Annotated in this window: 53 protein-coding genes and 1 riboswitch (1 of these 54 running past the window's edge); of the genes, 23 read left to right on the top strand and 30 right to left on the bottom strand. The window is 70.7% G+C overall.

Going from position 1 to position 55532, the window contains the following annotated elements; translation table 11 throughout:
• The 7 genes from QMK61_RS11370 to QMK61_RS11340 form a co-directional block, all read right to left on the bottom strand.
• Positions 1 to 515, bottom strand: the 5' portion of a protein-coding gene (locus tag QMK61_RS11370; protein WP_302072323.1) for an NTP transferase domain-containing protein. 58 nt of this gene lie to the left of the window's left edge; 515 of the gene's 573 nt are visible here — the first part of the coding sequence; the start codon lies at positions 513 to 515; the stop codon falls past the left edge of the window.
• The gene (locus tag QMK61_RS11365) at positions 499 to 996 is read right to left on the bottom strand and encodes a molybdenum cofactor biosynthesis protein MoaE (protein WP_302072322.1); all 498 of its coding nucleotides are present in this window, start codon (positions 994 to 996) and stop codon (positions 499 to 501) included. Before QMK61_RS11365 ends, QMK61_RS11370 begins: the two co-directional genes overlap by 17 nt.
• 1 nt (position 997) lies before the next feature.
• Positions 998 to 1258 (bottom strand): MoaD/ThiS family protein, encoded by a 261-nt coding sequence (locus QMK61_RS11360; protein WP_302072321.1) that lies wholly within the window; start codon positions 1256 to 1258, stop codon positions 998 to 1000.
• Positions 1255 to 2496 (bottom strand): gephyrin-like molybdotransferase Glp, encoded by a 1242-nt coding sequence (glp, locus tag QMK61_RS11355; protein ID WP_302072377.1) that lies wholly within the window; start codon positions 2494 to 2496, stop codon positions 1255 to 1257. Before glp ends, QMK61_RS11360 begins: the two co-directional genes overlap by 4 nt.
• A gap of 8 nt (positions 2497 to 2504) precedes the next feature.
• Positions 2505 to 3509: a bifunctional molybdenum cofactor biosynthesis protein MoaC/MoaB gene (gene moaCB / locus QMK61_RS11350; protein ID WP_302072320.1), complete on the bottom strand. Its 1005-nt coding sequence runs from the start codon at positions 3507 to 3509 to the stop codon at positions 2505 to 2507.
• Positions 3510 to 3512: 3 nt separating this feature from the next.
• Positions 3513 to 4493: a GTP 3',8-cyclase MoaA gene (moaA, locus tag QMK61_RS11345; protein WP_302072319.1), complete on the bottom strand. Its 981-nt coding sequence runs from the start codon at positions 4491 to 4493 to the stop codon at positions 3513 to 3515.
• A riboswitch (molybdenum cofactor riboswitch) is annotated at positions 4486 to 4622 on the bottom strand. It overlaps the preceding gene by 8 nt.
• Positions 4623 to 4667: 45 nt before the next feature.
• On the bottom strand, positions 4668 to 8147 hold the full coding sequence (locus tag QMK61_RS11340; RefSeq protein ID WP_302072318.1) for a NahK/ErcS family hybrid sensor histidine kinase/response regulator: 3480 nt from the start codon (positions 8145 to 8147) through the stop codon (positions 4668 to 4670).
• 74 nt (positions 8148 to 8221) lie between these two features.
• Between QMK61_RS11340 and QMK61_RS11335 the strand changes: the two genes are divergently transcribed.
• Together QMK61_RS11335 and QMK61_RS11330 are read left to right on the top strand one after the other, a co-directional pair.
• A complete protein-coding gene (locus QMK61_RS11335) occupies positions 8222 to 8863 on the top strand; it encodes a 4'-phosphopantetheinyl transferase superfamily protein (protein ID WP_302072317.1) in 642 nt (213 codons plus the stop codon).
• Positions 8864 to 8908: 45 nt separating this feature from the next.
• Positions 8909 to 9652 carry a pyridoxine 5'-phosphate synthase gene (locus QMK61_RS11330; protein WP_302072316.1) on the top strand — a complete coding sequence of 248 codons (744 nt, stop codon included), beginning with the start codon at positions 8909 to 8911 and terminating at the stop codon, positions 9650 to 9652.
• A gap of 357 nt (positions 9653 to 10009) precedes the next feature.
• Here QMK61_RS11330 and QMK61_RS11325 read toward each other — a convergent pair whose 3' ends face one another.
• The 9 genes from QMK61_RS11325 to dnaA all read right to left on the bottom strand — a co-directional run bounded on the left by QMK61_RS11325 (position 10010) and on the right by dnaA (position 20984).
• The gene (locus QMK61_RS11325) at positions 10010 to 10420 is read right to left on the bottom strand and encodes a biopolymer transporter ExbD (RefSeq protein WP_302072315.1); all 411 of its coding nucleotides are present in this window, start codon (positions 10418 to 10420) and stop codon (positions 10010 to 10012) included.
• A 4-nt stretch (positions 10421 to 10424) separates the two neighbouring features.
• Positions 10425 to 10856 carry a biopolymer transporter ExbD gene (locus tag QMK61_RS11320; RefSeq protein WP_302072314.1) on the bottom strand — a complete coding sequence of 144 codons (432 nt, stop codon included), beginning with the start codon at positions 10854 to 10856 and terminating at the stop codon, positions 10425 to 10427.
• 11 nt (positions 10857 to 10867) lie between these two features.
• Positions 10868 to 11623 (bottom strand): MotA/TolQ/ExbB proton channel family protein, encoded by a 756-nt coding sequence (locus QMK61_RS11315; protein WP_302072313.1) that lies wholly within the window; start codon positions 11621 to 11623, stop codon positions 10868 to 10870.
• Between the two features lie 50 nt (positions 11624 to 11673).
• On the bottom strand, positions 11674 to 12333 hold the full coding sequence (locus QMK61_RS11310) for an energy transducer TonB (RefSeq protein WP_302072312.1): 660 nt from the start codon (positions 12331 to 12333) through the stop codon (positions 11674 to 11676).
• Between the two features lie 202 nt (positions 12334 to 12535).
• On the bottom strand, positions 12536 to 13828 hold the full coding sequence (locus tag QMK61_RS11305) for a tetratricopeptide repeat protein (RefSeq protein WP_302072311.1): 1293 nt from the start codon (positions 13826 to 13828) through the stop codon (positions 12536 to 12538).
• A gap of 763 nt (positions 13829 to 14591) precedes the next feature.
• Positions 14592 to 17012 carry a DNA topoisomerase (ATP-hydrolyzing) subunit B gene (gene gyrB / locus QMK61_RS11300; RefSeq protein ID WP_302072310.1) on the bottom strand — a complete coding sequence of 807 codons (2421 nt, stop codon included), beginning with the start codon at positions 17010 to 17012 and terminating at the stop codon, positions 14592 to 14594.
• 124 nt (positions 17013 to 17136) lie between these two features.
• Entirely contained in the window at positions 17137 to 18213 is a 1077-nt protein-coding gene (recF, locus tag QMK61_RS11295; RefSeq protein ID WP_302072309.1) for a DNA replication/repair protein RecF, read from the bottom strand.
• Between the two features lie 90 nt (positions 18214 to 18303).
• A complete protein-coding gene (dnaN, locus tag QMK61_RS11290; RefSeq protein WP_302072308.1) occupies positions 18304 to 19404 on the bottom strand; it encodes a DNA polymerase III subunit beta in 1101 nt (366 codons plus the stop codon).
• 248 nt (positions 19405 to 19652) lie between these two features.
• Positions 19653 to 20984 carry a chromosomal replication initiator protein DnaA gene (dnaA, locus tag QMK61_RS11285; RefSeq protein WP_302072307.1) on the bottom strand — a complete coding sequence of 444 codons (1332 nt, stop codon included), beginning with the start codon at positions 20982 to 20984 and terminating at the stop codon, positions 19653 to 19655.
• Positions 20985 to 21187: 203 nt separating this feature from the next.
• Here dnaA and rpmH point away from each other — a divergent pair, with 203 nt between their 5' ends.
• From rpmH to mnmE, 4 genes are all read left to right on the top strand, one after another.
• Positions 21188 to 21322 (top strand): 50S ribosomal protein L34, encoded by a 135-nt coding sequence (rpmH, locus tag QMK61_RS11280; protein ID WP_007510029.1) that lies wholly within the window; start codon positions 21188 to 21190, stop codon positions 21320 to 21322.
• Positions 21323 to 21336: 14 nt separating this feature from the next.
• Positions 21337 to 21717: a ribonuclease P protein component gene (gene rnpA, locus QMK61_RS11275; protein ID WP_302072306.1), complete on the top strand. Its 381-nt coding sequence runs from the start codon at positions 21337 to 21339 to the stop codon at positions 21715 to 21717.
• Positions 21718 to 21778: 61 nt separating this feature from the next.
• Entirely contained in the window at positions 21779 to 23494 is a 1716-nt protein-coding gene (gene yidC, locus QMK61_RS11270) for a membrane protein insertase YidC (protein ID WP_302072305.1), read from the top strand.
• A 71-nt stretch (positions 23495 to 23565) separates the two neighbouring features.
• A complete protein-coding gene (gene mnmE, locus QMK61_RS11265; protein WP_302072304.1) occupies positions 23566 to 24906 on the top strand; it encodes a tRNA uridine-5-carboxymethylaminomethyl(34) synthesis GTPase MnmE in 1341 nt (446 codons plus the stop codon).
• 69 nt (positions 24907 to 24975) lie between these two features.
• Here mnmE and rbsK read toward each other — a convergent pair whose 3' ends face one another.
• From rbsK to QMK61_RS11220, 9 genes are all read right to left on the bottom strand, one after another.
• Positions 24976 to 25887, bottom strand: coding sequence for a ribokinase (rbsK, locus tag QMK61_RS11260; protein ID WP_302072303.1), 912 nt, complete (start codon positions 25885 to 25887; stop codon positions 24976 to 24978).
• Between the two features lie 114 nt (positions 25888 to 26001).
• The gene (locus QMK61_RS11255; protein ID WP_302072302.1) at positions 26002 to 27720 is read right to left on the bottom strand and encodes a thiamine pyrophosphate-dependent enzyme; all 1719 of its coding nucleotides are present in this window, start codon (positions 27718 to 27720) and stop codon (positions 26002 to 26004) included.
• Between the two features lie 393 nt (positions 27721 to 28113).
• Positions 28114 to 28728 (bottom strand): hypothetical protein, encoded by a 615-nt coding sequence (locus tag QMK61_RS11250; RefSeq protein ID WP_302072301.1) that lies wholly within the window; start codon positions 28726 to 28728, stop codon positions 28114 to 28116.
• Positions 28729 to 28764: 36 nt separating this feature from the next.
• Positions 28765 to 30102, bottom strand: a complete 1338-nt coding sequence (gene hslU, locus QMK61_RS11245) for an ATP-dependent protease ATPase subunit HslU (protein WP_302072300.1) — start codon at positions 30100 to 30102, stop codon at positions 28765 to 28767.
• A 55-nt stretch (positions 30103 to 30157) separates the two neighbouring features.
• Positions 30158 to 30727, bottom strand: coding sequence for an ATP-dependent protease subunit HslV (gene hslV / locus QMK61_RS11240; protein ID WP_302072299.1), 570 nt, complete (start codon positions 30725 to 30727; stop codon positions 30158 to 30160).
• A 235-nt stretch (positions 30728 to 30962) separates the two neighbouring features.
• On the bottom strand, positions 30963 to 31853 hold the full coding sequence (locus tag QMK61_RS11235) for a tyrosine recombinase XerC (RefSeq protein ID WP_302072298.1): 891 nt from the start codon (positions 31851 to 31853) through the stop codon (positions 30963 to 30965).
• 13 nt (positions 31854 to 31866) lie between these two features.
• On the bottom strand, positions 31867 to 32553 hold the full coding sequence (locus QMK61_RS11230) for a DUF484 family protein (protein WP_302072297.1): 687 nt from the start codon (positions 32551 to 32553) through the stop codon (positions 31867 to 31869).
• Positions 32554 to 32644: 91 nt separating this feature from the next.
• Positions 32645 to 33493 (bottom strand): diaminopimelate epimerase, encoded by an 849-nt coding sequence (gene dapF / locus QMK61_RS11225; protein WP_302072296.1) that lies wholly within the window; start codon positions 33491 to 33493, stop codon positions 32645 to 32647.
• 10 nt (positions 33494 to 33503) lie between these two features.
• Positions 33504 to 33677 (bottom strand): lipoprotein, encoded by a 174-nt coding sequence (locus tag QMK61_RS11220; RefSeq protein ID WP_302072295.1) that lies wholly within the window; start codon positions 33675 to 33677, stop codon positions 33504 to 33506.
• Positions 33678 to 33794: 117 nt separating this feature from the next.
• Between QMK61_RS11220 and QMK61_RS11215 the strand changes: the two genes are divergently transcribed.
• From QMK61_RS11215 to QMK61_RS11205, 3 genes are all read left to right on the top strand, one after another.
• Entirely contained in the window at positions 33795 to 34472 is a 678-nt protein-coding gene (locus tag QMK61_RS11215) for a hypothetical protein (RefSeq protein WP_302072294.1), read from the top strand.
• A gap of 24 nt (positions 34473 to 34496) precedes the next feature.
• On the top strand, positions 34497 to 35681 hold the full coding sequence (locus QMK61_RS11210) for a hypothetical protein (protein ID WP_302072293.1): 1185 nt from the start codon (positions 34497 to 34499) through the stop codon (positions 35679 to 35681).
• Between the two features lie 67 nt (positions 35682 to 35748).
• The gene (locus QMK61_RS11205; RefSeq protein ID WP_302072292.1) at positions 35749 to 36258 is read left to right on the top strand and encodes a hypothetical protein; all 510 of its coding nucleotides are present in this window, start codon (positions 35749 to 35751) and stop codon (positions 36256 to 36258) included.
• A gap of 16 nt (positions 36259 to 36274) precedes the next feature.
• Here the strand turns inward: QMK61_RS11205 and QMK61_RS11200 are convergent, their stop codons facing one another.
• Positions 36275 to 36751, bottom strand: coding sequence for an N-acetyltransferase (locus tag QMK61_RS11200; RefSeq protein WP_302072291.1), 477 nt, complete (start codon positions 36749 to 36751; stop codon positions 36275 to 36277).
• A 190-nt stretch (positions 36752 to 36941) separates the two neighbouring features.
• On the opposite strand from QMK61_RS11200, the gene QMK61_RS11195 reads away from it, so the two are divergent.
• On the top strand, positions 36942 to 38426 hold the full coding sequence (locus QMK61_RS11195) for a RimK family protein (RefSeq protein WP_302072290.1): 1485 nt from the start codon (positions 36942 to 36944) through the stop codon (positions 38424 to 38426).
• 163 nt (positions 38427 to 38589) lie between these two features.
• On the opposite strand, the gene QMK61_RS11190 is transcribed toward QMK61_RS11195, so the two are convergent.
• Positions 38590 to 38838, bottom strand: coding sequence for a hypothetical protein (locus tag QMK61_RS11190; protein WP_302072289.1), 249 nt, complete (start codon positions 38836 to 38838; stop codon positions 38590 to 38592).
• Positions 38839 to 39068: 230 nt separating this feature from the next.
• Between QMK61_RS11190 and aroE the strand changes: the two genes are divergently transcribed.
• The 3 genes from aroE (at position 39069) to QMK61_RS11175 (ending at position 42432) form a co-directional block, all read left to right on the top strand.
• Positions 39069 to 39899: a shikimate dehydrogenase gene (gene aroE, locus QMK61_RS11185; protein WP_302072288.1), complete on the top strand. Its 831-nt coding sequence runs from the start codon at positions 39069 to 39071 to the stop codon at positions 39897 to 39899.
• 122 nt (positions 39900 to 40021) lie between these two features.
• Positions 40022 to 41788, top strand: coding sequence for a peptide-N4-asparagine amidase (locus QMK61_RS11180; RefSeq protein ID WP_302072287.1), 1767 nt, complete (start codon positions 40022 to 40024; stop codon positions 41786 to 41788).
• Between the two features lie 107 nt (positions 41789 to 41895).
• Entirely contained in the window at positions 41896 to 42432 is a 537-nt protein-coding gene (locus QMK61_RS11175) for a hypothetical protein (RefSeq protein WP_302072286.1), read from the top strand.
• Between the two features lie 28 nt (positions 42433 to 42460).
• On the opposite strand, the gene QMK61_RS11170 is transcribed toward QMK61_RS11175, so the two are convergent.
• On the bottom strand, positions 42461 to 42988 hold the full coding sequence (locus QMK61_RS11170; RefSeq protein ID WP_302072285.1) for a gamma carbonic anhydrase family protein: 528 nt from the start codon (positions 42986 to 42988) through the stop codon (positions 42461 to 42463).
• Positions 42989 to 43152: 164 nt separating this feature from the next.
• Positions 43153 to 44907 (bottom strand): patatin-like phospholipase family protein, encoded by a 1755-nt coding sequence (locus QMK61_RS11165; protein ID WP_302072284.1) that lies wholly within the window; start codon positions 44905 to 44907, stop codon positions 43153 to 43155.
• Between the two features lie 79 nt (positions 44908 to 44986).
• Between QMK61_RS11165 and QMK61_RS11160 the strand changes: the two genes are divergently transcribed.
• From QMK61_RS11160 to QMK61_RS11150, 3 genes are all read left to right on the top strand, one after another.
• A complete protein-coding gene (locus QMK61_RS11160) occupies positions 44987 to 47047 on the top strand; it encodes a M3 family metallopeptidase (protein WP_302072283.1) in 2061 nt (686 codons plus the stop codon).
• A gap of 4 nt (positions 47048 to 47051) precedes the next feature.
• Entirely contained in the window at positions 47052 to 47630 is a 579-nt protein-coding gene (locus QMK61_RS11155; RefSeq protein WP_302072282.1) for a GNAT family N-acetyltransferase, read from the top strand.
• Between the two features lie 97 nt (positions 47631 to 47727).
• Entirely contained in the window at positions 47728 to 48591 is an 864-nt protein-coding gene (locus QMK61_RS11150; protein WP_302072281.1) for a 2OG-Fe(II) oxygenase, read from the top strand.
• A 132-nt stretch (positions 48592 to 48723) separates the two neighbouring features.
• Here QMK61_RS11150 and QMK61_RS11145 read toward each other — a convergent pair whose 3' ends face one another.
• The gene (locus tag QMK61_RS11145; protein ID WP_302072280.1) at positions 48724 to 49746 is read right to left on the bottom strand and encodes a class 1 fructose-bisphosphatase; all 1023 of its coding nucleotides are present in this window, start codon (positions 49744 to 49746) and stop codon (positions 48724 to 48726) included.
• A 201-nt stretch (positions 49747 to 49947) separates the two neighbouring features.
• Between QMK61_RS11145 and QMK61_RS11140 the strand changes: the two genes are divergently transcribed.
• From QMK61_RS11140 to QMK61_RS11110, 7 genes are all read left to right on the top strand, one after another.
• Entirely contained in the window at positions 49948 to 50553 is a 606-nt protein-coding gene (locus tag QMK61_RS11140) for a DJ-1/PfpI family protein (protein ID WP_302072279.1), read from the top strand.
• A gap of 19 nt (positions 50554 to 50572) precedes the next feature.
• Complete coding sequence (locus tag QMK61_RS11135) at positions 50573 to 50755, top strand: hypothetical protein (RefSeq protein ID WP_302072278.1); 183 nt, start codon at positions 50573 to 50575, stop codon at positions 50753 to 50755.
• The gene (locus QMK61_RS11130; RefSeq protein ID WP_302072277.1) at positions 50752 to 51159 is read left to right on the top strand and encodes a GFA family protein; all 408 of its coding nucleotides are present in this window, start codon (positions 50752 to 50754) and stop codon (positions 51157 to 51159) included. The genes QMK61_RS11135 and QMK61_RS11130 overlap by 4 nt, the downstream gene beginning before the upstream one ends.
• 25 nt (positions 51160 to 51184) lie before the next feature.
• Positions 51185 to 51811 (top strand): glutathione S-transferase family protein, encoded by a 627-nt coding sequence (locus tag QMK61_RS11125; RefSeq protein ID WP_302072276.1) that lies wholly within the window; start codon positions 51185 to 51187, stop codon positions 51809 to 51811.
• Between the two features lie 100 nt (positions 51812 to 51911).
• A complete protein-coding gene (locus QMK61_RS11120) occupies positions 51912 to 52616 on the top strand; it encodes a YafY family protein (RefSeq protein ID WP_302072275.1) in 705 nt (234 codons plus the stop codon).
• Between the two features lie 387 nt (positions 52617 to 53003).
• On the top strand, positions 53004 to 54755 hold the full coding sequence (locus QMK61_RS11115; RefSeq protein ID WP_302072376.1) for a DUF885 family protein: 1752 nt from the start codon (positions 53004 to 53006) through the stop codon (positions 54753 to 54755).
• 117 nt (positions 54756 to 54872) lie between these two features.
• Positions 54873 to 55265 (top strand): MbcA/ParS/Xre antitoxin family protein, encoded by a 393-nt coding sequence (locus QMK61_RS11110; protein WP_302072274.1) that lies wholly within the window; start codon positions 54873 to 54875, stop codon positions 55263 to 55265.
• The last annotated feature ends 267 nt before the right edge of the window (positions 55266 to 55532 follow it).

The following is a 55532-nucleotide window of genomic DNA, read 5'->3' as shown; positions in this document are numbered from 1 at the left end:
TCGTCCAGGGTCAGCGCGATCTCCGCGCAATCCAGCGCCTGCTGCAGCGCGCGCAGCGAACGTTGGCGCGGCTCGCGCCCGCGCAGCAGCGCCGCGAGCAGCGCGCGGCTTGCCGGATCGAGGCGTAGCCGCATCGGCAGTACGTGGCCGGCGCAGCGCAGGCCGCATGCCGCCGGCTGCTCCATGCGCAGCCGGCGCAGCAGCGCGGCGCCGAGCAGCGGCATGTCCACCGGGATCACCAGCAGCTCGGCTTCGCCCGCCGTCGCCTCGGCGACGGCGGCAAGGCCGGCCAGCGGCCCAAGCCCCGGCTGCGCATCGGCGACGCCCTGATAAGCGGGGCGGTCGCCGCTCACCCGCACGTCGTCCACGCCCGATGCGCGCAGCGCGTCGAGCCGGCGTTCGAGCAGCGGGCGACCCTGCCAATCCAGCAGCGCCTTGTCGCGCCCCATGCGGGTGGAGCGGCCGCCGGCCAGCACCACGCCGACGCATGGCAGGCGCTCAGTGGCCGTGGGCATGGCCGGCATGGTCAAGGCGCTCGGCTTCGCGCTGTTCCTCGCACAGCGAGCAGCCCTCGCTCCAGGCACTGTCGCCGTCCACGTAGTGTTCCTGCTTCCAGATCGGCGCCTCGTGCTTCACCGCCTCGATGGCCAAGCGGCAAGCGCGGAAGGCCTCGTCGCGATGCGGCGTGCCGGCGGCCACCACCACGGCGAGATCGCCGATGGCCAGGTCGCCCTTCGCATGCGCGATCCACAGCTTCAGCGGCGCGCCCACCTCGGCCCGCGCGCGTTCGCCGATGGCACGGAACAGGCGCAGCGCCAGCGGCTCGAACAGGTCGTAGCTGATGCCGGTGACGACGCGACCCACGTTGTGGTCGCGCACCCGGCCGATGAACGTGGCGATGCCGCCGAAGCGCGGGTCGCCCACGAAATCCAACGCCGCGGCCACGTCCAGCGCGGCCACGCGGCGTTCCACCACGGCGACGTGCAGCTCGTCCATCTCAGCCTCCGCTCACCGGCGGCAGCACGGCCAGTTCCACGCCCTCGGGCACGGCGCGGTGGTTGTGCAGGATTTCCTCGGCGCTGGCGAAGGCGCAGCGGCGCACCAGTCCCGCCGGGATCGCCGGCGCGTGCCCGGCGAGGTGCGCCGCGAGCCGTTCGCGCAACTCGGCGATGCTGCTGCCGGCGGGCACCTCCAGTTCCACGCGGCCGCTGGCGTCGGCCTCGCGCAGGGCGCCGTACAGGGCGATGCGGATCTTCATGCGTGGCTCCCGTCGATGGCCGGGCTTTCCAGGTGGCCGAGGCCGCACACCTCCACCAGCGTGCCGGCGGCCAGTCCGGTCGCCTCCACCGGCACCACCACCCACGCGTTGGCTTCGGCCAGCGGACGGATGCGGTAGGACTCCTGCCCCGGCAACACGCGTGCCGCCAGGCGCCCCTGCGCGTCCAGCGTGACGCGCGCCTTGAGGTGGAAGCGCAGGCGCGGCTTCTTGGCGTAATCGGCGGCCAGCGGCACGCGCCACGGCGCTTCGCGCGGCAGGCCCAGCATCGCGCGCAGCGCCGGCTCCACGAAGAAGCGCAGCCCCACCGCCACCGCGATGGGGTTGCCGGGCAGGCCGAAGAACAGCGTGCCGTCGGGCAGCCGCGCGAACAGCAGCGGCTTGCCGGGGCGGATCGCGACCTTGTGGAAGACCGCCTCCGCGCCCAGCCGCTCCAGCGCCTGCGGCACGAAGTCGTAGCGGCCCATCGACACCGCGCCGGTGGACACCACCACGCGCGCGCCGGCGGCGCGGGCGCGCGCGAAGGCGGCGAGAAAGGCGTCCACCTCGTCGCCCACCGTCTCGATGTGGACGAGTTCGGCGCCGGCACGCGGCAGGCGCTCGGCAAGAAAGGGACCGTTGGAGTTGCGGATCTGTCCGGAAGCCAGCGGCGCCGCAGGGTCGTCCACCAGTTCGCGGCCGGTGCTCAGCACCGCCGCGCGCGGGCGTTCAATCACCGCCACGCGGGCCACGCCCAGTGCAGCGAGCAGCATCAGGTGTTGCGGCTCCAGCCGCGTCCCCGCGGCAAGCACGGCTTCGCCCGCCGGCACGTCGGAACCGGCGGTGCGCACGTTTTCTCCCGCCGCCACGTCGGCCAGCAGGCGCACGCGCGGCGGTGCGTCCAGCCGCTCGACCTGTTCCACCGGGATCACCCGGTCCAGGCCGTCGGGCAGGCGCGCGCCGGTCATGATTTCCCACGCGCCGCGGCGCGCCCGCGTGGCGCCGTCGCCCGCGGCCTGCTGGCCCTCGATGGGCCATTCACTGCCCGCGGCCAGTGCTTCCGCGCCACCGCCCAGCGCGTAGCCGTCCATCGCCGAATTGTCGAACGGCGGCAGCGCGCCGGGCGCCACGACCGGCGCGGCGAGCACGCGGCCCATCGCCTCGGCCACGGGAACCTCGTGTGCTGGCAGTGGCGCGCAGGCGGCGAGGATCAGCCGCAAGGCCTCGGCCGGATCGAGCAAGGCGTGGCTCATGCGTGGTCCTCGCCCGCGGCCATCGCCAGCGCATGCGCGAGCACGGGCGCGAGGATGTCCATGCCCTGCGCCACCGCCTTCGCGCTGCCCGGCAAGGCGATCACCAGCGTCTCGCCCAGCAGCACCGCCTCGGCGCGGCTCAGCCAGGCCAGCGGCGTGTGCTGGCTGCTTTCACTGCGAAACATTTCCGCGATGCCGGGCACGTGGCGGTCGGCGACCTGTGCCAGCGCCTCGGGCGTCACGTCGCGCGGCCCCAGCCCGGTGCCGCCGGTGCACAGCACCAGCCGGATACCCGCCGCCGCCAGTTCGCGCAGGCGCGCGGCCAGCGGCGCGGCCTCGTCGGCGCGCACTTCGGCCGGGCCCACGTCGGCGCCCAGCGCGCGCAGGCGTTCGACCAGCAGCGGGCCGGAGACGTCCTCGTAGTCGCCGCGATGGGCGCGGTCGCTCAGGGTGACCACGGCGGCCTCCACGCCTTCCAGCCGCGGCGTGGCGCGCGGGCGGTAGTGTTCGTGTTCGGCCTCGCTCATGCCGTCGGGGTGCAGCCACAACCCCTTCTTGCCGCCCTCCTTGAACAGCAGCCGCACGCCGCCGATGGCCAGCGCGGGCTGCACCGGCTTGGTCAGGTCGTAGAGCGTGAGCAGGGCCGCGTTGACGCCGGCCAGCGCCTCCATCTCCACGCCGGTGCGGGCACAGGTGGCCACTTCGCAGTACACGCGGATGGCCTGGCGCTCGGCCACCGGCTCGCAGCGCAGTTCCAGGTAGTCCAGCGGCAGCGGGTGGCACAGCGGCATCAGCTGCGAGGCGTTCTTCGCGCCCTGCAGGCCGGCGATCTCGGCCATCGCGATGGCGTCGCCCTTGGGCAGCCGCTTCGTCACGATGGCGTCGAAAGCGCTGCCGGCATGCAGCTCGCCCACCGCCACCGCGCGGCGCGCGGTGGCGCGCTTGCGGCGCACGTCGGCCATGTGGAACGTACCGCTGGCGCGATCCTCGCGCTGGTGCATGGATCAACCTCCGGTGGATGCGAGATGGGGCGTGATGCCGGTGCGGCCTTCGTGCAGGAAATGCCCCTGTTCCTTGCGGCCGATCTGGCCGCCGATGGCGCGCACCAGCTCGTCGAGCTGGTCGTCGCGCTGCAGGTGGGCGCGCAGCGGTATGCCGAATTCGCCGAACAGGCACAGCCGCAGGTCGCCGGTGGCGGTGACGCGCAGGCGGTTGCAGCCGGCGCAGAAGTCCTTCGAGTACGGCGCGATGATGCCGATGCGCCCGGCGTAATCGGGATGGCGGTACTCGCGCGCGGGACCGGCGTCGGCGGCGCGCGGCAGCGGCTGCCAGCCGGCCTCCTGCAGCTCCGCTTCCAGCGTTTCGGCGCGCACGTGGTGGTCGCGGAAGAACGCGAGGTTGTCGCCGGTCTGCATCAGCTCGATGAAGCGCAGGCCCACCGCGTGGTCGCGCAGGTAGTCCAGCCAGCGCGGCAGCTCGCGGTCGTTGACGCCGCGCAGCAGCACCGCGTTGAGCTTGGTGGGCAGGCTGGCGGCCAGCGCCATGTCCACGCCGTGCAGGATGTCGTCCAGGCGGTCGTGGCCGGTGATGCGCGCGAAGGCGGCGCGGTCGAGGCTGTCCACGCTGACGTTGATGGCGTTGAGTCCCGCCTCCATCCACTCGCCCAGCCGGCGCGACAGCAGGGTGCCGTTGGTGGTCATCGCGAGTTTCGTCACGTCCGGCACCGCGGCGGCGGTGCGCAGCACGTCGGCGAGGTCGCGGCGCACGCTGGGTTCGCCGCCGGTGATGCGCAGCTTGTGCATGCCCAGCACGGCGAAACCGCGCAGCAGGCGCGCGATCTCCTCCAGCGACAACGGGCCGGCGCTGCCGGGCTCGGCCTGGTAGCCGTGCGGCAGGCAGTACGTGCAACGGAAGTTGCACGCGGGAACGATCGACAGCCGCAGGTACGGAAAGCGGCGACCGTGGCGATCGGCCAGCGGGTTCACGGTCCGTGCTCCTTTCCAGGGTCGGGAGGCGGACGCGTTTCCCCGTCCGCCCGGTGGCTCGCAGGCCACGGACGCCAAGCCATGTTCCGGCGGGAACGAAGGCCGGGCGCCTCGGAGTTGCACCACATCGCGGACACTATCCGGCGATCGGGCCACGCTGTCCAGCGCGGCGGGTCAATGTGCCGCGTCGCCCGCCTGCCGCCGCCGCAGCGCGGTGAGCAGCGCGCGCAGCGCGGCCGGCCGTACCGGCTTGTGCAGCACCGGGTAGTCCAGAGCGCGTGCGCGCTGCTTCAGCTCGCTGCTGCCGTCGGCAGTGATCAGCGCGGCCGGCGGCGGCGGCTCGACCGCGCCGCGCAGCCGCTCCAGCGCCTGCAGGCCGTCCACGCCCTCGCCCAGGTGGTAGTCGGCCAGGATCAGGTCGATCGGCCCGCACCGCAACTCGGCCTCGGCCTCGGCCAGGTCGCGCGCGGTGCGGCAGTCCACGCCCCAGCGGCCGAGCAGGGCGCGCATGCCGTCGAGGATGGCCGCGTCGTCGTCCAGGCACAATACGGTGAGCGGCAGGTTCTCCGGCGCCGGCGCGCCGCGCGCGTTGTGCGCGTGACGAGGCGCGGCCGTGCCGAGCGGCACGCCCACCGAGAAGCAGCTGCCCCGCCCCTCGCGCGAGGCCAGGCCCAACCGGTGGCCGAGGATCGCGGCGATGCGCTCGCAGATCGACAGCCCCAGGCCCAGGCCCTTCTCGCCCCACGGCGAGGGCCGGTCCAGCCGCTGGAACTCGCCGAACACGCGCGCGCGCTGCGCTGGCGCGATGCCGGGGCCGGTGTCCCACACCTCGATACGCACCTCGTCGCCGTGGCGCCGCGCGCCCAGCAGCACACCGCCGTGCCGGGTGTAGCGCAGCGCGTTGGAAATGAAGTTCTGCAGGATGCGCCGCAGCAGCTGCGGGTCGCTGCGCACCGCCAGCCGGGTCGGCACCACCCGCAGGCGCAGGCCGCGCTGCTCGGCCAGCCCGGCGAACTGCGCGTGGAGCGACCCGAACAGGTCGGCCAGCGCGAACTGGCCGACGTCGGCCCGGTAGCTGCCGGTGTCCAGGCGCGAGATGTCGAGCAGCGCGTCGAGCAGGTCCTCGGCGGCGCGGAAGGAGGCGTCGATGCGCTCGGCCAGCTGGCCGGCCTCGTCGTCCAGCCCCGGCTGCTGGCGCAGCGCCGAGGTGAACAGCCGCGCCGCGTTCAGCGGCTGCAGCAGGTCGTGGCTGGCGGCGGCGAGGAAGCGCGTCTTCGACACGTTGGCCGCCTCGGCCACGCGACGAGCCTGCGCGGTGGCGGCCAGCGCCTCGCTGAGCTCGGCGGTGCGCTGCTCCACGCGCTGTTCCAGCGTCTCGTTGGCCTCGATCAGGGCGCGCTCGGCGTGCTTGTACGCGGTGACGTCGGAATAGGTGGTGACATAGCCGCCACCGGGCAGCGCGCGGCCGCGCATCTCGATGGTGCTGCCGTCCGGCCGCACGCGCTGGAACAGGTGCGGCGTGCCCGCGCGCAGGTGGGCGATGCGCTTGGCCACGTGGCCGTCCACCTCGCCCGGGCCGCACTCGCCGTGCTCGGCGTTCCAACGGATCAGGTCGGCCACCGGCACGCCCACGTAGACCATGCCGTCGGGGTAGCCGAACAGTTCCAGGTAGCGCCGGTTCCATGCCACCAGCCGCATCTGACCGTCCACCACGCTGATGCCCTGCGACACGTTCTCCAGCGTGATGGAGAGCAGCTCGCGGTTGAAGCGCAGTTCCTGCGAGGCCTCGTCCATCAGCGCCATCGCCTCGGCGATGTCCAGCCCCGAGCCCGACAGCACGCCCATCAGGATGCGCCGCGCGCTGGCCGCGCCCACCGCGCCGGCGAGCAGGCGCTCGGTGGCCTGGATCAGCGCTCGCTCGGCCGATTCGCCCGGCTGCAGCGGCTTGCCGCGGCGGCGCGCGTAGTCCTCGAACGCGCGCTGCGTGCCACGCGTGCCGATGATGCGCTCGGCGATGGTGCGCAGGTCGGCCACCGTCACGCGGCCGCGCCAGTCACCGGCGCCGCCGCGGCTGGCGACGTGCGGATCGATGAACATCGCCGCGTGCAGGCGTTCCTCCAGGCTGGGCCGCCAGCGCAGCGACACGAGCACCAGGCAGGCCACGTTGACCAGCAGCGACCAGAACGCGCTGTGCAGCACCGGGTCCCAGCCGTGCGTGCCGAGCAGCGCCTGCGGGCGCAGCCAGGCGATGCCGAGCGGGCCGTGCTGCAGCCAGGGCGCGTGGTCCATCGCCGGCAGCAGCAAGGTATAGATCCATACCGCGAAGCCGGCCAGCAGCCCCGCCATCACGCCGCGCCGGCTGGCACCGCGCCAGTACAGCGCCGCCACCAGCGCCGGCGCGAACTGCGCCACGGCCGCCAGCGAGAGCAGGCCGGTGGCGGCCAGGTTCTCCACGTCGGCGGCCAGCCGGTAGTAGGCGTAGGCCATCAACGCCAGCGCCACGATCGCGCAGCGGCGCACGCGCAGCAGCAGCCGCGACAGGTCGCTGCGCTGCTCCAGCCGCAGCCGGCGGATGCGCAGCAGCAGCGGCATCGCCAGGTCGTTGCTGACCATGGTGGACAGCGCCACCGCCGCCACGATCACCATGCCCGTGCCGGCCGAGAAACCGCCCACGTAGGCCAGCAGCGCCATGCCGCCGTTGCCGTGCGCCAGCGGCAGGTTCAGCACCCAGGCGTCGCCGGCGCCGTCGCGCACCGCCGGCAGCAGCGCGCCGGCCGCCACGATCGGCAGCACCGCCACGCTGACGATCAGCATGTACAGCGGGATCAGCCAGCGCGCGCAGTCCAGGTCGTCGGCGTCCTCGCACTCCACCACGCCGATCTGGAACTGCCGCGGCAGGCAGAACACCGCGCAGAACCCCAGCAGCGTCTGTGCGATGAAGGCCGGCCGCAGCACCTCGCCGGCATGCGCGGCCGGCAGCTGCAGCACCTGTCCCAGCGCCGGCTCGTGCCGGAACGCGTACAGCGCCAGCGCGGCGAAGGCGACCAGCTTGATCAGTGACTCCAGCGCGATCGCCAGCATCAGGCCGTGGTGGTGCTCGCTGGCATCGATGCTGCGCGTGCCGAACAGGATCGCGAACAGCGCCAGCAGCAGCGCGCACCACAGCGCGGTATCGCCGCCCAGGCCGGTCGCCGGCGCCGCGGCGGCCAGCCCGCGCAGCACGCCGTAGGACATCGCCACCGCCTTCAGCTGCAACGCCAGGTACGGCACCACCGCCACCACCGCGATCGCCGCCACCACCGCGGCCAGTCCGTGCGACTTGCCGAAGCGCGCGCCGATGAAGTCCGCGATGGACGTGATGTTGCGCCGCATGGCCACCCGCACCAGCCGCCGCATCAGCCCGAAGCCGAGCAGGAACAGCAGCGCCGGGCCCAGGTAGATCGGCAGGTAGGCCAGTCCCGAGCGCGCCGCCGTGCCCACCGCCCCGTAGAAGGTCCACGACGAGCAGTAGGTGGCCAGCGCCAGCGCGTAGACGAAGGGGCGCAACCGCGGCTGGCGCGGGTACAGCGGCCGCCGGTCGCCCAGCCAGGCCACCGCGAACAGCAGTCCCACGTACAGCAGCGAGACCAGCAGCAGCACCCAGCCGTCGATCAAGCGCGATGACTCCCGTGCCAGGCGTCCGTCCCCGCCGCTTGTGCGCGGCGGCCCCGGTCCGGCAGCATGCCGCCATGCGCACGACGGACGACCGGACCTTCGCGAAAGTAGCAGAGCCCCTGCGCGATGACGAGATTCACGCGTGGTGGCTGCCGTGGCGTCGCGAACATGGCCGCGCACCCTTGCGCGCGGTGCTGGCGGGCTACCTCGGCGTGCCAGCCGGGGCGCTGGCGCTGGTCGACGGCGAGCATGGCCGCCCGGCACTGGCCGCGCCGCACGCGGCGCTGGCATTCAACTGGTCGCACAGCGGCGAGCATGCCGTGGTGGCGGTGGCGCGCGGCATCGTGCCCGGCATCGATCTGGAACGCCTGCGTCCGCGGCCCCGCGCGCTGGAGATCGCGCGGCGCTACTTCCGCCTCGACGAGGCTGCCGCCCTTGCCGCGCTGCCCGGCCCGCAGCGTGACGAGGCCTTCCTCGCGCTGTGGACCGCCAAGGAGGCGGTGCTGAAGGCGCTGGGCCGCGGCCTGGCCTTCGGCCTGGACCGCCTGCAACTGACCGTGCCGCCGGCGCCCGCCCGCCTGCTGTGGCTGGATGGCGAGGACGCGGCCGCCTGGCAGCTTCACCGCTACGTTCCCGACCCGGCCTACGTCGCGACCCTGGCCTGGCGCGGCCCGCCGCGACGGGTCGTGTTCCGCGCGCTTGCCGCGGACGGCTGAACGGCGCATTGTGGGCGGCCCGCAGCCTGCGCGATGCCAGCCGCCATGACCCTGCTCAGCGTCAACCTCAACAAGATCGCCGTGCTGCGCAACTCGCGCGGCGAGACCGAACCGGACATCATCCGCGCCGCCCACGCCTGCATCGAGGCCGGCTGCGGCGGCATCACCGTGCACCCGCGCCCGGACCAGCGCCACGTGCGCCCGGACGACGTGCGCGCGCTGGCCGTGGCGCTGCGCGGCCGGGTCGAATACAACATCGAGGGCAACCCGTTCGCGCCGCCGCGCGGCAGCTATCCCGGGCTGGTCCAGCTGGCCCGCGAGGTGCGCCCCACCCAGGTCACCCTGGTGCCGGACGCCGACGGCCAGCTCACTTCCGACCATGGTTTCGAGCTGGCCCGCGATGCCGAGCGGCTGCGCCCGCTGGTGGCCGAGCTGCGCGCGCTGGGCTGCCGGGTCAGCCTGTTCGTGGACGCTGGCACCGGCGGCTTCGAGCACGCGCTGGCGATCGGCGCGGAGCGCATCGAGATCTACACCGGCCCGTACGCGCATGCCTTCGCCGAAGGCGACGCCCGCGAGCAGCTGGCGCTGTGCGTCGATACCGCGCGACGCGCACAGCAGGCCGGACTGGCGGTGAACGCCGGCCACGACCTCAGCCAGGCCAACCTGGGCACCTTTCGTGCCGCCATCCCCGGGCTGGCCGAAGTCTCCATCGGCCATGCGTTGATCGGCGAGGCACTGTACGACGGCCTCGCCGTCACGGTGCGGAACTACCTGCAGATCCTGGAGTGAGCGTGCGACCCGCAGCTTTCGTGCGCATCGAGCGCGGGTGGGCGATTCGCGGGTAGCGTGGGCCCGGCAGCTTGCGCACCGCGCTTCGGACGTACCCTTTCCGGCCTGCCGGCACCCTCTCCCAGAGGGAGAGGAGGGATTCACCCGCCGCCCTGATGCACGCGGAGACGTCACCCGCTTCGACACCCGCTTGGGGATCTTGGCTACGCTGGCCGGCAGCCATTTCCGAGCGGGATGCGAGACGCGGGTGAAGGCAGCGACCAGGCAAGACGCCATCGTGCGGCCATCCCCACAAACAACAACCCCCGCGCAAGGCGGGGGTTGTTGCGGGTAACGCTTGAAACCGCGCTTGCGCGCTTATTGGCCGCTTTCGGTGAAACCGACCTTGACCAGGTTGTAGCTCTTGGCGTCGGCCAGCACCTTCGCCACGTACTCGTAGGCCACGTTGTCGTTGCCGTCGATCTGGATCTCGGGCTGGTCGGCCTGCTGCGCGATCACCGCCATCTGCGCCCGCATGCCGAGCTCGTCCACCGGCGTGTCGTTCCAGTAGAGCTGTCCACCCTGGTCGATCTTGAGGTGGATGGGCTCTTTCGGATTGTCCGGGTTGTGGACGTTCGGGTTCGGCTGCGGCAGGTCGATCTTCACCTTCTGGGTGACGATCGGCGCGGTGATCATGAAGATGATCAGCAGCACCAGCAGCACGTCGACCAGCGGCGTGACGTTGATGTCCGACATCGCGCCTTTCTTGCCGCCTGTACTCATCGCCATGTGATTACTCCTGCACCTGGCCGGCGGGTCGGGTGGTCATGAAGCCCACGTGCACCATGCCGGCGTTCTTCGCCTCGCCGAGCATCTTGCGGACGATCTTCCACTGCGTGTCCTTGGCCGCGCGCACCTGCATCTCGGGCTGCGGCGACATGCTGGCGTAGACGGCGAACTTGGCCTTCAACTCCGACTCGGTGACCGGGTTGTCGTTGAGGTACATGCTGCCGTCATCCTTGATGGCGAGGTCGACCGGTGGCACTCCCTGCCCGTTGTTGTCCGGCTTCACCTCATGGGTGCTCGGCAGCGTGACCGTCACGGTGTGCGACATCAGCGGCGCGGTGATCATGAAGATGATCAGCAGCACCAGCATCACGTCGACGAGCGGCGTGACGTTGATGTCCGACATCGCGCCGCCGTTGCCTCCGGTACTCATCGCCATGATTCAGTACCTCACTTGCCTTCGACGCGCGAACCCGTGGCAAAGAAGTCGTGCAGGTCATGCGCGAATTCGTCGAAGCGGGCGTAGGTCAGGCGGTTGGCGCGGCTGAAGAAGTTGTAGGCGAACACGGCCGGGATGGCGGCGAACAGACCGAACGCGGTCATGATCAGCGCCTCGCCCACCGGGCCGGCCACCGCTTCCATCGAGGCGTTGCCCGAGGCGGAGATGCGGATCAGTGCGTGGTAGATGCCCCACACCGTACCGAGCAGACCCACGAACGGGGCGGCCGAGCCGACCGTGGCGAGCAGGGTCATGCCGCCTTCGAGGCGCAGGCTCTCGCGGTCCACCGCCTGACGCAGCGCGCGGTCGATGAACTCGGAGCGGCTCAGCGACTCGGCCAGGCGGCCGCCGCCGGCCGAAGCCTGCTGGTGGTGCGCCACGGCCGAGGCCGCGTCGAGTGCGATCTTCGAGAACGGCTCGCTCTTGGGCTGGGCTTCCAGCTCACGGATCGCGTCCTGGGTGGAGGGGTTGTTCCAGAAGCCGTTGATGACCTTGTCGGCGCGGCTCTTCACCATCGAGTTGCGGATCGCGTTGGCGATGATGAAGTACCAGGAGGAAACGGACATCAGGCACAGCGTGATGACCACCACCCAGCCGAGCGGATCTTCGTGGCGAAGGAACTCGCCGACGCTCATCTGCTGCATGGCGGCGGCGGCGGAGCTGGCGCCCGCGGAGGGGGAAACAGGAGTGTCTTGGAAGAAGAACATAACGCTACCCTTGGGAAGTCAAGCGTGAACTGTAGTGACTGTAACCGGAATTACAGGTTGTTGAGGGAGAAACTGACCGGCACGCGAGCGTAGCCTTCAACCTTGTTGCCGTTCTTTACCTCGGGGTTGAAGCGCCAACGACGTGCAGCCTCCATGGCCGCGCGATCCAGCTCGCGATAACCGCTGGACTTTTCTACCTTCACATCCTTGACGGATCCATCCACCGCCACCAGCACGAGCAGCGTCACCGTGCCTTCGTGGCGCTGGCGCAGTGCCTGGGGCGGATACCGGGGCGGATTCCGGCTCTGGTAGCTCAGATCCACGCTGGCCGTGATGTCGCTCGGCGGGGCCGGCGGCGCCGGCGGCGCCGGCGGCGGCGCGGCCACCGCGTTGTTCGACTGCTCCGTGACCGGCGGCGGCGGGGCCGGCGGTGGCGGCTGCGGCGGCGGGATCACCTGCTTGATGATCTTCGGCGGCGGCTGCTTCGGCGGCTCCGGCGGCGGCGGCGGCGGCGGGGGAGGCGGCGGCGGCGGCTCGATGAAGTTCACCTGCACGATCTGGTCTTTCTTGACATGCGGGGCCTTGGGCGGGCCAGCCGGGGCGAGCAGCACGAGGAACGCGAACGCGTGCAGAGCAATCGCGAACGCGATGGCGATCGTGCGTCCCCAACTGAACGGCTTTGGACCGTAATTTGAGTTACTGGAGGCCATCTGTCACTTTCGATCAGGAGCTAGTCAGCGGAATGACGTGGTCGCAGCACCCGTCGGCAAAGGACATCCGCGGAGGATGACATTTGCCACTGGACAATGCGGGAATTTACCAACGGTACAACAGCCCATGGCGTTTGTATAGCGTCGAAATGGCGTAGAAATGGACGTCCATTCGACCCTGCCGCCAGGCTTCCGGATACGCTTATTCGGCGCCCGCTTTCTGCAGCCAGGCCTTGGCCTTGCTAGCGGTCGAGGGGTCCTGCTCGGCCTTGTGCATGGCCGCGATCGCACCCGCCTTGTCCTTCAGGCCGCGCTTGGCCTCGGCCAGCAGCATGTAGGCCGTGCCGGTGTGCTGCACGCCCTTGTCGATGCCCTGCTGGATCAGGCCCTTCGCCTCGCTGTACTTGTTCTCGGACAGCAGCAGCTGGCCGGCGCGCACGGCAGCCTCACCGTCCTTGGCCATCGGGATTGCCTTCTTGTAGGCGTCGATGGCCTTGGCGTTCTCGCCGCCGATGTAGGCGGCATCGCCCAGCAGCTTGTAGTTGTCGTAGCTGGAGGTGACCACGCCCTTGCCCATGCCGTCGTCGAGCACCGCGATGGCCTTGTCGGCGTAGGACTTGGGATCGGAGGACGAGTTCTGGCCGGTGATCAGGTACAGCTTGGCCAGGTTGACGTATTCCTTCTCGGTCTTGAGGTTGCCCTTGGCGCGGGCGTCCTCCATCACCTTGATCGCCTCGGGATACTTCTGCGCCTGCATCAGCACGGCGACGGCGTTGTTCAGGGCGTCGGGATCGTTGGGGTTGCTGGAAAGCTGCTGCTGCGCCAGCTGGGAGGCCTGGTCGCTCTGCCCGGATTCGGCGTAGGCGGCCATCAGGATCTGGTTCCACGACGGCTTCGGCTGGGCGCCGGGCACCGCCTCGGCCTTCTTGATCGCGGCGATCGCTTCGGGATACTTCTGCAGGCGGTAGTACGCGTTGCCTTCCAGCGCATAGGAATCGGCGGTCTCGCGCTTGCCCTCGGCGCGCCACTTCTCCACCGTGTCGATCGACTGCTGGTACTGCTGGTCGGCCAGGTAGAACTGGGCCAGTTCGTACTCGAGCTGGAAGTAGGTATCGTTCGGCAGCACGCCGTCGGCCAGCGCCTGCTGCAGCAGGTTGATGGCGCCCTTCAGGTCGCCCTGGTTGTAGGCGAGGCTGGCCATGCCCTGCAGGGCCAGCGCCTTGGCGTACTTGCTCTTGCTGCCGTCGATGATCGGCTGCAGCAGCTGGGTAGCCTTGGCCTTGTCGCCCGAGTTGGCCGCCGCGAGGCCTTCGTTGAGAGCCTTGGACTCCTTCTCGCTGGTGAGGTCCAGCTTCGGCTCGGCGCGCGTGGCGTTGGGATACTGCGAGGCCGCCTTCTCCTTGTCCTGATGGCTGCGCGCCATCGCCGGTGTGCTGGCCAGGGCCAGGGCGAGCGCCGCGCCGGTCAGCATCGTGGTCAAGGGAGCGTGTCTCATGGCGTTCCTCTGTGATTTCACGCACAAAGCGTGCGGGGGATTTCTGAGAGTACCCTGACCGGACCCGCGATAACAAGTCGCAGCGCGACATTAAAGCTTCATTAAAATCAATTACTTGCGGAAAAGTTCCCGTACGCTCGCGCATCTTGGCGCCAACATGCTTGCCGTGACAGGCATGCTCCCGTCCCGATCCAGGCTCCCGGGCTGCCTCCGGGGATGGACCAATGTATTAATGTATTAGTATTTCCGATGCGGCAGTCGGTAGTCCGCAGTCGGTAGCGCGGAGGGCGCGGCGTGATGACTGCGCCGGCCGGCGATTTGTCGCAATGGGGCATCCGCTGCGCCCCGGACCGGGCGCAGCGGGAAACACGCTGCCAGGGCGCCGGCCTCAGAGCCTGTGCACGATCTCCAGGCACCTCGCGTTGGCCTCGCATGGCCGACAGGTGGTAGTGCGTGGCGCCGGCCTGCCTGGCTGGCCAAGCCTGCGCGCTGCCGCATGGCGGCCCTGCGAGGCCAACCCGGAGGGCCGGGTCTGTTGGCCCGCAGGCCGGCGTCATCGCTCCGTCGTGGACGGGCGTCCACTTCGTGACTCACTCACCGGGGACCTCGAGCCCTTTGAACAGATGAGGCGTGAGTCCGCGACTATCCATCGGGGCCCGCAGGCCATGGCCTGCATCACAGGCCGGATATAAGACTGCTACTCGCGGGCTTCCATCTCATCCAAGCGGCTCTTGCCAGGCCGGGAGGCGTCCATATAAGGCTCTCAGATGTCGAGGTTGGCCACCTTCAGCGCGTTCGCCTCGATGAAGTCGCGGCGCGGCTCGACCGCCTCGCCCATCAGCATCGAGAACATCTGGTCGGCGGCGAAGGCATCCTCGATGCCGACCTGCAGCATGCGGCGGGTCTCCGGGTTCACCGTGGTTTCCCATAGCTGTTCCGGGTTCATCTCACCCAGGCCCTTGAAGCGCTGGATGGTGCGGCCCTTCTTGGCCTCGTCCAGCAGCCAGCTGCGCACCTCGGCGAAACGGGTGACCCCGCGCGAAGCGTTGCCGCGGCGCACCACCGCCTCCGGCTGGATCAGCCCGGCGAGTTGCTGGCTGACGTGCAGGATGGGCCGGAATTCCGCGCCGGCGAAGAACGCTTGCGGCAGCAGCAGGGTATGGCTGAGGCCATGCTGGTCGCGCACCACCTCGACCGCCGCCGGCTGCTCGCCCTGGGCGGGACGCAGCGCCAGCCGGTAGCGCGGCTTGCCCAGCCCGCTGGTCGCCAGCCGCTGCGCCACGCCGTCCAGCCAGGCCTGCATCGCGGCCGGCTCGGCCCACAGCTCGGGCGCGATCGGCGGGTGCTCCAGCAGCGCCGACAGCACGCTGGCGTCGAAGCGGTGGCCGAGGCGCTCGATCTGGTCCAGCGCGGCCTGGTAGTCGCGCAGCAGCTTTTCCAGCGCGGGGCCGGTAATCGCCGGGGCGGCCGGATCGGCCACCAGTTCGGCGTTGTCCACCGCGCTGGAGATCAGGTACGCGTTGAGCGCCGCGTCGTCCTTCAGGTACAGCTCCTGCTTGCCCTGCTTCAGCTTGTACAGCGGCGGCAGGCCGATATAGACGTGGCCGCGCTCGATCAGTTCGGGCATCTGGCGGTAGAAGAAGGTCAGCAGCAGGGTGCGGATGTGCGAGCCGTCCACGTCCGCATCGGTCATGATGATGATGTGGTGGTAGCGCAGCTTGTCCGGGTTGTAGTCCTCCTTGCCGATGCCGGTGCCCAGCGCGGTGATCAGGGTGCCGACCTCGGCCGAGGACAGCATCTTGTCGAAGCGCGCCTTCTCGACGTTGAGGATCTTGCCCTTCAGCGGCAGCACGGCCTGCGTCTTGCGGTTGCGGCCCTGCTTGGCCGAGCCGCCGGCGGAGTCGCCCTCGACCAGGAACAGCTCGCACAGCGAGGGATCCTTCTCCTGGCAGTCGGCCAGCTTGCCCGGCAGGCCGGCGATGTCCAGCGCGCCCTTGCGGCGGGTCATCTCGCGGGCCTTGCGCGCGGCCTCGCGGGCGCGGGCGGCATCGACCACCTTGGAGGCGATCGCCTTGGCCTCGTTCGGATGCTCCAACAGGAATTCGCCCAGCTTCTCGTTGACCGCCTGTTCCACCGCGGTCTTCACCTCGGAGGAGACCAGCTTGTCCTTGGTCTGCGAGGAGAACTTCGGGTCCGGCACCTTCACCGACAGCACGGCGATCAGGCCTTCGCGCATGTCGTCGCCGGTGGGCGTGATCTTGGCGCTCTTCGCCAGGCCTTCCTTCTCGATGTAGTTCTGCAGCGAGCGGGTCAGCGCGGCGCGGAAGCCGGTGAGGTGGGTGCCGCCATCGCGCTGCGGGATGTTGTTGGTGAAGCAGAACATCGTCTCCTGGTAGGAGTCGGTCCACTGCATCGCCACTTCCACCGTGATGCCGTCCTGCTCCGAGCTGAGGCTGATCACGTTGGGGTGCAGCGCGGTCTTCATCTGCGCCAGGTGCTGCACGAAGGAACGGATGCCGCCCTCGTAGGCGAAGACGTCGTCGCGCCCTTCGCCGCGCTCGTCCTTCAGCTCGATGGTGACGCCGGAATTGAGGAAGGCCAGCTCGCGCAGGCGCTTGGCCAGGATGTCGTAATGGAACTCGATCTGGCTGAAGGTCTGCGGGCTGGGCAGGAAGCGCACCGTGGTGCCGCGGCGGTGGGACGGCCCCACCGTCTTCAGCGGATACAGCGGCTCGCCCAGCGCGTATTCCTGCTGGTATTCGTGGCCGTCGCGATGGATGGTCAGCCACAGGTGCTCGCTCAGCGCGTTCACCACCGACACGCCCACGCCGTGCAGGCCGCCGGACACCTTGTACGAATTTGCGTCGAACTTGCCGCCCGCGTGCAGCACGGTCATCACCACCTCGGCGGTGGAACGGCCTTCCTCCGGATGGATGTCCACCGGGATGCCGCGGCCGTTGTCGGTCACGCTGACCGAGCCGTCATCGTGGATGACCACCAGCACCGTGTCGCAGTAACCGGCCAGCGCTTCGTCGATGGCGTTGTCCACCACCTCGAACACCATGTGGTGCAGGCCGGTGCCGTCATCGGTATCGCCGATGTACATGCCGGGGCGCTTGCGCACCGCTTCCAGGCCCTTGAGAACCTTGATGTTGCTCGAGTCGTAATGGGTGGTGTCATTCATGCGTTCGCGGCTTCCTGGGGCCATGGCCGCCATCGGCGGCGCCGACGCGACGAGGCTTGGGGTATTCCCCCGATTATAGCAGGCGCGGGTCACGGCCCTCTTTCAGGACGGACGGGCGCCTCGGTCAAGCCGGCAGGATCTGGCCGTGTTCCACGTGGAACACGCGGACAGGCAGGCCGCGCATCGGTGCGGGCACGTCGGTGCCCGTGACCAGGACTTGAGCACCGCTGGATTGCAGGAGATCCAGCACTGCGTGCTGATGCGGCTCGTCCAGTTCCGAGGCCAAGTCGTCCAGGCAGACCAACGGCCATTCCCCGTTCCGTTCGGCGAACAAGGCGGCCTGCGCCAACAGGCAGGCCATCGCGGTGAGCTTTTCCTGGCCGCGCGAGAGATGCTCGCGCATGGGGGCCTGCTCGAAGACAATGGCCCAGTCGGCACGATGCGCGCCCTGCCCGGTGTGACCCCGACCCACGTCACGGCCGCGCTGCGAGGCCAGGACCTCGCCCAAATCCCGGTCATCCGCCCAGCCGCGACGGTAGCGGCATTCGAGCGGCCCCAGTTCAGGCAGCAGGCGGGTTGCCTGCCGCTGGAGATGTGGCGACAAGGCCTGCAGGTAGGCGCTGCGCCAACCGTCGATCTGCCGCGCGCACTGGACCAGCTCCGCCTCCCAGGGTGCAAACAGCGCATCGTCGCCGGGATCCGAGCTGCGCAACAGGCTGTTTCGCTGCTTGAGGGCGCGCTGGTAGCGTCGCCAGACGGGCAGGAACGCGTGTTCCACGTGGAACACCCCCCAATCCAGGAAGCGCCGACGCTCCTCGGCGCTTCCTGCGATCAGCGCATGCGAGCCCGGCTCGAAGCAGACCACGGCACAGGCCTGTACCAGTTCACCCAGGTTGGCTCCCTCGCCGTCGATGCGCGCTTCCCAGCGATTGCCATTGCGCCCCAGGCCCAGCCGGAGCAGGCGATCATCGGCGCGGCGCCATTCCCCGAAGACGCTGAGCGTGACGGCGCCACGCTGCAGCAAGGCGTCCCGGGCGCCACTACGGAAGGAACGACCATGCGACAACAAAAACGCCGCCTCCAGCACGCTGGTTTTCCCTGCCCCGTTCGCGCCGGCCAGCATGTGCAGCCCGTCGCCCAGCTGCAGTTCCGCATCGGCGAGACAACGCAGCCCCTGGATGCGCAGACGTTCCAGCCTCATCCGCGCGAGCCCCGGATACGGCAACGCCGGAACCGCGGACGGTTCCGGCGTTGCTGGGTGCGAACGTGATGCGCGAGCAGCACGCGTGCGTCAGAGCCGCAACGGCATGATCACGTGGCGCGACTGCTCGTTGTCTTCTTCCTGTACCAGACAGCTGGATTGCGCATCGCGCAGGCTCAAACGCGCCTTGTCGCCGCGCAGGGCACCCAGAGCGTCGAGCAGGTAACCCACGTTGAAGCCCACGGCCAGGTCGGACACCACCGTCTCCGCCTCGACCTCCTCCACGGCCTCTTCCTGTTCCGGGTTGTGCGCCACAATCTTCAGCTTGCCCGGGGACAGCTCCAGCTTCACCCCGCGGTACTTCTCGTTGGAAAGGATCGCCGCACGCTGCAGTGCGCCGCGCAGCACCTCGCGGTCCAGCGTGGCGTGCTTGTCGGCGCCAAGCGGGATCACCGCTTCGTAGTCCGGGAAGCGGCCGTCGATCAGCTTGGAAGTGAACACCACGTCGCCGCGGCGCACGCGCAGGTGATTGCGGCCGAACTCCAGTTCCACCTGGCCCTCGCCGGTCTCGAACAGGCCGATCAGCTCGTTGACGCCCTTGCGCGGGATGATGATCTGGCGGCGGGTGGATACCGAGCTGTCCAGCCGGGTTTCCTTCAGCGCCAGTCGATGACCGTCGGTGGCCACGCAGCGCAACGTGTGCTCCTGCAGGTCCAGCAGCATGCCGTTGAGGTAGTAGCGCACGTCCTGGTTCGCCATGGCGAAGGCGGTGCGCTCCATCAGCTCGCGCAGCACGTCTTCCGGCAGGCTCACCTTCTCCACCAGTTCGATCTCGTCGATGGTGGGGAATTCGCTGGCCGGCAGGGTCGCCAGGGTGAAGCGGCTGCGTCCGGCGTTGAGCGCCACGCGGTCGCCGTTGAGCTTGAGGTCGATGCGGGCGCCGTCCGGCAGCGCACGCACGATGTCGAACAGCTTGCGGGCCGGGATGGTGATGTCGCCGTCTTCCAGCTTCTCGGCGTCAGTGGCGGCGACCATCTCGACTTCCAGGTCGGTACCGGTCAGCGAGACCCGTCCGTCGGCGACCCGGACCAGGAGATTGGCCAGTACGGGCAGAGTCTGGCGGCGTTCGACCACGCCGACCACCTGCTGCAGCGGCTTGAGCAAAACTTCTCGTTGGATGCTGAATTGCATGGTCTGGGCGTCCCCTACACTGCTGTTCTGTTCTTAAAAGACGTTATGGTGGTTGCTTTTGGCGCAGTGGATAACCCGAAAACGCAAGTTTTCCTTTTGCAATCAAAAGCTTGCATGAAACGAGACCTGTGCTTCACGCGGCTTGGAAGTTGTGCGCGGATTGTGGATAAAAACCTCCGCCAAGCCATGCACGCATTATCCACAGCTTACCCCGGTTCCGTCCAAGGCTTATGCCCAGCCCGGCACGATCAGCCGGTCAGGATGCGGATCAGCTGTTCCCAGTCCTGGCGCATGCGGGCGTCGGTCTCGCACAGCTTCCTGATCGTGCGGCAGGCATGCAGCACCGTGGTGTGGTCGCGGCCGCCGAAGGCCTCGCCGATCTCGGGCAGGCTGTGGTCGGTCAGCTCCTTCGACAGTGCCATCGCGATCTGCCGCGGCCGCGCCAGCGAGCGCACGCGCCGCTTGGACAGCAGGTCCTGCAGGCGCACGTTGAAGTAGTCCGCGGTGATCTTCTGGATGTTCGGGACCGTCACCGCCTGCGCGTGGGTGGCCAGCAGGTCGCGCAGGGTCTCCTCGGCGAAGGCGGTGGTGATCGGCTTGCCGTAGAAGTTGGCGCGGGCGGCCAGCGTGTTGAGCGCGCCTTCCAGATCGCGCACGTTGGAGCGGATGCGCTTGGCCAGCAGCATCGCCACATCTTCACTCACATCCACGCCCTTGTCGTGCGCCTTGGACAGCAGGATCGCGGCGCGCGTCTCGAAGTCCGGCGGCTCGATCGCCACCGACAGGCCCCAGCCCAGGCGCGACTTCAGCCGCGGCTCCAGCTTGTCCACTTCCTTGGGGTAGCGGTCGCAGGTGAGGATGATCTGCTGCTTGGACTCGAACAGCGCGTTGAAGGTGTGGAAGAACTCCTCCTGCGTGGTGTCCTTGCCGGCGAAGAACTGGATGTCGTCGATCAAGAGCGCATCCACCGAGCGGAAGCGGCGCTTGAACTCGTCCATGTTCTTGGTGCGCAGCGCCTCGATCATCGCGCCCACGAACTGCTCCGAGCGCAGGTACAGCACCTTGCAGTCGGGCTTGTGCTGGCGCATCAGGTTGCCGGCGGCGTGCATCAGGTGGGTCTTGCCCAGCCCGGTGCCGCCGTACAGCAGCAACGGGTTGTAGGCGCGCCCGGGGTTCTGCGCCACCTGCATCGCGGCAGCCTTGCCCAGCTGGTTGGACTTGCCTTCGACGAAGGTCTCGAAGGTGTAGTGCGGATCGAGGTTGTGCGCGAACGGCGCCGCGGCGGCGGCCGGCGCGGCCGCCCGGGGCGCCGCCGCCGGCTTCGCCGGGGCGGGGCGCGCCGAGCTGGAGCCCACATCGAGCCGGACCGTCTGCGGCTGCCCGGTGAGCTGGCCCAGCACCGCCTCGATGCCGGCCAGGTAGCGCTCGCGCACGGTGTCCAGGGTGTAGGGGTTGGGCGCGAACAGCTGCAGGCCGGCTTCGTCCTCGCGCGCCTGCAGCGGCATCAGCCAGGTGTGCAGGTCCTCGGCGCTCAATTCGCCTTCCAGACGCTCCAGACAGCGCCGCCACAAATCACTCATGAATAATCGTCAACCACGGCAGGGGCGCTTGCGCGCGAGGGTGGACGGGGAAGTCTAGCAGGAGCCGCCGGGCTTCCGGCGCGGGATATCCACATGCCTGTCCACAAGGCTTTCCACAGCCGCATGGCTGCGCCATTTGACAGCATCGGCCCGCACCCCGCATACTCGCCCGTCTTTTTCCACGCGATCCATTGGAGTACGCCATGAAGCGCACTTTCCAGCCCAGCAAGCTCAAGCGCGCGCGCACCCACGGCTTCCGTGCCCGCATGGCCACCGCCGACGGCCGCAAGGTGCTGAACGCCCGCCGCGCCAAGGGCCGCAAGCGCCTGATCCCGTAAGCGGCGCGCGGTCCATGCGTGCCGCCGGCCTGCCGCGCGAGGCGCGGCTTCGCCGCGCCGCTGATTTCGCCGCGATGCGACAGGGCAGCGGCCGCCTCGGCGGCCGCTGCTTTTCTGTGCGCTATCGTCCGAACGGGCTGGCGCATGCGCGCCTCGGCCTGGCCGTGTCCAAGCGCGTGTCCAAGCGCGCCGTCGAGCGCAACCGGATCAAGCGCCTGCTGCGCGAGTCCTTCCGCCGCGCCCGCCCCGGCCTGCCGGCCTACGACCTGCTGCTGGTCCCTCGCGAGCAGGCCGCCGGCGTGCCAGGCCCGGAGCTGCTGGCCGAGATCGACGCGCTGTGGCGCCGGCTGCCGGCGTTGAAGCCCGGCAACGGCGCCGCCACAATGGCGTGCTGACCTTCCCTTTCCATCTTCCGCGGCCCGTCGTCGCGGCACCCACGACTGGATCCGTTCCGCGATGAACCAGACGCGCACCTTCCTCCTGTTCGCCCTGCTGGCCGTGGCCTACCTGCTGTTCATGGCCTGGGAGAAGGACTACGGCCCGCAACCGCCACCTGCGGCGGCGACGACCGCCAGCGCGTCCAGCGCCGCGTCGAACGGCGACGGCAGCGTGCCCGGAACCGCCACCCCGTCGGCCGCGGGCCAGGCTCCGGCCATCGCGAACGCCGTCGCGGGCCAGCCGGCGCAGCAGGTCACCATCACCACCGACGTGCTGCGCCTCACCGTGGATACCCGCGGCGGCAGCATCGTGCGCTCGGAGCTGCTGGACTATCCGGTGACGCCGCGTACGAAGAAGAACCCGGACCCGGCGCCGATCCGCTTGCTCGACGATACGCCCAGCCACTACTTCGCGGCGCAGGACGGCCTGGTCAGCGCCAGCGGCCCCGCGCCCGACCACCGCGCGCTGTTCCAGGCCGCGCAGACCCGCTACGCGCTGGCGCCGGGCCAGGACACGCTGGTGGTCGACCTCACCTGGACCGACCCGTCGGGCCTGAAGGTGGTGAAGCGCTACACCCTGCACCGCGGCAGCTACGTGGTCGGCCTGGACCAGCAGATCGACAACGGCAGCGGCAAGCCGTGGTCCGGCAACGCCTACCGCCAGCTGCAGCGCGTGGAGCCGCCGGCGCCGCACTACAGCAACTTCCTGGCGCGGATCTCCGACCAGTCGCGCTACGGCTTCTTCGGTGCCGCTTGGTACAGCCCGGAACAGAAGTTCAACAAGCTGGCCTTCGACAAGTTCGCCAAGGAGCCGCTGCACGCCACCGCCACCGGCGGCTGGGTGTCGATGATGCAGCAGTACTTCGTGGGCGCGTGGATCCCGCCCGCCGGCGAGGCCGACACCTTCTCCACCGCGGTGGTCGACGCCGGCGGCGGCGCCTCGCGCTACCTGATCCGCAGCGTGGGTCCGGAGATCCGCGTGGCGCCCGGCCAGCAGGCCAGCACCGGCGCCCGGCTGTTCGTGGGTCCGAAGCTGCCGGAGGTGCTCGGCGCCACCGCGCCCGGCTTCGAGCTGACCGTGGACTACGGCATGCTGAAGATCTTCGCCGTGCCGTTGCACTGGGTGCTCGCCCAGCTCGACAAGCTCACCGGCAACTGGGGCGTGTCGATCATCCTGCTGGTGCTGCTGATCAACCTGGCCACCTGGAAGCTCACCAACGCGCAGTACGCCTCCGCCGCCAAGATGCGCAAGCTGAAGCCGCGCATGGACGCCCTCAAGGAACGCTACGGCGACGACAAGCAGAAGCTGCAGCAGGCCACCATGGAGCTGTACAAGAAGGAGAAGATCAACCCGGTGGCGGGCTGCTTCCCGGTGCTGATCACCATCCCGATCTTCTACGGCCTGTACTACGTGCTGCGCGACAGCGTGGAGCTGCGTCAGGCGCCGTTCTTCGGCTGGATCCACGACCTGTCCGCGGCCGACCCGTACTTCGTGCTGCCGATCCTCTACACCGTGGTGATGCTGGCGCAGCAGTGGCTGATGCCCACCGCTGCGGGCATGGACCCCACCCAGGCGAAGATGATGAAGTTCATGCCGCTGATCTTCGCGCTGATCTTCCTGTTCTTCCCCGCCGGCCTGTGCCTGTACTACGTGGTCAACGGCCTGTGCAAGCTGGGCCAGCAGTGGCTGGTGATGCGCCGCTACGACGCGCTGGAGGCGAAGGCCAAGGCCTGAGCGCTCCCGCCACGCCCGTACCCGCGGCCGCGCCGGTCCTCCGGTGCGGCCGCATCGTCTAGAGTCCGCGCATGCATTCCGCCGACACCATCGCCGCCATCGCCAGCGCCCCCGGCGCCGCCGGGGTGGGCATAGTGCGCGTGTCCGGACCGGCCGTGCCGGCGATCGCCGCCGCCCTGCTCGGCCGCGCACCGGTGCCGCGCCACGCGCACTTCGCGGCCTTCCGCGACGCGCACGGCGACACCCTCGACCACGGCCTGCTGCTGCACTTCCCCGCGCCCGCCTCGTACACCGGCGAGCACGTGCTGGAACTGCAGGGCCACGGCAGCCCGGTGCTGCTCGACGCCCTGCTGCGCCGCGTGTGCGAACTCGGCGCGCGGCTGGCGCGGCCGGGCGAATTCACCGAGCGTGCCTTCCTCAACGGCAAGCTCGACCTGGCCCAGGCCGAGGCCGTGGCCGACCTGATCGCCGCCCGCTCGCAGGCCGGTGCGCGCGCCGCGCTGCAGTCGATGGAAGGCGTGTTCTCGCGGCGGGTCGATGCGCTGCTGCAATCGCTGATCGCGTTGCGCGTGCACATCGAGGCGGCGATCGACTTTCCGGAAGAGGAAATCGACTTCCTCGCCGATCCGGCGGTCACGGCACGACTCGAAAGCCTGCGCAGCGAACACGCCGAACTGCTGCGCGAAGCGCAACGCGGCATGCGCCTGAACGACGGCCTCAAGGTGGCCATCATCGGTCGCCCCAACGCCGGCAAGTCCAGCCTGCTCAACGCCCTGGCCGGCAGCGACCGCGCCATCGTCACCCCCATCGCCGGCACCACCCGCGACGTGCTGCGCGAATCCCTGAATCTGGACGGCATCGGCTTGGAACTGGCCGACACCGCCGGCCTGCGCGACACGGAAGACGAAGTCGAACGCGAGGGCGTGCGCCGCGCCCATGGCGAACTGCGACGCGCCGACGTCGCCCTGCTGGTCACCGACGCGGAGCATGCCAGCGCCGACGTCGCCTTTTTCGGCGCCCTGCCCGCCGGCACCGGCCGCGTGGTGCTGGTCAACAAGATCGACCTCGCCCACGCCGCGCCGCATGCGGAAACCCGCGCCGACGTCCGCTGGCTGTGGGCCTCGGCGAAGACCGGCCAAGGGCTCGACGCCCTGCGCGACCATCTCAAGCAACTGGCCGGTGCCGGCAGCGGCGAAGGTGCCTTCAGCGCCCGCCGCCGCCACGTGCTGGCGCTGGAAGCGGTGCGCGGGCATCTCGACGCCGCCGCCCAGGCCCTCGCCACCACCCGCGCCGGCGAGCTCGCCGCCGAGGAACTGCGCCACGCCCAGCACGCGCTGGGCGAGGTCACCGGCGCCTATACCAGCGACGACCTGCTCGGGGCGATCTTTTCCAGTTTCTGCATCGGCAAGTAGCCACGATTATGCAACCGGGGCAACGCGACGGTCGTGGGAGCACGACCGTGGGTCGTCTGCTGCCGTTTCCTAGGCGGCCGGCAGTGGAGCGCGGCGGGCCAGCAGCGCGTCCAGTTCCGCCGTGCGCGGCATGCCGCCGCGGGCGCCCAGCTTCGTCACCGACAGCGCGGCGGCGGCGCAGGCCTTGCGTACCGCCTGCGGTAGGCCTTCGTGCAGGAACACCGCCAGTGCGGCATTGAAGGTATCGCCGGCGCCGGTGCTGTCCACCACGTCCACGGGGAAGGCTTCCTGGTGCGCGGGTCCGGCGCCGGCCTCGGCGTACCACGCGCCTTCGGCGCCGCGGGTGAGCACCACCGGGCAGGGCGCGCGCTTCATCAGCGCGCGGAAATCCTCGGCGGGGTCGGCGCCGAGCAGGGTGGCCAGTTCGAGCTGGTTGGGGGTGGCGTAGCGGGCCAGCTGCAGCCATTCGGCGGGCAGCTTTTGCGCGGGGGCCGGGTTGAGGATCACCGGCACGCCGAGGCGATGGCCCAGGCGCAGGGTGGCTTCCACGGTCTCCAGCGAGATTTCCATCTGCACCAGCACCGCATCCGCGCGGCCGATGACGGCGCGGGCCGCTTCCACCTGGGCGGGCGTGACGCGGGCGTTGGCGGCGGGGACGACCACGATCTGGTTCTCGCCTTCCGCCACGGCGATCGAGGCGGTACCGCTGGCGCAGCCGTCGAGCCGCGCCACGTGGGTGGTGTCCACGCCCTCGGCGCGCAGGCCGTCGTGCAGCTGGATGCCGAAGGCGTCGTCGCCCAGCGCGCCGACCAGCGCCACCTCGGCGCCGAGTCGCGCCGCGGCCACCGCCTGGTTGGCGCCCTTGCCGCCGGGCACGGTGAGGAAGCGTTCGCCGAGCAGGGTCTCGCCGGGCGCGGGGAAGCGCGGCGCCACGGTGACCAGGTCCATGTTGATGCTGCCGACGACGACGATGCGGGCCATGGGTTTCTTGCCGGTGTCCAAAGAGGCAAGAGTAAACGCCGCCGAATGCTTTCGCGAGATTGGCCCCTCACCTCGGTCCTCTCCCCGGAGGGGAGAGGAAGAAGAACACAGGCATCAGTCGTCGAAGTTGCTGCGCAGCAGCTTCTCGACGTCGGCGCCGCGGCCGGCCAATACCGCCTTGGCCGAGTACAGCGCGGTGTGCAGCACCTGGCCGGGTTCCACCTGCGGCGGCATCACCAGCTCGTAGCGGTTGACCTTGACGTCGAGCAGCGCGGGGCCGGGCTGGGCCAGCAGCTCGCGCACGGCGTCCTCCAGTTCGCCGGCCTGCTCCACGCGGCGGGCGTGGAAGCCGATCGCCTCGGCCACTCTCGCGAAATCGGGGTTCTGCAGGTCGGTGTAGCTGTCGAGCAGGCCTTCCACCTTCTGCTCCATTTCCACGAAGCCCAGCGAGCCGTTGTCGTACACCACCACCTTGATCGGCAGCTTTTCCTGGATCGCGGTGAGCAGATCGCCGAGCAGCATGGCCAGGCCGCCGTCGCCGCACAGCGCGATCACCTGTCGCTGCGGGAACGCCTTCTGGATGCCCAGCGCCGAAGGCATCGCGTTGGCCATCGTGCCGTGCACCAGGCTGGTCAGCGTGCGCCGCTTGCCGTTGCTGCGGACGTGGCGCAGCAGCCACACCATCGGACTGCCGCCGTCGGCGGTGAAAGCGGCGTCGTCGGCCGCGTGCACGTCGATCAGGTGGGTGAGGTATTGCGGGTGGACCAGGCCGTCCTTGCCGGGACGCTCCTGCGCGGCGAGTTGCTGCAGGGTCTTCTCGCGGTGCTTGAGGCAGTTGCGCAGGAAGGCGCCCTCCTCGCGCGGTTCGATCCGCGGTAGCAGCGCCGCGAGGGTGGCCCTGACGTCGCCCACCACGCCGAGGTCGACCGGATGGCGCCGGCCCAGGTGCGTGGCGTCGCTGTCCACCTGGATCAGCTCGGCCTCGTTCGGGTAGAACTGGCTCCAGGCGAAGTCCGCGCCGAGCAGCAGCAGGGTGTCGCAGGCGTCGATGGCACGGAAGCCGGATTCCACGCCGATGATGCCGGTCATGCCCATGTCGTACGGGTTGTCCGGTTCGAGGAAGTCCTTGGCGCGCGAGGTGTGCGCCACCGGCGCCTTCAGCCGGTCGGCCAGCGCGACCACCTCGCGCCCCGCGCCTTCGCAGCCGGAGCCGCCGTACAGCACCACGCGCTTGCCGGCGTTGAGGCGCGCGGCGATGGCGTCCAGTTCCGCGTCGGACGGGCGCAGCACCGGCTGCGGCCGGTGCGGGCGGAACGGCAGGCCTTCGTCCACGTCCATGTTCGCCACGTCGCCCGGGACGATCACCACCGCCGCGCCGCGCCGGTTCAGCGCCGCCTGCGCGGCCAGCGCCACCACCCGGCGCGCCTGCGCGGGCGAATGGACCGGCTGGCAGAAGTGGCTGCAGGTGGCGTAGATGGCCTTCAGATCCACCTCCTGCGGGAAGTCCATGCCCAGCTCGGCGGTGGCGACCTGGGTGGCGATCAGCACCACCGGCGCGCGGTTGCGGTGCGCCTCGAACAGGCCGTTGACGAAGTGCAGGCTGCCCGGCCCGCAGGCGCCGGCGCAGGCGGCCAGTTCGCCGCTGAGCAGGGCGTCGGCGCCCGCGGCCATCGCACCGGCTTCCTTGTGGCGCACGTGGATCCAGTCGATCGAACTGCGGCGGATGGCGTCGGTGATGTGGTTGAGGGTGTCGCCGGCGATGCCGTAGCAACGCTTCACGCCGGCGTCCCGCAGCGTCTCGACGATGATGTCCGCGACTTTCTTCCGGGCCATGGAGCCTCTCCGTGAACGGGCAAGGCGTCCATTGGAAGGCCAGGGCCGGAAAAGCCGGGTGAACGCGCCGGGTTGCGCCAGCGCCTCCATGCCCGTCATCCCGGCGCAGGCCCACGGTTGTCCGAAATAGGTGTTGATGCGGTGTGGACAAGACTGCCGCCTGCGAGGCGGGGCAGCCCCTCCCCTGCGTGCATGGGAGGGTTGGGGAGGGGGGCTTCTGGCTTGAAAGCAAGAGCGTGACCCCCTCCGACCTCCCCCTGCACGCAGGGGGAGGAGCTCATCCAGCGACAGGAAATATTCCGGACAGCCGTGGCGCAGGCCGGGATGACGGTGCCGGTGAGGGGCGGGTACCGGCCCGGAGAAAATCGCCCGCACGAGGCGGGCGATGGGGTTTCAGTGCGCGTGGCCCACGCCGGAGTCGCCCTGGGTCAGCGGCGGCGGCGTGCCGGCCACGGCGAGCAGGGACTGGGCGTAGCCGTCCTCGATGCTGATGGTGGAGACCTCGTCCCAGGCGAAGAACGAGGCTTCGCGCAGCCATTCGGCGTCGGGGCTGATCTCCTGCAGGGTGAAGCCGTCCTCTTCCACGTCGATCAGCCGGCCGATGTAGCAGACCTCGGCTTCCTCCTCGCTGTCCACGTGCACGCCGATCACCGGCGCGATGCGGCCGGCGGCCTGCACCACCTCGCGGATCGAGTCCAGCGGAAAGCCCTGCGGCACCCGCGGCGCCAGCTGCTTCAGCGCCAGCGCCTTCTCCATGAAGACGTGGTGCTTGTCCGGCGCCTCCAGCTCGGTGATGTCGCGGTGCCGCATCACGTACATGCCGTCGTAGGTGATCGTGTCACCCACCACCCACAACAACAGGAACTCGCGGCCCACGCCGCCGACGTAGCCGTAGAAGCTGCCGTGTTCCAGGTCCTCGCGCCACAACCGCACCAGCTGCCGGTGCTGCTGCGCCTCGCGCAGCTGCGCCCGCGGGCCGGTGGTCTTCAGTTCGATAACAGTGCCCATGACGCTTATTTTAACAGAGGGGGTCGGGCCGCTTGTTTACAGAATGTAGCGGCTGAGATCCTCGTTCTGGATCAGTGAACCAAGGTTTTTGTCGACCTGTTCGGCGTCGATCACGTACTTTTCGCCGGACTTGTCCGCGGCCTCGTAGGAAATCCGCTCCAGCAGGCGCTCCATCACCGTATGCAGGCGGCGGGCGCCGATGTTCTCGGTGCGCTCGTTCACCTGGAAGGCCACCTCGGCCAGCCGGTCGATGCCGGAGTCGGCGAATTCCAGGCTCACGCCCTCGGTGCCGAGCAGGGCCACGTACTGCTTGGTCAGCGCGTTGTGCGGCTCGCGCAGGATGCGCTTGAAGTCGTCCACCGACAGCGCCGTCAGCTCCACCCGGATCGGCAGGCGGCCCTGCAGCTCGGGGATCAGGTCGGACGGCTTGGCCAGCGAGAACGCGCCCGAGGCGATGAACAGCATGTGGTCGGTCTTGATCGGGCCGTACTTGGTCGACACCGTGGAACCTTCCACCAGTGGCAGCAGGTCGCGCTGCACGCCTTCGCGGCTGACGCCGGCGCCGCCCCACTCGGAGCGCTGGGCGATCTTGTCGATCTCGTCGATGAAGACGATGCCGTTTTGCTCGGCGGCCTCCACCGCCTGGGCGCGGATCTCCTCGTCGTTGACCAGCCGGGAGGCCTCCTCCTCGACCAGCAGCGGCCGCGCCGCCTTGACCGCCAGCTTGCGCTTCTGCGTCTTGGCGCCACCCAGGTTCTGGAACATCTGGCGCAGCTGCGCGCCCATCTCCTCCATGCCGGGCGGGGACATGATCTCCACGCCCACGTTCATGGCGAAGTCCAGCTCGATCTCGCGCTCGTCCAGCGCGCCCTCGCGCAGCTGCTTGCGCAGCTTCTGGCGGGTCTCGCTGTCCGGCGCGGCCACGGCGAGGTCGTGCGACCAGTCGCTGGCGGCCTGCCGACGCGGCAGCAGGGCGTCGAGGATGCGGTCCTCGGCGCGGTCCTCGGCCTGGCTGCGCACGCGCTTGGTGGCCTGCTCGCGGGTGAGCTTGTAGGCCACGTCGGCGAGGTCGCGGACGATCGACTCGACGTCCTTGCCCACGTAGCCCACCTCGGTGAACTTGGTCGCCTCCACCTTCACGAACGGCGCATTGGCCAGCGTGGCCAGGCGGCGCGCGATCTCGGTCTTGCCCACGCCGGTGGGGCCGATCATCAGGATGTTCTTGGGGGTGATCTCGTTGCGCATCGCCGGCTCGAGCTGCATGCGCCGCCAGCGGCTGCGCAGCGCCACCGCCACGGCGCGCTTGGCGTCGTGCTGGCCGATGATGTAGCGGTCGAGTTCGTTGACGATTTCGCGGGGGGTCAGTTCGGACATGGGCTTCGCCGGGAATGGGGGACAGGGAACGTAGGGCTCGAGGAAACGGGGAGGCTCAGGTTCCCTGTTCCCCGCTCCCGGTTCCCGCCTCCAGCTCCTCGATCGTGGTGTTGTGATTGGTGTAGATGCAGATGTCGCCGGCGATCTTCAGCGCCTTCTCCACGATGGCGCGGGCGTCGAGGTCGCTGTGCTCCAGCAGCGCCAGCGCGGCGGACTGGGCGTAGGGGCCGCCCGAGCCGATCGCGATCAGGCCGTGTTCGGGTTCCAGCACGTCGCCGTTGCCCGAGATCAGCAGCGAGGCGCTCTTGTCGGCCACCGCCAGCATCGCCTCGAGGCGGCCCAGGCGGCGGTCGGTGCGCCATTCCTTGGCCATCTCCACCGCGGCGCGGGTGAGGTTGCCGCCGTGCTTGTCCAGCTTCTGCTCGAACAGCTCGAACAGGGTGAAGGCGTCGGCCGTGGCGCCGGCGAAACCGGCCAGCACGTCGCCGTTCTTGCCCAGCCGGCGGATCTTGCGCGCGTTGGCCTTCACCACCGTGTTGCCGAGGGTGACCTGGCCGTCGCCGCCGATCACGACCTTGCCGTGGCGGCGCACGCTGACGATGGTGGTGGCGTGGAAGGATTCCATAGAAGCTCCAGGGTTGAGCGAACCAGATGGGGTTGGATGGCGGAGGCTTCAATGCGGGGCGAAACCGCATGGCCCGTTCGCTCCCTCTCCCCGTCGGGGAGAGGGTTGGGGTGAGGGGCCAACCTCGCGGAGGGCTTCATCGAAGCGCATTTCCAAACCAACGCCCTCACAAGCACCCGCCCCTCATCCCAGCCTTCTCCCCAAAGGGGAGAAGGGGCAGATGCGCGAAGCGCGTCTACTTCCGCCGCGCCCGCGGATGCGCCGCGTCGTACACCTTGGCCAGATGCTGGAAGTCCAGGTGCGTGTAGATCTGCGTGGTGGCGATGTCGGCGTGGCCCAGCAGCTCCTGTACCGCGCGCAGGTCGCCGGAGGATTCCAGCATGTGGCTGGCGAAGGTGTGGCGCAGCAGGTGCGGGTGCACGTGCTTGGCGAAGCCGTGCGCGAGCGCGAGCTTCTGCAGCCGTGACTGCACCGTGCGCGGGCTGATCGGCGCACCGCCGCGGCCGCGGAACACCGGGCTTTCCGGCGCGTCACCCCCGGCTACGCCCAGCGCGCGCAGGGCGGCGACCGCGTGCCGGCCGACCGGCACGATGCGCGTCTTGCGGCCCTTGCCCAGCACGCGCACCTCGCCTTCGTCGAGATTCAGGTCGCCCCAGTGCAGGCCGCACAGTTCGGACAGGCGCAGGCCGCTGGAATAGAACAGCTCCAGCATCGCGCAGTCGCGCAGGCCGAGCGGGCCCTCGCCGCCGCCTTCCACCAGGCTGGCGGCCTCGTCCACGTCCAGCACCTCGGGCAGCCTGCGGCGTACCTTGGGGCCGCGCACGCCGGCGGCGGGATCGTGCGCCAGCGCGTCTTCGCGGCCGAGCTGGCGGAACAGGCTGCGGCAGGAGGACAGCAGGCGTTGCAGGCTCTTCGGCGATAGCCCGGCACGATGCTGGGCGGCGACGAACTGGCGCAGGCGGTCCGGCGACAGCGCGTCGAACGCGGCGATGCCCTGCGCCTCCATCCAGCCCAGCAGCTTGTCCAGGTCGCGCCGGTAGGCGGACACGGTGTGCGGCGAAGCCTGGCGTTCGCCGGCGAGGCGGGCCAGCCAGGCCTGCACCTGTTCGCGCGGCGAGGCGCTCATGCCGGGCGCCGGTTCAGGCGCCGTCCTCCGCGCGCACCAGCGCGGCGGTGACGGTGGCGGCGATCATCTTGAGGAACAGCGTGCCCATGCCGGGCTGGAAATGGTCCGGGTCGGTGCTGCCCAGCGCCAGCAGGCCCAGCTCGTCCAGCGGCATTACCGCGGCGGAGTGCACCTCGCCGGCGCGCTCGCCGAACAGGCGCTGCAGCCGCTCCGGCGTGAGCCGCCCGGCGATCGGCTCGTGGTGGGCCAGGAAGTCGGCGAACTCCGGCAGCGACCCGCGGCCGTCCGGCAGCACCACCAGCCAGTCCGCCGGCGGCAGGTCGAGGCGGTGGCCGAACAGCAGCAGGCGTACCGGGGCGACGTGGAAATCCTCGACCAGCCGCTCGATCACGCCGCGTGCCGCGTCGGCCGGGGTGGCGGCGCGCAGCATGGTCACGTTGAGCTCGTGCACGCGCTGCATCAGCTTCTCGTTGTCGGCGGCGATCGCGGCCAGTTCGGCCAGGCGGCGTTCCAGCTCGGCGTTCTTCTCGCGCAGGTGCTGCAGCTGGTAGCTGGCCAGCGAGGCCACCGCGCCCTGCTCGCGCGGCACCGTGAGCTGGCGCGCCAGCTCGGGATACTGGCCGAGGAATTCCGGGTGGCGCTTGAGGTAGGCGGCGACGTCGGCGGCTTTCGGGTCGTCGTCGAGCAGGGTGTCGGTCATGCGCGGGGTCCTCGGGCATCGCAAACGGTGGTCGCGGCGGCCATGGCCGCCCGCGCTCCGCCCCGAGTGTGCGATGGACGCGCCCGCGCTTTCAATCCGCGGCGGCCGGCGCCAGCCATTCGCCGTCGAACGCGAAGGCGGCAGGGCCGGTCATCCACAGCGTGTGGCCGGGGCCGGGCCAGTCGATCTGCAGGCGCCCGCCGGGCAGGTCCACCTGCACGCGCGCGTCCACTTCGCCGCGCCGGCGCAGCACCGCCATCGCGGCGCAGGCGCCGGTGCCGCAGGCGAGGGTCCAGCCGGCGCCGCGCTCGTGCACGCGCAGGCGCAGGTGATCGCGGCCCAGCGGCTGCACGAAGCCGGCGTTGGCGCCCTCGGCGAAGCGGGGATGCGCGGTCAGCGCGGGGCCGAGCCGCTGCAGCGCGGGCGACTGCAGGTCGTCGACCACCACAATCGCGTGCGGATTGCCCATCGAGACGGCGCCGACCGGCAGCGTTTCGCCGGCGACGTCGAGCGCATAGGCGTCGGCTTCCTGCGCCGCGTCGAACGGGATGCGCGGCGGCGCGAAGCGTGGCTCGCCCATGTCCACCGCCACGCGGTCGGCGGCCAGCAGGCGCACCGTCACCGGGCCGGAGGGGCTTTCGATGCGCACGTCCTCGCCGATCGCCAGCGCGCCGGCCCGGTGCAGCCACGTCGCCACGCAGCGCACGCCGTTGCCGCACTGGCCCGAGGGCGAGCCGTCGGCGTTCCAGATGCCGTAGTAGAACGCGCAGGACGGATCGCGCGGCGGCTCCACGCTCAGCAGCTGGTCGAAGCCGATGCCGGTGTGGCGGTCGGCCATGGCGCGGATGACGGCGGCCGGCAGGGCGGGATCGGCGGCGCGGCCGTCCAGCAGCACGAAATCGTTGCCGATGCCGTGCATCTTGCTGAAACGCAGGGGCATGGCGGCGGGATCAGCGGTCGGCGGCGGGCGTCGCGGCGCTGGCGGCATGGGCCGGTGCCGCCGTGGAAGCCGCCGGGGCGGGCGCGGCCGGCTTGGCCGGCAGGTACAGCGGCCCCTTGTTGCCGCAGCCGGCGAGGGCGAAGGCGGCGAGGCAGAACGGCAGCAGCAGGGTCGATCGGCGCATGACGGGCTTCCGCGGAATACGCCCGCAGTATAGCCAAGCGTGACCGGGTCGCCGCGCCGCCGGCCGGCGCGCCCACTATCATCCGCCAGCGCCCCGCGCCCTCGAACGGACTGCCCGATGGACTGGAACGAACTGCTGCGCCTGCCCTCCACGCTGCTGCTGATCCTGGCCGCGCTGGCCCTGCTGCTGGCGCTGGTGCAGCTGATCGCGGTGCGCCAGCGCCTGCGCGACCGCCGTCACGCCGCCGCCGGTGGCCACGGCCTGGTGCTGCTGCTGGCCTTCGTGCTGGCCCTGCTGCTGGCCGGGCTGGGCCTGACCCTGCGCGGCTACCGCTTCCTCGGCGAGGAACTGCCGGTGGCGCAGATCGACGCGCGCATCGTGGCGCCGCAGCGCTGGGTGCTCACCCTCACCTGGCCCGACGGCGGCACGCGGCAGGCCTACCTCGCCGGCGACGACTTCCGCCTCGAGGCCGTGGTGCTGAAGTGGAAACTGCCGGCCCTGCTCGCCGGCGTGCCGCCGCTGTACCGGCTCGACCGCCTCGAAGGCCGCTACGACGACGCCACGCAGGAAGCGCAGGCGCCGCGCACCGTGCTCGACTTCGGCGGCAGTCTCGACCTGCTCACGCTGAAGCGGGACTACCCCGGCTGGCTGCCCGAGCTGGATGCGCTGTACGGCAGCGGCGCCTACCTGCCGCTGGTCGACCGCGGCCACTACACGGTGAACCTGATGCGCACCGGCGCGCTGGTAGCGCGGCCGGACGAGGCGACCGCGCAACGCATCCGTCAGCCTCTCTAGGTTACAGGCTCGACAGGGGTGTCCATGGACGAACCGCGCATTGCCCTTCCCGCCGGCAGCGGGGACTACCGCGTCGCCACCAAGGTGCGCGTGTTCGCCACCCTGCTGGCCGCGCTGGCCTGGCTGATCGCCTGGGTGATGCTGCGCATGTCGTCCGCGCGCGACCCGGTGGCATGGGCCTTCGTGCTGGTGGCCGCGCTGCCCGCGCTGTGGTTCGCCTTCGTTGCGTGGACCAGCCGCCTGCACCTGGACGCCCGGGTGCTGGCGCTGCGGCACCCGCTCGGCCGGCGCGAGCTGCGATTGACCGAGCTGCGCGGTGTGCGCATCCGGCATTCCCGGTACGGGCGCAGCCTGACGATCTTCCAGCCGCGGCGCGGCAGGACGCTGGCCCTGGTGCTGCCCTACGCCACCGACCGGTACTACGAAGGCTGGCTGGCCCGCCTGCCGGACCTGGACGCGATCGACCTCGCCGCCTCGGCCCAGGCCCTGCTGGCCGACCCGCGGCTGGGCGCCAGCACGGGCGAACGGGTCCGCCGCCTTGCGCACTGGACGCGGATCGCCCGGTGGCTCAACGTCGCCACGGTGCTGCTGCTGGGATGGGCGCTGGTGTTTCCGCATCCCTATGCCTGGCTGCTGGGCGCGCTGGTATCGGCGCCCTGGCTGGCGCTGCTGCTGGTGTGGTGGTCGGGCGGCCTGCTGCGCACAAGCCTGGGTGCCGGCGACGTCCGGCCGCTAGCCTTGAGCCCGCTGCTGGGCGGGCCCATGCTGATCCTGATGCGCACGGCCTCCGATCTCGATCTGCTGAGCTGGGGTGGCGCCTGGTGTCTGGGCGTGTTGGCGGGCCTGCCACTATGGCTGGCGATTCTGGGACTGCAGCGAGCCGGCGAGCGGCGGCCGGGTGCCTCGCTGTTCTACTTCGCGCTGTGCTGGCTGTACGGCACGGGCGCGGCGGTGGCCGGCAACGTGCTGTCGGACCGGGCGACACCCCAGGCCTACCCAGCGATGGTGGTCGGCAAGCATGCTGTTCACGGCAAGCACGCCACCTACAAGCTGCGCCTGGGTGGTGCGTTGCCGGCCGGCCACGACGATTGGTATGAGGTCTCGGCCGGCCGCTACGAAGCCACGCCCGTCGGCGGCACCGTCTGCGTGTGGCGACATCCCGGCCGGCTGCGCGTTCCATGGGTGACGGTGGCCCGCTGCGGGAACTGATCTGGGCACTTGCGGCGGCCGGGACGGAGGCGCCAGATGGCGCGGCCCCTTGCCCGGAGATGCCGCGATGCCGGTTCCACGCCTGCCGTTCGTCTTCCTGTCGCTGTTCCCGGCAGTGGCCGTGCATGCGGACGGCACGGCGCTGGACCGCCTCGCGGTCTACGCGGGCACCTGGCAGGGTCGCTACGAACACTTCGCCACGCCATACAGCAAGGCGGGACGCGATACCACCCTGCTGCACAACGACTGCTGGCGCGCCCATCGGTTCTACGCGTGCGAGCAGTTGGTGGATGGCAAGCCCGTGGCCCTGGTCGTGTTCTTGCCCGCCGCCGCGCCGGACCGCTACATCACGGATGCGATCCCCGCCGACGGCGGGCATCCCAACAGCGGCACCCTGGTGGTCGCGGGCGACCGCTGGGTCTTCCCATGGCAGTTCCAGGACCACGGTCGCACGGTGCACGCGCGCGTGGTGAACATCTTCCATGGGCGCGATCGCATCGACTATCGGCAGGAATACTCGCTGGACCAGGTGCACTGGACGCCGATGGCCGCCGGCGAGGAGGTGCGGCGGCCGTGATCCGCCCGTCGGCGGATCAGGCCCCCAGCGCCTTCTCGTAGCGCCAGCCGTCGGCGCCGTCCTCGTAATAGGCGGCCAGGCGGCGGCCGCGGCGGTAGCCGGCGCGCTCGTACAGGCGGATCGCGGCGGTGTTGTCGGCGCGCACCTCCAGCCGCAGCAGGCGGCGGCGGTGGCGGCGCGCGGCGGTCTCGGCGGCGGCCAGCAGGGCGCCGCCCACGCCACGCCCGCGCGCGGCGGGATCGCTGGCGAGGGAGTACAGCCGCGCCGCGGCGCTGCCCTTGCGGAAGAACAGCACGGCCGCGCCGAGCAGCCGGTGCGGCACGGCCACCGCGGCCAGCACCAGCGCGCTGTCGCTGTCGAGGTGGCGGCGGTACTGCGCGCGGCTGAGGCGGTCGCCGTCGAAGCTGGCCTGTTCCAGCGCCACCAGCTCGTCGAGGTCGGAGGGCTGGGCGCGGCGCACGCGCACCGCGGGGCTGGCGGGCGGCTGGGGCATCGGGGTTCCTCGGGCGGCGGCGTGACGGGTTCGCGCGGCACTGTAGTGGCGCTTCCGGGGGCCGGCAATCGCCGCGGCGCGGGCATTTAGTCCTGCTTAAGCGCGCGCTCTTGTACGGCGTCCGGCGCGGGCACACACTGCGCGCCACGGTCGTGTCCCCGCATGGCCCTCCGCCGTCCGAGAGAGTGACATGACCCGCCTCGTCATCGTTGTCGAGAAAGCTTCCGACTGGGGTTCCTACTACCCGTCCGTCGACGTGGTGAGCGCAATGGACTACCTGCGCGAGCCGGTCGGCGGCGACGAGGAACGCACCCACGTCATCAACCTGTGCCGCAGCTACAAGTACCTGGGCACGGGCTACTACGTGTCGCTGCTGGCGGAGGCGCGCGGGCACCGGGTGATGCCCTCGGTGCGCACCATCAACGACCTGCGCCGGCGCTCGCTGTACGGCCTGGACATCGAGGACCTGAACCAGAAGCTCACCCACTTCCTGCCCGCCGGCGGCCGCGACACCACCGACTTCGGCATCCTGATGTACTTCGGCGAGACCGCCTACCCCGCGCTGCAGGACCTGGCGCGGCAGCTGTTCGAGCTGTTCCCCTGCCCGCTGCTGCGGATCGAGTTCGAGCGCGAGCGCGTGTGGCAGGTGGCCTCGATCAAGCCGGTCGGCCTGCATACCCTGGACGACGCGCAGGAGGACGCCTTCGCCGAGGCGCTGGACCGCTTCTCGCGCAAGCTGTGGCGCAAGCCGCGCGCGCGCCGGCGCTACCGCTACGACATCGCCATGCTGGTGGACCCGAACGAGGCGATGCCGCCGTCGAACCGGAAGGCGCTGAAGTCCTTCGTCAACGCCGGCAAGGAACTGGGCATCGAGGTCGAGCCGATCGGCAAGAACGACTACCAGCGCCTGGCCGAGTACGACGGCCTGTTCATCCGCGAGACCACCGCCAGCGACAACCACACCTACCGCTTCGCCCACCGCGCGGAGAAGGAAGGCATGGTGGTGATCGACGATCCCGGCTCGATCCTGCGCTGCACGAACAAGATCTTCCTCAACGACCTGATGGTGGCGCGCAAGCTGGCGGTGCCGCATACCGAGATCCTCTACCGCGACAACGCCAAGGGCATGCGCGAGGTGGCCGAGCGGCTGGGCTTCCCGCTGGTGCTGAAGATCCCGGATGGTTCGTTCTCGCGCGGCGTGGTGAAGGTGGAGGACGCCGCGGCGCTGGAGAAGGCCGCCGGCGAGCTGTTCCAGCACAGCGCGCTGCTGCTGGCGCAGGAGTTCGTCTATACCGAGTTCGACTGGCGCATCGGCGTGCTCAACCGCGAGCCGCTGTACGCGTGCAAGTACTACATGTCGCGCGGCCACTGGCAGATCTACAACCACGGCGCCAAGGGCACGGCCAAGTCCGGCGGCTTCGAGACGATCCCGGTGCGCGACGCGCCGGCCGAAGTGGTGAAGCTGGCGCTGAAGGCCACCGGCGCGGTGGGCGACGGCTTGTACGGCGTGGACCTGAAGCAGGTGAACGGCAAGCCGGTGGTAATCGAAGTGAACGACAATCCCTCGATCGATGCCGGCGTGGAGGACGTCTACCTGGGCGAGGACCTGTACCTGCGCGTGATGCAGGAATTCCTGCGCCGGATGGAACGCAAGCGGCTCGGCGTGGGGCGCTGACCCGGCGGCCGTCCATGGCCGCCGGTCGGCAGGCGATCCCTCGCCAGGCCCGCGCGGCGACGGGGGGACGTCGCGCGGACCGGTCCTGGCGGCCGTCCCGGCCGCGGCATCCACTGCCAGATGGATCCCTGGGCGCCGCGGCATCCGGCCGCGACGCCGCGGTTCAAAGCCAGGCCGTCTGCGGCCGGCGTGCGCGATGGCGCATGTACCGCGCCAGCAGGCGCAGCGGCCACGCGGGTTCCAGCGCCAGCCGCAGGGCCAGCGGTGCGCCCAGCAGCCACAGCGCCGGCGACCAGCCCAGCAGCGCGGTGTGCGCGGGCACCAGGGTGGTCAGCAGCAGCGCGGCGCCGAGGCCCAGCCACAGCGTGGCGATGGCGCGGAAGTGGTCGCGGGGTGCGGCGGTCGGGCGCATGGCGAAGGCTCCATGGGGTCGATGGGCACAGCCTGCCGGCGGCCCATCTCAAAACCTGCGACCCCGTATCACCGGCCCCCTCCCCTGCTTCGCAGGGAGGGTTGGGGAGGGGTCACCCCACTTCGCGGCAAGCCCCGTTACCCCCTCCCGGCCTCCCCCTGCACGCAGGGAGAGGCGCAAAAGCCACGGGACACGCCACGTACAATGGCCGTCCAGACGAGGAACCCGCCATGCCCCAGCCTCTCCGCTACGCCGTGTTCGGCCACCCGATCGGCCACACGAAGTCGCCGCGCATCCACCAGCTGTTCGGTGACCAGTTCGGCATCGCGCTGACCTACGAGGCGATCGACGCGGCGCCGGAGGCCTTCGCCGACGCGGTGCGGCGCTTCTTCGCCGAAGGCGGACGCGGCGCCAACGTCACCCTGCCGCACAAGGGCGCGGCCTTCGCGCTCGCCGACGAACGCAGCGAAGCCGCGGTGCGCGCGGGCAGCGCCAACGTGCTGACGCGGCTGGCGGACGGCCGCCTCGCCGCGCACAACACCGACGGCGCCGGCTTGGTGCGCGACCTCGCCGAGCGCCACCACGTGGACCTGCGCGGCCGCGACATGCTGCTGCTCGGCGCCGGCGGCGCGGCGCGCGGAGTGGCATGGTCGCTGCTGGACGCCGGCGTGGCCTCGCTGACCATCGTCAACCGCACGCCGGCCACCGCCGACGCGCTGGCCGACGCCATCGGCGAGCCCGCCCGGGTGCGCACGCGCTACTGGCAGGACCTCGCCGGCATCGGTAGTTTCGACCTGGTCGTGAACGCCACCTCGGCCGGCGTGCTGCAGCAGTCGCTGGGCCTGCCCCCGGCGCTGGTCGGCGCGCGCGCGGTGTGCTGCGACCTGGCCTACGGCGCCGCGGCCGCGCCCTTCCTCGCCTGGGCGCAAGCGGCCGGCGCGTCCCGTGCCTTCGACGGCCTGGGCATGCTGGTGGAGACCGCCGCGGACGCGTTCGAGCTGTGGCACGCCCGCCGTCCGGCCACCGAGCCGGTGTACCAGGCGCTGCGCCCGCCGGCATGAGCGCGGACCGCGCGCTTTGCCAACGGCGTCGCTTTTTCGCGCCGGCGTTTTGACCCCGTCCAAAACCCCGCGGTGCCAGCATCCACCGTGCAGGGGGATGGCCTGACGCGAGGGGAAATCGCATGGTGCGCATGGGGATGTTCGGCCGGGGCCTGGCGGTCGCCGGCCTGGCCTGGTTGGCCTGCAACGCTTTCGCCGCCGACGCCGGCAGTCCGGTCGGCTCGTCCAACGTGACCACCGCCGACCCGGCGGTGCCGCGCCCGCCCGGCCAGCCGTGCGTGGTGCAGCTGTTCCAGGACGACGTGTTCAACGATTTCGGCACCCGCCCCTTCAACTACGCGCCGCCCGCCGGCTGCGGCACGCGCTGGTCGAAGGTGGTGCTGGAGGCGGATTTCTCGGTCACCGCGGGACGCCAGTACGACCGCACCGGTTCGATCTGGCTGGGCGGCGTGAACCTGTACTTCGGCACCACCGAGGAACCGTCGTCGAAGGTGGCGCCGAGCTGGCACGTGGAACGCGACCTCACCGACTACAGCGCGCTGTTCCGCAACGCCGGCCAGGGCCAGGCGATCCTGTGGAACCTGGTCAACGACACCTACACCGGGGTGATCCACGGCAGCGCGAGGCTGCTGTTCTACCCGGCCTCCGCGCTGGCGCCGGCCGCGCACGCGCCCGACGCGGTGATCGCGCTGGGCAGCGACGCGGTGGGCAGCCCCGCCGAGCTTGACCACCCGGACAGCCAGCTGGCGAAGACGCTGACCCTGCCGCGCAACGTCGAGCGCGCCTACCTCGACGTGATCGCGCAGAGTCAGAGCGGCGACGAGTTCTGGTACACCTGTGTGCCCGACGCGTACGCTGGCGAAGTGCAGGAATGCGGCGGCGGCAACTTCCGCGAGGCCGAGGTGAGCATCGACGGCCAGCCCGCCGGCGTGGCGCCGGTCTATCCCTGGATCTACACCGGCGGCATCGACCCCTACCTGTGGCGGCCGGTCACCGGCGTGCAGACGCTGAACTTCACGCCCTACCGGGTCGACCTCAGCCCGTTCGCCGGCGTGCTCAGCGATGGCGCACCGCATACCGTGGCGGTGAGCGTGGCGGGCGCGAACAACTATTTCTCCGCCGCCGCCAGCCTGCTGCTCTACCTCGACCCGCACGCGACGCAGGTCACCGGCCGGGTGACGCGCAACACCCTCGCCGGCCAGGCGCCCACGCCGACCATCGGCGACACGCTGAAGACGGACGCCAGCGGCAACGTGAGCGGCGACATCACCACCAAGCTCAGCCGCCAGTTCGTGATCGAGGGCTACGCGGACACCTCGCACGGCCGCGTCCGCACCACGGTGCGGCAGACGGTGGGCTTCGCCGACACCCAGGGCTTCGTGATCGACGCCGGCACCTACCGCCAGGCCACGGACCAGCTCACCTGGGCGGACGGCACCAGTGAACGGCGCGTCGGCGGCTTCGTGCTGGGCACCGACCACCAGAGCGTGCGCTATCCGCTGCACCTGGTCTACGCGCAGACGGTCGCCGCCGACGGCAGCATCGCGGTCGCCACCACCGTGCACCAGGGCTACCGCCAACACGGCGTGCGTTCGCTGGGCGGCATCCCGCTGTACGAATCGCGCGTGGACAACACGGTGGACACCGCCGACACGCTGGATTTCGACGCCGGCGGCCACCTCACCGCCCACACCGGGCAGGGCAGCGCGCAGGCATTCGACTTCCGCGACTCGCTGGGCAGCTGCTACCGCGCGACGGTGCAGTCGAAGGACGGCGCGGTCAGCGGCTTCAGCGAAGGTCATGGCTGCCCCGGCGGCCGCAACCACGTGGCCTGGTTCGCCCGTCCCGACGGCTCGCCCACGGCCGGCGGCAGCCTGCTGGACTGGTGACCGCGCCGGGCACCCGGTCACTGCGCTGACACACGGCGTGACTACCGTGACGCAGGCGGCGCGCAGCTGTGCGCGCCGCCTGCGTTGGTTCCCTCACGGCGGGTGTCATGGTTCGCTTTCCCGGATTTGCGTCGTCGCTGCGCCTGCGCGTGGCCGTCGGCGTGCTGCTGCTCGCCGTCGTGGCCGCCGTCGCGCTGTGGCGGATGCGCCGCGCCACTCCGCCGCTGGACAGCGGCGTGGCGATCCTGCTCCGCCTGGCCGACCAGGCCCGGCGCGAACACCACCTGCTCGCCCCGGTGGGCAGCAACGTGTACGAGTTCTATTTCAGCGTGCTGCAACTCGATCCGGCCAACCGCACCGCACTCGACGGCCTGCACGAAGCCTTCGAACCCGCCTGCGCCGAGGTGGAGCGGGCGATCATCACCGGCGACCTGGACGAGGCGCAACGCGAACTGCGTCTGCTGCGCGCCTACGACGCGGGCAACTACCGTTACCTCGCCACCGGCGACGACAGCGGCGCAGGCAACTACAAGCTGGCCCTGCTCGGCGGCTACCTCGACGCGCAGCGCAGCCTGCTCAGCCACCGCCACGCGATGGAGGCGGAACTGCGCCAGGCGCGCGGGGAAGCGAAGGCCTTGCCCTGAGCGCCTGTTCAACGTCCCCCGGGCCCGCTCAGCCCGCCAGGTAGTCGTCCTTCAGCCGCACGTAGTGCGCGGCTGAGTAGCGCAGCTGCTCGACCTGGGCGTCGTCGAGCACGCGCACGCATTTCGCCGGGTTGCCCAGCCATAGCTCGCGCTCGCCCACCACCTTGCCCGGCGGGATCACCGCGCCGGCGCCGACCAGGGCAAAGCGGCCGACCACCGCGCCGTCGAGCACGCTGGCGTGCATGCCAACCAGGGCGTAGTCGCCGACGGTGCAGGCGTGCACCACCGCGGCGTGGCCCACGGTGACGCCTTCGCCGATCAGGCAGGGAAAGCCCGGTCCGTAGCGGCCGGCGTGGGCCACGTGCACCACGGCGCCGTCCTGGATGTTGCTCCCCGCACCCACGCGGATGTGGTTCACGTCGCCGCGCAGCACCGCGCCGGGCCAGACCGAGACGTCGTCGCCCAGCACCACGTCGCCGATCACCGTGGCGGCGGGGTCGACGTAGACGCGTTCGCCGAGGACGGGGGCGGTGCCCTTGTAGCTGCGAAGGTTCATCCGTTCATTCTAGCCGCGACCGGAAGCCACCCTCCTGCATGCGGACGCGGAAGGGCCATGGGTGGCCCTGCTTTGGGGAGCGAGGATGGAGGGGCGGCCATATCTTGCCTCGCCCCGGCCCTTTCCCACGAATGGGGGTTCCCCGGGGTGGCGCTGGGAAGGGGTCAGCCGCGCTGCGCTTCCAGCACCTTCACCGTCTCCCGGTAGCCCGCTTCCACCGCGCGGTCGAAATCCTGCCAGTCGAGGATGCCGATGTGTTCCAGCGGCGGCGTCACCAGCAGGTCGGCCAGGGCGCGGCAGCGTTCACTGGTTTCCTCGCTGTTGACCATCGCGGCGCGGGTCAGGGTGGAGACCAGGCCCGGCCAGCCGTGGCCGTCGCGCCGCTGCAGCAGCAGGCGCCACCACGGCGGCGTGGCGCTGGCGTCCAGCCGGGTGCGCAGGCGGCTGTCGGCGCGGATGCTCACCGCGGTGATGTGGGCGAGGCCGTCGTCGGCCATCACGTCGGTGGGCAGGTTGTCCATCAGCGCGCCGTCCACGTACACGTCGCCGTGGTGCAGCACCGGCGGCAGCAGGCCCGGGATCGCGCTGGAAGCGCGCAGCCACAGCCACAGCGGACCGCGGCGATGGACCCGGCGGGCCTCGCGGGTGAGGTCGGTGGAGACGCAGAAGAACGGCCGCGGCAGGTCTTCGATGTCGGTGGCGCCGAACACCCGGCGCAGCATCGCCGAGGCCCGCCGGCCGCGGGTCAGCGCCACCAGCGGCAGGGTCCAGTCCGACACCGGGTGGCCGTGCACGAAGGCCTCGCGGCAGGTGCGCAGCAGGGTGTCGGTATCCCATTGCAGGGCCACGCCGGCACCGATGATGGCGCCGATGCTGGTGCCGCCCACCGCGTCGTAGTGCCGGCCGGCCTCGCGCAGCGCCTTCAGCGCGCCGAGGTGGGCCAGCCCGCGCGCGCCGCCGCCGGCCAGCACCAGGCCGCGGCCATGGCCGCTGGCCAGCCGTGCCACGCGGGCCACGTCCTCGTCGCCGCAGACGTGGTGGTGCCGCAGCTCGCCGCTGAACTGCGCGCGCCAGCGCCGCGCGGCGCCGGGTAGCACCGCGGCGCCGGGATGCAGCAGGATCAGGTGGCGCGGTCGGTGCTGCGCGCGCGAAGGGTGGCCCGGGGTGGCCTCGGGCCAGGGTCGCGCCGGCTCGGCGGCATGCGCGGGCAGCAGCAGCACGTCGGCCTGGCGCAGGCAGCGCCGTCGCCACACCGGATCGCCGCGCTCGTCCAGGTAGATGGTGAAGCGCGCTTCCGCTTCGCGTTCGGCGAACCAGCCGCTGTCGTGGCCGGCGGCGGCGGCCTCGTCCACCAGCACGCAGCGGCCGTAGGGCCGCAGCGCCTGCGCCAGCCGTTCGGCCAGCGCGCGCGCCGGCACCGTGGCATCCACCGGCAGCAGGGCGAAGGTGCGCGGCTTGCCCGGCGTCTCGCCGAGTTGCCGGCGGCCGAGCAGGCGCTCCACCGCCAGCCGCGCCACGGCGAGCATGGCGCCGGGGTGGCGTTCGATCAGCGCCTCGAAGGCGGGGCGATCCAGCCGCAGCAGCTCCGAGTCGCGCAGGGCGCGCACGGCGTGGCGGTGCGGGCCGCCGCTGAGCAGGCTCATCTCGCCGACGCATTCGCCGGCGGCGACCTGGTGCAGCAGCCGGGTGGGTCCGTCGAACACGCCCAGGCTGCCGCTGCACAGCAGGTACAGCGCGTCGGCCGGTTCGCCGGGACGGAACAGCGATTGCCCGCCGGGCAGGCACAGCCAGCGCAGTTGCCGCGCCAGCGATGCCTGCTGCGCCTCGTCGAGGTGCGCGAACATGGCGGTGCGGGCGATCAGTCCGACGAGCTCGGCAGGCAGCATGGCGACGATGGTACGCCGGCGCGTGCGCGGCACGACAGCGCCCGGCCGTCACGCGCCCGTGCTTGATTTCGCCCGGCGCCGTCGCCACGCTTCCGGCTCGAAAGGAGCCTCCATGAGCCAAGACAACCCCCTGCTCGCCGACGACGCCCTGCCGGCGTTCTCGCGCATCCGCCCCGAACACGTCGGACCGGCGGTCGACGCCATCCTCGCCGACTACCGCGCCGGCATCGCCGCGCTCACCGCGCCCGGCGCGCCGCGCGACTTCGGCCATGTGATGCTGACCCAGGAGCGGCTGGAACAGCGGCTGGCGCGCGCGTGGGCGCCGGTATCGCACCTGCACTCGGTGGCCGACGGCGAGGCGCTGCGCCAGGCCTACGGGCCGGCCGAGGAAAAGCTCACCGACCACGCCATCGAGCTGGGCCAGAACCGCGACCTCTACGCCGCGGTGCAGGCGCTGGCCGACGCGGCGGACTTCGCCGCGCTGCCGCGCCCGCGACGCGCGCTGGTGGAGCACGCGCTGCGCGACTTCCGGCTGTCCGGCGTGGCGCTGGAGGAACCGGCGCGCTCGCGCTTCCGCGAGATCGGCGTGGAGCTGTCGAAGCTCTCCACCGAATTCTCCAACGCCGTGCTGGACGCCACCGACGCCTGGCACGAGCACGTCACCGACGAGCGCGACCTCGCCGGCATCCCCGAGTCCGGCCGCGCGGTGCTGCGCCAGTACGCGAAGGAGCAGGAACTGGACGGCTACCTGGTCACGCTGAAGCAGCCCAGCGTGCAGGCGGTGCTCACCTACGCCGACGACCGCGCGCTGCGCGAGCGCGTGTACTGGGCCTACCAGACCCGCGCCTCCGACCAGGGCCCGCACGCGGGCAAGTACGACAACTCCGAGCGCATCGAGCGGATCATGGCGCTGCGCCACGAAGCCGCCCGGCTGCTCGGCTTCGCCAACGCGGCGGAGGAATCGCTGGCCACCAAGATGGCCGCCTCGCCCACCGAGGTGATGGAATTCCTGCACGACCTCGCCGCGCGCGCCAGGCCGGTGGCGCAGCGCGAGCTGGCGGAGCTGCGCGAGTTCGCCCGCACCGAACTCGGCCTCGACAACCTGGAGCCCTGGGACGTCGGCTACGCCTCCGAAAAGCTGCGCCAGCGCCGCTACGCGCTGGACGAGGAACAGCTCAAGCCGTATTTCCCGCTGCCGGCGGTGATCGACGGGCTGTGGGCGATCGTGCACAAGCTCTACGGCATCACCCTCGCCCCGCGCGGGGACGTCGACGTATGGCACCCGGACGTGCGCTACTACGACGTGAAGGACGCCGACGGCTGCGTGTTCGCCGGCGCCTACGTCGACCTCTACGCGCGCAGCGGCAAGCGCGGCGGCGCCTGGATGGACGTCTGCCGCGCCCGCTTCGACGACGGCGCGCACAAACAGCTGCCGGTGGCCTTCCTCACCTGCAATTTCGCGCCGCCCACCGAGGGCCGCCCCGCGCTGCTCACGCACGACGACGTGCTCACCCTGTTCCACGAGTTCGGCCACGGCCTGCACCACCTGCTCACCGAGATCGCGCTGCCCTCGATCGGCGGCATCGACGGCGTGGAATGGGACGCGGTGGAACTGCCCAGCCAGTTCATGGAGAACTTCGGCTGGAACCGCGAGGCGCTGGACCTGTTCGCGCGCCACTGGCAGACCGGCGAACCGCTGCCGGAGGAACTGTTCCGGCGCATGCTGGACGCGCGGCATTTCCACGCCGGGCTGTTCCTGGTGCGCCAGCTGGAGTTCGCGCTGTTCGACTTCACCCTGCACCTGGGCTACGACCCCGCCCAAGGCGCGCGCCCGATGGAGGTGCTGGAAGCCGTGCGGCGCGAGGTCGCGGTGCTGCACCCGCCAGCCTGGCAGCGTTTCCCGCACGCCTTCAGCCACATCTTCGCGGGTGGCTACGCGGCGGGCTACTACAGCTACCTGTGGGCCGAACTGCTCAGCGCCGACGCCTTCGGCGCGTTCGAGGACGCGGCGAAGGAACGCGGCAGCGTGATCGACCCGGCCACCGGCGACCGCTTCCGCCGCGAGGTGCTGTCGGTGGGCGCCAGCCGACCCGCGCTGGAGAGCTTCGTGGCCTTCCGCGGCCGCCGGCCTGAGCCCGAGGCGCTGCTGCGCAGCCACGGCCTCGTCGACTGAGGCGATGACGGGCGGCGTCCAACTGCGCCCGGCCGTCGCCGGCGACGCCGACGCGGTGGTGCCGCTGCTGGTCGAGGCGCAGGACCACCTGGCGCGCGAGCTGGCCGGCGTCGACGACTGGCGCGACGCGGTGCCGCTGTTCCGCGAGCTGTTCGTGGCACGCGGCCACCGCTACAGCCACGAGCACACATACGTGCTGGAGACGGACCAGGGCATCGCCGCCGCGATCCTCGCCTACCCCGGCCGCGACGAGGCCGCGCTGGCCTCGGCCGCATTGGCGCGGGTGCGTGCGCGCCAGCCGTCCCGCTCGCTTCGCCACGTGCCGGAAAGCCGGCCGGACGAGTTCTACCTCGACGCGCTGGCGGTGACGCCGGCGCAGCGCGGGCGTGGCCATGCCGCGCGGCTGGTCGAGGCGGTCTGCGCGCAGGCGCGCGCGGCGGGACACGCGCGCGCCGGCCTGCTGGTGGACGAGGCCAAGCCCGGCGTGAAACGGCTGTACCAGCAGCTGGGCTTCGCAGTGGATGGCGAATGCCGGCTGGCCGGCCGGCGCCACCTGCACATGAGCCGCGCGCTGGCGCCATGACGGTCCTGGTCGCATTTCGGGACGGCGCCAGTTGACAACGTTGTCAAGCCCGCGCTACACCGGCGTGCCGGCATCGCCGGCCCGCATGGGGAGCGCGATGCAGACGATCACCCAGCTGACGCCGGAATGGCGCACCTGGATCCGCGACAACCTGGCGCGCGGCTGCGCCGTGCAGTCGCTGGTGGACGACATGGTGCGCAACCGCTTCGACCCCGCCTTCGCCAGCGCCGCGGTGCAGGGCATGCTCGCCGGCCTGGCGGCGCCGGCCGCCGCATCGGCGCCGCGAACGGACGGCTATGCCTACGAAACGCCGCGCCTGCCCGCCGGCAACCGCATCCGCGCCGCCGACCGCGAGGTGAAGGTGGCGCTGCGAGTGGAGCGGCCGGTGATCGCCGTGCTCGACGACGTGCTTGGCGCCGAGGAGTGCGACGAACTGGTCCGCCGTGCTGCGGCCAAGCTCAGGCGCTCCACCATCGTCGATCCGGCCACCGGCAGGCACGAGGCCATCGCCGACCGCAGCAGCGAAGGCACCTTCTTCGAGATCAACGCCGACGACTTCATCGCGCGGCTGGACCGGCGCGTCAGTGCGCTGATGGGCTTGCCGGTGGAGCACGGCGAAGGGCTGCAGGTGCTGCACTACGGCCCGGGCGGCGAGTACAAGCCGCACTTCGACTTCTTCCCGCCGAACGATCCGGGCAGCGCCTCGCAGATGACCGTCGGCGGCCAGCGCGTCTCGACCCTGGTGATGTACCTCAACGCGGTGGACGAGGGCGGCGCCACCATCTTCCCGGAACTGGGCCTGTCGGTGCTGCCGAAGAAGGGTTCGGCCGTCTATTTCGAATACGCCAACGGCCGCGGTCAGCTCGACGCTCTTACCCTGCACGGCGGCGCGCCGGTGCTACGCGGGGAAAAGTGGATCGTCACCAAGTGGATGCGCCAGCGGCGCTACGGCACCGCATGAACCATCTCCCTCTCCCCTCCGGGGAGAGGGCCGGGGTGAGGGGACACGCTCGCGACCACCTCACATACGAAGCTTTCCCGCGAGCACCCGCCCCTCACCTCGATCCTCCCCAATGGGAGAGGAAGAAATCGTTCAGCCCTGCGCCTCGTCCGCCTCGACGTGGTAGCGCGTGGCCAGCTCGATCTCCTGCCTGGAGCCCAGGAACACCGGCACGCGCTGGTGCAGCGCGGCGGGTTGCACGTCGAGGATGCGCGCGCGGCCGGTGGTGGCGGCGCCGCCGGCCTGCTCCACGATGAAGGCCATCGGGTTGGCCTCGTACATCAGGCGCAGCTTGCCGGTGCCGCCCTTGGCCGCGATCTTGGCGTCCATCGGGTAGAAGAACACGCCGCCGCGGGTGAGGATGCGGTGCACGTCGGCCACCATCGAGGCCACCCAGCGCATGTTGAAGTCCTTGCCGCGCGGGCCGTCCTTCCCGGCCAGCAGTTCGCCGACGTAGCGCTGCATCGGCGCTTCCCAGTGGCGCTGGTTCGACATGTTGATGGCGAACTCGGCGGTCTGCTCCGGGATGCGCAGGTCGCGCCGGCTCAGCACGAAGCTGCCCACTTCGCGGTCCAGCGTGAACTCGTGCGTGCCGTGGCCGAAGGTCAGCACCAGCACGGTGGCCGGCCCGTACACCACGTAGCCGGCGGCGAGCTGGGTGGTGCCCGGCTGCAGGAAGTGCTCGGCCTTCGGCTCGACCACGTCGTCGGGGCAGCGCAGCACCGAGAAGATGGTGCCCACCGATACGTTCACGTCGATGTTGGAGCTGCCGTCCAGCGGATCGAACAGCAGCAGGTGCTGGCCCTTCGGGTACATGTCGGGGATCGGCTGCGGATCTTCCATTTCCTCCGATGCGCAGGCGGCGAGGTGGCCGCCCCAGGCGTTCGCCTCCAGCAGGATCTCGTTGGAGATCACGTCCAGCTTCTTCTGCGCCTCGCCCTGCACGTTGTCGGTGCCGGCGTTGCCCAGCACGCCGCCCAGCGCGCCCTTGTTCACCGCCACCGCGATGCGCTTGCAGGCGCGCGCCACCACCTCGATCAGCAGGGACAGCTCGGCGTTGATGTGGCCGGCGCGGCGTTCCTCGATCAGGAACTGGATCAGCGAGACGGGCTTCATGTCGAATCCATGGCGGGGGAAGCGCGCATTGTCCCGGCTCCGGCCGCCCGGCGCCAGCGGCCGGGCCGCTGCTGACAGCACGCTGGCAGCAGCGGGTGCGCAGGATATGTCGCAACCGGGCAGCCCGGATCGTCGTGTTCCCGTCCACCGTCCCGGCGGCGGCACGGGCGATCCCAAGGCACCCATCACGGAGGGAGCGACATGCGCGACACGGTCTATTTCCTGGTCTTCGACGGCTTCGCCGACTGGCAGGCGGCGCTGGCGCTGTGCGAGGTGCGCCGCCCAGGCGACTGGCGGGTGCGCACGGTGGGCTTCACCCTGGCGCCGGTGGTGTCGATGGGCGGCCTTGCGGTGCGGCCCGAGCTGGCGCTGGCCGAGCTGGATTTCCGGCGCGCCGCCCTGCTGATCGTGCCCGGCGGCCACCTGTGGCAGCGCGGCGAAGGCGAGCCGGCGGTGGCGGCGCTTCGCCACCTGCATGCGGCCGGCGCGGTGGTGGCCGGCATCGACAGCGGCGTGCTGGCATTGGCCCGCGCCGGCCTGCTCGACGACCGCCGCCACACCGGCAACTGGCCCGGACACATCGCCAGCCGGGTGCCCGGCTACGCCGGCGCCGAGCAGTACGACGCCAACCTGCTGGCGGTCAGCGACGGCGGCACCATCACCGCCAGCCACCTCGGCAGCGTGGAGTTCGCGCGCGAGGTGATCCGCACGCTCGACCTGTACAGCCCCGCCGAACGCGAGGACTGGTACCGCCTGTTCAAGCACGCGCTGCCGCCCTGGGTGGCCGGCGAAGCCGAGGCGGCTTGAGGATCGGAGGAAACACCGCATGCGTCCCGCCCTGAACCGCGCCCTGATGGCGTATCGCCCGCTGTACCTCAACGGCCTGCTGCTCGACGGCCAGTACCGCTTGCCGAAACCCGCCGCCACGCCGGCGCGACCGCCGCGCCGCGGCTTGCTGGTGGCGCTCGTCGCGCTGATGCACTCCCCACGCACCGGAAGCAAACCATGAACACGAAGACCTACCACGGCAGCTGCCACTGCGGCGCGATGCGCTTCGAGGCCGACATCGATTTCGCCGAAGGCACGGGCAAGTGCAACTGCTCGTACTGCGCCAAGACGCGGTTGTGGGGCAAGCACGTCAAGCCCGAGGCCTTCCGCCTGCTCACCGACGAGGACGTGCTCGGCGCGTACCAGTTCAATACGCACAGCGTGGCACACAGGTTCTGCACGCGTTGCGGCATCCATGCCTTCACCCGCGGCGACATTCCCGAGGCAGGCGGCAAGTTCGTCACGATCAACGTGGCCTGCCTGGACGATGCCGACGTGCCGGAAATGCTGCAGGGGCCCGTGCGCTACTTCGACGGCCTGCACGACAACTGGATGAACCCGCCCGCCGAGACGCGGCACCTCTGATTCCACCCCGCCCCAGGAGCAAGCGATGAACCCGCGCCTCGTCTTCTTCCATGCCCCCAACAGCCGCTCCGGCGGCACCCGCGCGCTGCTCGAGGAGCTGGGCGCGGACTACGAGCTGCACGTGCTGGACCTCAAGGCCGGCACGCAGCGCCAGCCCGGATACCTCGCGGTCAACCCGATGGGCAAGGTGCCGGCGATCCTGCATGGCGACGCGCTGGTCACCGAACAGCCGGCGGTGTTCCTCTACCTCGCCGACCTGTTCCCGGACAGCGGCCTGGCGCCGCCGATCGGCGATCCGCTGCGCGGGCCGTACCTGCGCTGGATGGTGTTCTACGGCTCCTGCTTCGAGCCGGCGCTGGTCGACACGTCGATGCAGCGCGAGCCGGCGCCGCCCTCGACCTGCCCCTACGGCGACGTCGACACCATGCTGAAAACGCTGGCCGACCAGCTGGCGCGGGGGCCCTATCTGCTGGGCGAGCGTTTCACCGCCGTCGACGTGCTGTGGGGCGGTGCGCTGAACTGGACCACGCAGTTCGGACTGGTGCCGGAGACCCCGGCGATCCGCGCCTACATCGACCGTGTGCTCGCACGCCCGGCGATGCAGCGCGCGGCGGCGGCCGATGCGGCGCTGGCCGCCACGCAGCAGGGCTGAGCATGGACGGCTGGCGCGTCCGGTCCGCCGCGATGCGCCGGCCATCCCGCGGTGACTTCCGTCGCAGGCGCTGCGACGCGCTTCGCGGCATCATGCGCGGATGCGCCGCGCCGACCGCCTGTTCCTCATCATCCACGCCCTGCGCGGTCGCCGCACCGCGCTGCCCGCGCGCAACCTGGCGGAGACCCTCGGCGTGTCGCTGCGCACGGTCTATCGCGACGTGGCCGACCTGCAGCTCTCCGGCGTGCCGATCGAGGGCGAGGCCGGGGTGGGCTACGTGCTGCGCAAGGGCTCGGACATCCCACCCCTGATGTTCACCGCCGACGAGCTCGAATCGCTGGTGGTCGGCACGCGCTTCGTGCGCGCCTTCGCCGGCGACAAGCTGGCCGCCGGGGCGCAGGCGGCGCTGCTGAAGATCGAGGCGGTGCTGCCGCCGGACCTGCGCGAGCGCGCCGCGCGCACGCGCATCTACGCGCCGACCTGGCGCGACGAGAAAAGCACGGAGTTCGCCGCGCGCATCGACCGCCTGCATGCCGCCATCGGCGACGGCCGCGTGCTGCGGCTGGACTACCGCGACGAGGGCGGCAGTGCCAGCCTGCGCGAGATCGAGCCGCTGTGCCTGGCGTTCTGGGGCGGCAAGTGGACACTGGGCGCGTGGTGCCGGCTGCGCGCCGACTTCCGCAACTTCCGCCCCGACCGCATCGCCGCCATCGACGAGACCGGCGAGCGCTTCGCCCCGGTCCCGGGCCGCGACCTGGACGCCTACATGCGCGCCATGCGCGTTTCCTACGACGGGCTGGAGTAAGCGTCTCTCCACGTGCGGTTCGCATCGGTACCGTGCCCTTGGCTCGTCATTCCGGCGCAGGCCGGAGGCGCTTTATCAACAGACGAAGGTCTGGTCATCCAGTAGCCGTGTGGCTTGATCGAGCGTGGCCGTGACTGGATGACTCGCTGCGCTCGCCCCTTCGGGGCCGCCCTGCGGGCGTCCTGCGCACTGCGCGCTTGTCCGGCCTGCGCCGGGATGACGGTTCAGCCCAACGATCGCCCATCGAACATATGCGCATATGCAGGTATGGCCAGTTCGCAGGGCCGCCCATCCATCGGCACGGTGTGCGCGCCGCGTTCGGTGCGATCATCGGCGGGTGCACTCCGTGGAGACGATGCGATGAACCGATGGCTGGGCGGCCTGCTGATGGCGGGCCTGGTGGTCAGCGCCTGCGCGCAGGCGGGCACGGTGGACGAGCGCTTCCGCGCGATCTACCAGCAGGAATGGGCCTGGCGCACCGGCCAGGCCGGGATCAGCGCCTCCGGCGAGTCGCAGCCCGACAACGGCCGCCTCGACGACGTGGACGCGGCCAGCCAGCAGGAGCGCCTCGACTACTGGCGCGCGGTAATGCAGCGGCTCGACGCCATCGACGTGAAGCAGCTCACGCCGGAAGACCAGGTCGATTACGCGGTCTACCGCGAGCAGATCCGCAACTTCATCGCGGACCAGCAGTTCAAGCAGTGGCAGATGCCGTTCAACAGCGATTCGGCGTTCTGGAGCGACATCGGCTACGAGCTGGGCGGCAGCCGCCTGCGCACCGCAGCGGACTACCGCAGGTACCTCGCCCGGCTGGGCCAGATCCCGCACTACTTCCAGCAGCAGATCGACAACATGCGGCTGGGCCTGAAGCGCGGCTTCAGCGTGCCGCGCGCGGTGCTGGACGGCCGCGACAAGTCGATCGCCGCGGTGGCCGACCTGAAGGACCCCGCGCAGAGCAGCTTCTACCAGCCGTTCCGGCACCTGCCCTCGACCATCCCCGCGGACGAGGCGGCGCAGCTGCAGGTACAGGCCCGCCAGGCCATCGCCGGGCAGGTGATCCCGGCCTATGCGAAGCTGCTGAAGTTCTTCGACGACGAATACGTGCCGCAGGCGCGCACCACCCTCGCCGCCGAGGCGCTGCCCGACGGCAAGGCCTACTACCGCCAGCAGATCCGCGAATACACCACGCTCGACCTCTCGCCCGACCAGATCCACCGGATCGGCCTGGAGCAGGTGGCGAAGATCCACGCGCAGATGCTCGAGGTCATGAAACAGACCGGCTTCAAGGGCAGCTTCGCCGATTTCCTGCACTTCCTGCGCACCGATCCGCGGTTCTACGCCAGGACGCCGCAGGAACTGCTCGACAAGACCGCCTGGGTCGCCAAGGAAGTGGACGGCCAGATGTCGAAGTTCTTCGGCCACCTGCCGCGCGAGCGCTTCGCCATCGTGCCGGTGCCGGCCGACATCGCGCCGTACTACACCTCCGGCCGCGGCGGCGCCGGCGAATACATGGTCAACACCTACGACCTGAAGTCGCGCGCGCTGTTCAACATGCCGGCGCTGACCCTGCACGAATCCTATCCCGGCCATTCGTTGCAACTGGAGCTGGCCGACGAGAGCCGCGGCCAGCCGGCGTTCCGTCGCAACGGCTACATCTCCGCCTACGGTGAAGGCTGGGGCCTGTACTCCGAATTCCTCGGCAACGAGATGGGCATCTACAAGACGCCCTACCAGGAGTTCGGCTTCCTCACCTACCAGATGTGGCGCGCCTGCCGGCTGGTGGTGGATACCGGCATCCACCACCTGGGCTGGACCCGCCAGCAGGCGATCGACTACCTCACCGAGAACACCGCGCTGTCGACGCTGGAGATCGCCAACGAGGTGGACCGCTACATCAGCTGGCCCGGCCAGGCCGACAGCTACGAGCTGGGCTACCTCAAGATCCGCGAGCTGCGGGCCAAGGCGGAAAAGGCGCTGGGTGCGAAGTTCGACATTCGCGCCTTCCACGACACCGTGCTGTCCACCGGCTCGGTGCCGCTGCCGGTGCTGGAGCAGCGCATCGACCGCTTCATCGCCGAGGGCGGCCCGGAGCCGGACTTCGGCTGCGATTGCGCGCGGGACAGGGGCAAGGCGCAGTGACGGTCAGGCGCCGACCCGGCGCCGTCCGATGGGGGCGCGACGGGCGTGCGCCGCCGCTGGTTCGAAGTGCACATATGAAGTAACATGTCCATGAACTTCATCCATGGAGTTTGTGCCATGTCCGCCCACCAGTCGATCGCCGCGTCTCCCGCCGGTGCCTATGGCGGTCCCGCCCTGCGCGGCTTCTTCCGCCTCGCCGAGCTCTGGGGCCTGCGCATCACCGAGCAGCGCAAGCTGCTCGGCGACCCGCCCGAGTCCACGTTCTACAAGTGGAAGCGCCAGCAGGAAGGCAGCCTCGGCCGCGACACGCTGGAGCGCATCAGCTACCTGCTCGGCATCTGGAAGGACCTGCAGATCCTGTTCCCCGACCCCGCCCAGGCCGACGGCTGGCTGCGCAGGCCGAACGCGGCGCCCCTGTTCGGCGGACGCTCGGCGCTGCAGCGCATGCTGTCGGGCAACGTCGCCGACCTGTTCGTGGTGCGCCAGTACCTGGACGCGCAGCGCGGCTGAGCCGCACCGTGGCGGGGGTCGCGTTCCGCGAGACCGCCGCCTGCGATGCTTTCTCCCTTTCCCCGGACGGGCTCAGGATTTGCTCCTCCCCCTGCTCGCAGGGGGAGGCCGGGAGGGGGTAGGCGGCTTGCCGCGAGGTTGGGTGACCCCTCCCCGACCCTCCCCTGCTGTTTAGCCCGGACACATGGTGGACAGGTGTTCGGGGACATGGTGGACACATCCAGACTTTGCATCGGTCAGTTCGGAGGAGGCGGCCGATGCCTTGGC

This window comes from Fulvimonas sp. R45, assembly GCF_030504985.1.
Classification (GTDB): domain Bacteria; phylum Pseudomonadota; class Gammaproteobacteria; order Xanthomonadales; family Rhodanobacteraceae; genus Rhodanobacter_A.
The sequence above is the reverse complement of the archived record's forward strand: the minus strand, read 5'-3'. Positions and strand labels throughout refer to the sequence as shown.

Coding starts and splice junctions, on each gene's coding strand:
- QMK61_RS11315 (WP_302072313.1), bottom strand. CDS start 11,623: ATGTTCTTCTTCCAAGACACTCCTGTTTCCCCCTCCGCGGGCGCCAGC.
- dnaN (WP_302072308.1), bottom strand. CDS start 19,404: ATGCAATTCAGCATCCAACGAGAAGTTTTGCTCAAGCCGCTGCAGCAG.
- QMK61_RS11365 (WP_302072322.1), bottom strand. CDS start 996: ATGGACGAGCTGCACGTCGCCGTGGTGGAACGCCGCGTGGCCGCGCTG.
- mnmE (WP_302072304.1), top strand. CDS start 23,566: ATGCATTCCGCCGACACCATCGCCGCCATCGCCAGCGCCCCCGGCGCC.
- QMK61_RS11135 (WP_302072278.1), top strand. CDS start 50,573: ATGCGTCCCGCCCTGAACCGCGCCCTGATGGCGTATCGCCCGCTGTAC.
- QMK61_RS11120 (WP_302072275.1), top strand. CDS start 51,912: ATGCGCCGCGCCGACCGCCTGTTCCTCATCATCCACGCCCTGCGCGGT.
- rbsK (WP_302072303.1), bottom strand. CDS start 25,887: ATGGCCCGCATCGTCGTCGTCGGCAGCATCAACATGGACCTGGTCACC.
- QMK61_RS11130 (WP_302072277.1), top strand. CDS start 50,752: ATGAACACGAAGACCTACCACGGCAGCTGCCACTGCGGCGCGATGCGC.
- QMK61_RS11195 (WP_302072290.1), top strand. CDS start 36,942: ATGACCCGCCTCGTCATCGTTGTCGAGAAAGCTTCCGACTGGGGTTCC.
- QMK61_RS11175 (WP_302072286.1), top strand. CDS start 41,896: ATGGTTCGCTTTCCCGGATTTGCGTCGTCGCTGCGCCTGCGCGTGGCC.
- QMK61_RS11320 (WP_302072314.1), bottom strand. CDS start 10,856: ATGGCGATGAGTACCGGAGGCAACGGCGGCGCGATGTCGGACATCAAC.
- yidC (WP_302072305.1), top strand. CDS start 21,779: ATGAACCAGACGCGCACCTTCCTCCTGTTCGCCCTGCTGGCCGTGGCC.
- QMK61_RS11150 (WP_302072281.1), top strand. CDS start 47,728: ATGCAGACGATCACCCAGCTGACGCCGGAATGGCGCACCTGGATCCGC.
- QMK61_RS11215 (WP_302072294.1), top strand. CDS start 33,795: ATGGACTGGAACGAACTGCTGCGCCTGCCCTCCACGCTGCTGCTGATC.
- QMK61_RS11305 (WP_302072311.1), bottom strand. CDS start 13,828: ATGAGACACGCTCCCTTGACCACGATGCTGACCGGCGCGGCGCTCGCC.
- QMK61_RS11325 (WP_302072315.1), bottom strand. CDS start 10,420: ATGGCGATGAGTACAGGCGGCAAGAAAGGCGCGATGTCGGACATCAAC.
- QMK61_RS11230 (WP_302072297.1), bottom strand. CDS start 32,553: ATGACCGACACCCTGCTCGACGACGACCCGAAAGCCGCCGACGTCGCC.
- aroE (WP_302072288.1), top strand. CDS start 39,069: ATGCCCCAGCCTCTCCGCTACGCCGTGTTCGGCCACCCGATCGGCCAC.
- QMK61_RS11155 (WP_302072282.1), top strand. CDS start 47,052: ATGACGGGCGGCGTCCAACTGCGCCCGGCCGTCGCCGGCGACGCCGAC.
- QMK61_RS11115 (WP_302072376.1), top strand. CDS start 53,004: ATGGCGGGCCTGGTGGTCAGCGCCTGCGCGCAGGCGGGCACGGTGGAC.
- hslV (WP_302072299.1), bottom strand. CDS start 30,727: ATGGAATCCTTCCACGCCACCACCATCGTCAGCGTGCGCCGCCACGGC.
- QMK61_RS11250 (WP_302072301.1), bottom strand. CDS start 28,728: ATGGGCACTGTTATCGAACTGAAGACCACCGGCCCGCGGGCGCAGCTG.
- QMK61_RS11255 (WP_302072302.1), bottom strand. CDS start 27,720: ATGGCCCGGAAGAAAGTCGCGGACATCATCGTCGAGACGCTGCGGGAC.
- dnaA (WP_302072307.1), bottom strand. CDS start 20,984: ATGAGTGATTTGTGGCGGCGCTGTCTGGAGCGTCTGGAAGGCGAATTG.
- QMK61_RS11125 (WP_302072276.1), top strand. CDS start 51,185: ATGAACCCGCGCCTCGTCTTCTTCCATGCCCCCAACAGCCGCTCCGGC.
- QMK61_RS11140 (WP_302072279.1), top strand. CDS start 49,948: ATGCGCGACACGGTCTATTTCCTGGTCTTCGACGGCTTCGCCGACTGG.
- QMK61_RS11200 (WP_302072291.1), bottom strand. CDS start 36,751: ATGCCCCAGCCGCCCGCCAGCCCCGCGGTGCGCGTGCGCCGCGCCCAG.
- QMK61_RS11205 (WP_302072292.1), top strand. CDS start 35,749: ATGCCGGTTCCACGCCTGCCGTTCGTCTTCCTGTCGCTGTTCCCGGCA.
- dapF (WP_302072296.1), bottom strand. CDS start 33,493: ATGCCCCTGCGTTTCAGCAAGATGCACGGCATCGGCAACGATTTCGTG.
- QMK61_RS11330 (WP_302072316.1), top strand. CDS start 8,909: ATGACCCTGCTCAGCGTCAACCTCAACAAGATCGCCGTGCTGCGCAAC.
- QMK61_RS11190 (WP_302072289.1), bottom strand. CDS start 38,838: ATGCGCCCGACCGCCGCACCCCGCGACCACTTCCGCGCCATCGCCACG.
- QMK61_RS11220 (WP_302072295.1), bottom strand. CDS start 33,677: ATGCGCCGATCGACCCTGCTGCTGCCGTTCTGCCTCGCCGCCTTCGCC.
- hslU (WP_302072300.1), bottom strand. CDS start 30,102: ATGTCCGAACTGACCCCCCGCGAAATCGTCAACGAACTCGACCGCTAC.
- QMK61_RS11180 (WP_302072287.1), top strand. CDS start 40,022: ATGGTGCGCATGGGGATGTTCGGCCGGGGCCTGGCGGTCGCCGGCCTG.
- QMK61_RS11210 (WP_302072293.1), top strand. CDS start 34,497: ATGGACGAACCGCGCATTGCCCTTCCCGCCGGCAGCGGGGACTACCGC.
- gyrB (WP_302072310.1), bottom strand. CDS start 17,012: ATGAATGACACCACCCATTACGACTCGAGCAACATCAAGGTTCTCAAG.
- QMK61_RS11335 (WP_302072317.1), top strand. CDS start 8,222: ATGCGCACGACGGACGACCGGACCTTCGCGAAAGTAGCAGAGCCCCTG.
- QMK61_RS11110 (WP_302072274.1), top strand. CDS start 54,873: ATGTCCGCCCACCAGTCGATCGCCGCGTCTCCCGCCGGTGCCTATGGC.
- recF (WP_302072309.1), bottom strand. CDS start 18,213: ATGAGGCTGGAACGTCTGCGCATCCAGGGGCTGCGTTGTCTCGCCGAT.
- rpmH (WP_007510029.1), top strand. CDS start 21,188: ATGAAGCGCACTTTCCAGCCCAGCAAGCTCAAGCGCGCGCGCACCCAC.
- moaCB (WP_302072320.1), bottom strand. CDS start 3,509: ATGCACCAGCGCGAGGATCGCGCCAGCGGTACGTTCCACATGGCCGAC.
- rnpA (WP_302072306.1), top strand. CDS start 21,337: ATGCGTGCCGCCGGCCTGCCGCGCGAGGCGCGGCTTCGCCGCGCCGCT.
- QMK61_RS11310 (WP_302072312.1), bottom strand. CDS start 12,333: ATGGCCTCCAGTAACTCAAATTACGGTCCAAAGCCGTTCAGTTGGGGA.
- QMK61_RS11170 (WP_302072285.1), bottom strand. CDS start 42,988: ATGAACCTTCGCAGCTACAAGGGCACCGCCCCCGTCCTCGGCGAACGC.
- QMK61_RS11145 (WP_302072280.1), bottom strand. CDS start 49,746: ATGAAGCCCGTCTCGCTGATCCAGTTCCTGATCGAGGAACGCCGCGCC.
- QMK61_RS11160 (WP_302072283.1), top strand. CDS start 44,987: ATGAGCCAAGACAACCCCCTGCTCGCCGACGACGCCCTGCCGGCGTTC.
- QMK61_RS11235 (WP_302072298.1), bottom strand. CDS start 31,853: ATGAGCGCCTCGCCGCGCGAACAGGTGCAGGCCTGGCTGGCCCGCCTC.
- QMK61_RS11360 (WP_302072321.1), bottom strand. CDS start 1,258: ATGAAGATCCGCATCGCCCTGTACGGCGCCCTGCGCGAGGCCGACGCC.